Origin of the sequence: Corallococcus interemptor (genome assembly GCF_003668875.1) — a bacterium.
Classification (GTDB): Bacteria; Myxococcota; Myxococcia; order Myxococcales; family Myxococcaceae; genus Corallococcus; species Corallococcus interemptor.
Window position 1 is genome coordinate 1 of record NZ_RAWM01000039.1, and the last position, 55,122, is coordinate 55,122.

At 69.8% G+C, this 55,122-nt stretch carries 53 protein-coding genes and 1 pseudogene (1 of these 54 only partly in view); 32 read left to right on the forward strand and 22 right to left on the reverse strand.

Going from position 1 to position 55,122, the window contains the following annotated elements; translation table 11 throughout:
• The 3 genes from D7X96_RS16670 to D7X96_RS16680 form a co-directional block, all read right to left on the reverse strand.
• Nucleotides 1-680: cyclic di-GMP-binding domain-containing protein, MshE-related (locus D7X96_RS16670; RefSeq protein WP_121770180.1), on the reverse strand; the 680-nt coding region annotated here is incomplete at its 3' end.
• A gap of 9 nt (nucleotides 681-689) precedes the next feature.
• Entirely contained in the window at nucleotides 690-1,442 is a 753-nt protein-coding gene (locus D7X96_RS16675; RefSeq protein WP_120546678.1) for a cyclic di-GMP-binding domain-containing protein, MshE-related, read from the reverse strand.
• 59 nt (nucleotides 1,443-1,501) lie between these two features.
• A complete protein-coding gene (locus D7X96_RS16680) occupies nucleotides 1,502-2,332 on the reverse strand; it encodes a DUF4292 domain-containing protein (protein WP_121725662.1) in 831 nt (276 codons plus the stop codon).
• 42 nt (nucleotides 2,333-2,374) lie between these two features.
• Between D7X96_RS16680 and D7X96_RS16685 the strand changes: the two genes are divergently transcribed.
• Both D7X96_RS16685 and D7X96_RS16690 read left to right on the forward strand, forming a co-directional pair.
• A complete protein-coding gene (locus tag D7X96_RS16685; protein ID WP_121770181.1) occupies nucleotides 2,375-3,079 on the forward strand; it encodes a MotA/TolQ/ExbB proton channel family protein in 705 nt (234 codons plus the stop codon).
• A gap of 15 nt (nucleotides 3,080-3,094) precedes the next feature.
• Nucleotides 3,095-3,550 (forward strand): ExbD/TolR family protein, encoded by a 456-nt coding sequence (locus tag D7X96_RS16690; protein WP_120546675.1) that lies wholly within the window; start codon nucleotides 3,095-3,097, stop codon nucleotides 3,548-3,550.
• A gap of 67 nt (nucleotides 3,551-3,617) precedes the next feature.
• On the opposite strand, the gene D7X96_RS16695 is transcribed toward D7X96_RS16690, so the two are convergent.
• From D7X96_RS16695 to D7X96_RS16710, 4 genes are all read right to left on the reverse strand, one after another.
• Nucleotides 3,618-5,462 (reverse strand): acyl-CoA dehydrogenase, encoded by a 1,845-nt coding sequence (locus D7X96_RS16695; RefSeq protein WP_121770182.1) that lies wholly within the window; start codon nucleotides 5,460-5,462, stop codon nucleotides 3,618-3,620.
• A 187-nt stretch (nucleotides 5,463-5,649) separates the two neighbouring features.
• Entirely contained in the window at nucleotides 5,650-6,354 is a 705-nt protein-coding gene (locus D7X96_RS16700; RefSeq protein ID WP_120546673.1) for a MaoC family dehydratase, read from the reverse strand.
• On the reverse strand, nucleotides 6,354-6,803 hold the full coding sequence (locus D7X96_RS16705; protein ID WP_014397671.1) for a MaoC family dehydratase N-terminal domain-containing protein: 450 nt from the start codon (nucleotides 6,801-6,803) through the stop codon (nucleotides 6,354-6,356). The genes D7X96_RS16700 and D7X96_RS16705 overlap by 1 nt, the downstream gene beginning before the upstream one ends.
• A gap of 20 nt (nucleotides 6,804-6,823) precedes the next feature.
• Entirely contained in the window at nucleotides 6,824-7,825 is a 1,002-nt protein-coding gene (locus D7X96_RS16710) for an NAD(P)H-dependent amine dehydrogenase family protein (RefSeq protein WP_120546672.1), read from the reverse strand.
• 247 nt (nucleotides 7,826-8,072) lie between these two features.
• Here D7X96_RS16710 and D7X96_RS16715 point away from each other — a divergent pair, with 247 nt between their 5' ends.
• Nucleotides 8,073-9,194 carry an HD domain-containing phosphohydrolase gene (locus D7X96_RS16715; protein WP_120546671.1) on the forward strand — a complete coding sequence of 374 codons (1,122 nt, stop codon included), beginning with the start codon at nucleotides 8,073-8,075 and terminating at the stop codon, nucleotides 9,192-9,194.
• A 16-nt stretch (nucleotides 9,195-9,210) separates the two neighbouring features.
• On the opposite strand, the gene D7X96_RS16720 is transcribed toward D7X96_RS16715, so the two are convergent.
• Nucleotides 9,211-11,307 carry a peptidylprolyl isomerase gene (locus D7X96_RS16720; protein WP_121770183.1) on the reverse strand — a complete coding sequence of 699 codons (2,097 nt, stop codon included), beginning with the start codon at nucleotides 11,305-11,307 and terminating at the stop codon, nucleotides 9,211-9,213.
• A 59-nt stretch (nucleotides 11,308-11,366) separates the two neighbouring features.
• On the opposite strand from D7X96_RS16720, the gene D7X96_RS16725 reads away from it, so the two are divergent.
• The 4 genes from D7X96_RS16725 (at nucleotide 11,367) to D7X96_RS16740 (ending at nucleotide 17,668) form a co-directional block, all read left to right on the forward strand.
• Nucleotides 11,367-12,371 (forward strand): zinc ribbon domain-containing protein, encoded by a 1,005-nt coding sequence (locus D7X96_RS16725; protein ID WP_244219612.1) that lies wholly within the window; start codon nucleotides 11,367-11,369, stop codon nucleotides 12,369-12,371.
• A 58-nt stretch (nucleotides 12,372-12,429) separates the two neighbouring features.
• Complete coding sequence (locus tag D7X96_RS16730) at nucleotides 12,430-13,365, forward strand: AAA family ATPase (RefSeq protein ID WP_120546669.1); 936 nt, start codon at nucleotides 12,430-12,432, stop codon at nucleotides 13,363-13,365.
• The gene (locus D7X96_RS16735; protein WP_120546668.1) at nucleotides 13,362-14,699 is read left to right on the forward strand and encodes a DUF58 domain-containing protein; all 1,338 of its coding nucleotides are present in this window, start codon (nucleotides 13,362-13,364) and stop codon (nucleotides 14,697-14,699) included. Before D7X96_RS16730 ends, D7X96_RS16735 begins: the two co-directional genes overlap by 4 nt.
• Before the next feature lie 179 nt (nucleotides 14,700-14,878).
• Nucleotides 14,879-17,668 (forward strand): SNF2-related protein, encoded by a 2,790-nt coding sequence (locus D7X96_RS16740; protein WP_120546667.1) that lies wholly within the window; start codon nucleotides 14,879-14,881, stop codon nucleotides 17,666-17,668.
• Between the two features lie 9 nt (nucleotides 17,669-17,677).
• On the opposite strand, the gene D7X96_RS16745 is transcribed toward D7X96_RS16740, so the two are convergent.
• The 3 genes from D7X96_RS16745 to D7X96_RS16755 are packed head-to-tail and all read right to left on the reverse strand — an operon-like array spanning nucleotide 17,678 to nucleotide 19,369.
• Nucleotides 17,678-18,028: a Smr/MutS family protein gene (locus D7X96_RS16745; RefSeq protein WP_120546666.1), complete on the reverse strand. Its 351-nt coding sequence runs from the start codon at nucleotides 18,026-18,028 to the stop codon at nucleotides 17,678-17,680.
• Nucleotides 17,961-18,272: a hypothetical protein gene (locus D7X96_RS16750; protein ID WP_167510846.1), complete on the reverse strand. Its 312-nt coding sequence runs from the start codon at nucleotides 18,270-18,272 to the stop codon at nucleotides 17,961-17,963. Before D7X96_RS16750 ends, D7X96_RS16745 begins: the two co-directional genes overlap by 68 nt.
• Before the next feature lie 38 nt (nucleotides 18,273-18,310).
• Complete coding sequence (locus tag D7X96_RS16755; RefSeq protein ID WP_121770184.1) at nucleotides 18,311-19,369, reverse strand: DUF72 domain-containing protein; 1,059 nt, start codon at nucleotides 19,367-19,369, stop codon at nucleotides 18,311-18,313.
• Nucleotides 19,370-19,644: 275 nt separating this feature from the next.
• Between D7X96_RS16755 and D7X96_RS16760 the strand changes: the two genes are divergently transcribed.
• Nucleotides 19,645-20,568 carry a PAS and helix-turn-helix domain-containing protein gene (locus D7X96_RS16760; RefSeq protein WP_120546664.1) on the forward strand — a complete coding sequence of 308 codons (924 nt, stop codon included), beginning with the start codon at nucleotides 19,645-19,647 and terminating at the stop codon, nucleotides 20,566-20,568.
• Between the two features lie 158 nt (nucleotides 20,569-20,726).
• Here the strand turns inward: D7X96_RS16760 and D7X96_RS16765 are convergent, their stop codons facing one another.
• The gene (locus tag D7X96_RS16765; protein ID WP_120546663.1) at nucleotides 20,727-21,647 is read right to left on the reverse strand and encodes a diacylglycerol/lipid kinase family protein; all 921 of its coding nucleotides are present in this window, start codon (nucleotides 21,645-21,647) and stop codon (nucleotides 20,727-20,729) included.
• Between the two features lie 159 nt (nucleotides 21,648-21,806).
• Between D7X96_RS16765 and D7X96_RS16770 the strand changes: the two genes are divergently transcribed.
• The 3 genes from D7X96_RS16770 to D7X96_RS16780 are packed head-to-tail and all read left to right on the forward strand — an operon-like array spanning nucleotide 21,807 to nucleotide 23,838.
• Nucleotides 21,807-22,484 (forward strand): Fic family protein, encoded by a 678-nt coding sequence (locus D7X96_RS16770; protein ID WP_208647324.1) that lies wholly within the window; start codon nucleotides 21,807-21,809, stop codon nucleotides 22,482-22,484.
• Entirely contained in the window at nucleotides 22,481-23,146 is a 666-nt protein-coding gene (locus tag D7X96_RS16775) for a hypothetical protein (RefSeq protein ID WP_120546661.1), read from the forward strand. Before D7X96_RS16770 ends, D7X96_RS16775 begins: the two co-directional genes overlap by 4 nt.
• Entirely contained in the window at nucleotides 23,143-23,838 is a 696-nt protein-coding gene (locus D7X96_RS16780) for a hypothetical protein (RefSeq protein ID WP_120546660.1), read from the forward strand. The genes D7X96_RS16775 and D7X96_RS16780 overlap by 4 nt, the downstream gene beginning before the upstream one ends.
• Nucleotides 23,839-23,852: 14 nt before the next feature.
• Here D7X96_RS16780 and D7X96_RS16785 read toward each other — a convergent pair whose 3' ends face one another.
• The gene (locus D7X96_RS16785) at nucleotides 23,853-24,506 is read right to left on the reverse strand and encodes an Hsp20/alpha crystallin family protein (protein WP_121770187.1); all 654 of its coding nucleotides are present in this window, start codon (nucleotides 24,504-24,506) and stop codon (nucleotides 23,853-23,855) included.
• 150 nt (nucleotides 24,507-24,656) lie between these two features.
• The gene (locus tag D7X96_RS16790; RefSeq protein WP_120546654.1) at nucleotides 24,657-25,544 is read right to left on the reverse strand and encodes a PhzF family phenazine biosynthesis protein; all 888 of its coding nucleotides are present in this window, start codon (nucleotides 25,542-25,544) and stop codon (nucleotides 24,657-24,659) included.
• A gap of 136 nt (nucleotides 25,545-25,680) precedes the next feature.
• Here D7X96_RS16790 and D7X96_RS16795 point away from each other — a divergent pair, with 136 nt between their 5' ends.
• A complete protein-coding gene (locus tag D7X96_RS16795) occupies nucleotides 25,681-26,463 on the forward strand; it encodes a DUF481 domain-containing protein (RefSeq protein ID WP_244219613.1) in 783 nt (260 codons plus the stop codon).
• Between the two features lie 50 nt (nucleotides 26,464-26,513).
• Here the strand turns inward: D7X96_RS16795 and D7X96_RS16800 are convergent.
• Nucleotides 26,514-26,921: pseudogene (locus tag D7X96_RS16800) on the reverse strand (FadR/GntR family transcriptional regulator); the annotation flags it as partial.
• A gap of 439 nt (nucleotides 26,922-27,360) precedes the next feature.
• Here D7X96_RS16800 and proC point away from each other — a divergent pair.
• Nucleotides 27,361-28,212: a pyrroline-5-carboxylate reductase gene (gene proC / locus D7X96_RS16805; RefSeq protein ID WP_121770188.1), complete on the forward strand. Its 852-nt coding sequence runs from the start codon at nucleotides 27,361-27,363 to the stop codon at nucleotides 28,210-28,212.
• Here the strand turns inward: proC and D7X96_RS16810 are convergent.
• Nucleotides 28,194-28,865, reverse strand: a complete 672-nt coding sequence (locus tag D7X96_RS16810) for an ArsR/SmtB family transcription factor (RefSeq protein WP_233610150.1) — start codon at nucleotides 28,863-28,865, stop codon at nucleotides 28,194-28,196. The genes proC and D7X96_RS16810 overlap by 19 nt on opposite strands.
• Before the next feature lie 75 nt (nucleotides 28,866-28,940).
• On the opposite strand from D7X96_RS16810, the gene D7X96_RS16815 reads away from it, so the two are divergent.
• From D7X96_RS16815 to D7X96_RS16825, 3 genes are all read left to right on the forward strand, one after another.
• Nucleotides 28,941-30,059 carry a cytochrome P450 gene (locus D7X96_RS16815; RefSeq protein ID WP_121770189.1) on the forward strand — a complete coding sequence of 373 codons (1,119 nt, stop codon included), beginning with the start codon at nucleotides 28,941-28,943 and terminating at the stop codon, nucleotides 30,057-30,059.
• Nucleotides 30,059-30,403: an antibiotic biosynthesis monooxygenase family protein gene (locus D7X96_RS16820; RefSeq protein ID WP_120553155.1), complete on the forward strand. Its 345-nt coding sequence runs from the start codon at nucleotides 30,059-30,061 to the stop codon at nucleotides 30,401-30,403. Before D7X96_RS16815 ends, D7X96_RS16820 begins: the two co-directional genes overlap by 1 nt.
• Nucleotides 30,404-30,558: 155 nt before the next feature.
• Nucleotides 30,559-30,885, forward strand: coding sequence for a hypothetical protein (locus tag D7X96_RS16825; protein ID WP_233609915.1), 327 nt, complete (start codon nucleotides 30,559-30,561; stop codon nucleotides 30,883-30,885).
• Between the two features lie 4 nt (nucleotides 30,886-30,889).
• Here D7X96_RS16825 and D7X96_RS16830 read toward each other — a convergent pair whose 3' ends face one another.
• Nucleotides 30,890-33,574, reverse strand: a complete 2,685-nt coding sequence (locus tag D7X96_RS16830) for a M1 family metallopeptidase (protein ID WP_121770190.1) — start codon at nucleotides 33,572-33,574, stop codon at nucleotides 30,890-30,892.
• Nucleotides 33,575-33,749: 175 nt separating this feature from the next.
• Between D7X96_RS16830 and D7X96_RS16835 the strand changes: the two genes are divergently transcribed.
• The 5 genes from D7X96_RS16835 to D7X96_RS16855 all read left to right on the forward strand — a co-directional run bounded on the left by D7X96_RS16835 (nucleotide 33,750) and on the right by D7X96_RS16855 (nucleotide 38,633).
• Entirely contained in the window at nucleotides 33,750-34,640 is an 891-nt protein-coding gene (locus D7X96_RS16835) for a hypothetical protein (protein ID WP_121770191.1), read from the forward strand.
• Between the two features lie 297 nt (nucleotides 34,641-34,937).
• Nucleotides 34,938-35,099: a hypothetical protein gene (locus D7X96_RS39985; RefSeq protein ID WP_158626588.1), complete on the forward strand. Its 162-nt coding sequence runs from the start codon at nucleotides 34,938-34,940 to the stop codon at nucleotides 35,097-35,099.
• 85 nt (nucleotides 35,100-35,184) lie between these two features.
• Nucleotides 35,185-36,006, forward strand: coding sequence for an SDR family oxidoreductase (locus D7X96_RS16845; RefSeq protein WP_121770193.1), 822 nt, complete (start codon nucleotides 35,185-35,187; stop codon nucleotides 36,004-36,006).
• Between the two features lie 17 nt (nucleotides 36,007-36,023).
• The gene (locus D7X96_RS16850; protein ID WP_121723738.1) at nucleotides 36,024-36,944 is read left to right on the forward strand and encodes a LysR family transcriptional regulator; all 921 of its coding nucleotides are present in this window, start codon (nucleotides 36,024-36,026) and stop codon (nucleotides 36,942-36,944) included.
• A gap of 93 nt (nucleotides 36,945-37,037) precedes the next feature.
• Entirely contained in the window at nucleotides 37,038-38,633 is a 1,596-nt protein-coding gene (locus D7X96_RS16855) for an aromatic amino acid hydroxylase (protein WP_121770194.1), read from the forward strand.
• A gap of 88 nt (nucleotides 38,634-38,721) precedes the next feature.
• On the opposite strand, the gene D7X96_RS16860 is transcribed toward D7X96_RS16855, so the two are convergent.
• Nucleotides 38,722-40,338: a VgrG-related protein gene (locus D7X96_RS16860; RefSeq protein ID WP_121770195.1), complete on the reverse strand. Its 1,617-nt coding sequence runs from the start codon at nucleotides 40,336-40,338 to the stop codon at nucleotides 38,722-38,724.
• Nucleotides 40,339-40,557: 219 nt separating this feature from the next.
• Here D7X96_RS16860 and D7X96_RS16865 point away from each other — a divergent pair, with 219 nt between their 5' ends.
• Nucleotides 40,558-41,547, forward strand: coding sequence for a hypothetical protein (locus D7X96_RS16865; protein ID WP_244219614.1), 990 nt, complete (start codon nucleotides 40,558-40,560; stop codon nucleotides 41,545-41,547).
• An 86-nt stretch (nucleotides 41,548-41,633) separates the two neighbouring features.
• Here D7X96_RS16865 and D7X96_RS16870 read toward each other — a convergent pair whose 3' ends face one another.
• Entirely contained in the window at nucleotides 41,634-43,907 is a 2,274-nt protein-coding gene (locus D7X96_RS16870; protein WP_121723742.1) for a hypothetical protein, read from the reverse strand.
• A gap of 196 nt (nucleotides 43,908-44,103) precedes the next feature.
• Here D7X96_RS16870 and D7X96_RS39990 point away from each other — a divergent pair, with 196 nt between their 5' ends.
• The 4 genes from D7X96_RS39990 (at nucleotide 44,104) to D7X96_RS16885 (ending at nucleotide 46,257) form a co-directional block, all read left to right on the forward strand.
• Nucleotides 44,104-44,259, forward strand: coding sequence for a hypothetical protein (locus D7X96_RS39990; RefSeq protein ID WP_158616261.1), 156 nt, complete (start codon nucleotides 44,104-44,106; stop codon nucleotides 44,257-44,259).
• Nucleotides 44,260-44,330: 71 nt separating this feature from the next.
• Nucleotides 44,331-44,552 (forward strand): hypothetical protein, encoded by a 222-nt coding sequence (locus tag D7X96_RS16875; protein ID WP_121770197.1) that lies wholly within the window; start codon nucleotides 44,331-44,333, stop codon nucleotides 44,550-44,552.
• 53 nt (nucleotides 44,553-44,605) lie between these two features.
• On the forward strand, nucleotides 44,606-45,514 hold the full coding sequence (locus tag D7X96_RS16880) for a DUF6310 domain-containing protein (RefSeq protein ID WP_121770202.1): 909 nt from the start codon (nucleotides 44,606-44,608) through the stop codon (nucleotides 45,512-45,514).
• Nucleotides 45,511-46,257 carry a DUF5953 family protein gene (locus D7X96_RS16885; protein ID WP_121770203.1) on the forward strand — a complete coding sequence of 249 codons (747 nt, stop codon included), beginning with the start codon at nucleotides 45,511-45,513 and terminating at the stop codon, nucleotides 46,255-46,257. Before D7X96_RS16880 ends, D7X96_RS16885 begins: the two co-directional genes overlap by 4 nt.
• Nucleotides 46,258-46,300: 43 nt before the next feature.
• Here D7X96_RS16885 and D7X96_RS16890 read toward each other — a convergent pair whose 3' ends face one another.
• Entirely contained in the window at nucleotides 46,301-46,990 is a 690-nt protein-coding gene (locus tag D7X96_RS16890) for a hypothetical protein (protein WP_121770198.1), read from the reverse strand.
• Complete coding sequence (gene rdgC, locus D7X96_RS16895) at nucleotides 46,977-47,627, reverse strand: recombination-associated protein RdgC (RefSeq protein WP_121723746.1); 651 nt, start codon at nucleotides 47,625-47,627, stop codon at nucleotides 46,977-46,979. Before rdgC ends, D7X96_RS16890 begins: the two co-directional genes overlap by 14 nt.
• Before the next feature lie 190 nt (nucleotides 47,628-47,817).
• On the opposite strand from rdgC, the gene dacB reads away from it, so the two are divergent.
• The 6 genes from dacB (at nucleotide 47,818) to D7X96_RS16925 (ending at nucleotide 55,013) form a co-directional block, all read left to right on the forward strand.
• Nucleotides 47,818-49,305, forward strand: coding sequence for a D-alanyl-D-alanine carboxypeptidase/D-alanyl-D-alanine endopeptidase (gene dacB / locus D7X96_RS16900; protein ID WP_120550385.1), 1,488 nt, complete (start codon nucleotides 47,818-47,820; stop codon nucleotides 49,303-49,305).
• Nucleotides 49,306-49,342: 37 nt separating this feature from the next.
• A complete protein-coding gene (locus tag D7X96_RS16905; protein WP_121770199.1) occupies nucleotides 49,343-51,523 on the forward strand; it encodes a prolyl oligopeptidase family serine peptidase in 2,181 nt (726 codons plus the stop codon).
• Nucleotides 51,524-51,610: 87 nt separating this feature from the next.
• Entirely contained in the window at nucleotides 51,611-52,045 is a 435-nt protein-coding gene (locus D7X96_RS16910; protein ID WP_120550374.1) for a hypothetical protein, read from the forward strand.
• Between the two features lie 129 nt (nucleotides 52,046-52,174).
• Entirely contained in the window at nucleotides 52,175-52,810 is a 636-nt protein-coding gene (locus D7X96_RS16915; protein WP_244219615.1) for a TetR/AcrR family transcriptional regulator, read from the forward strand.
• A gap of 98 nt (nucleotides 52,811-52,908) precedes the next feature.
• Complete coding sequence (locus D7X96_RS16920) at nucleotides 52,909-53,892, forward strand: aldo/keto reductase (RefSeq protein ID WP_120550372.1); 984 nt, start codon at nucleotides 52,909-52,911, stop codon at nucleotides 53,890-53,892.
• A gap of 35 nt (nucleotides 53,893-53,927) precedes the next feature.
• Complete coding sequence (locus tag D7X96_RS16925; protein ID WP_121770200.1) at nucleotides 53,928-55,013, forward strand: alanine racemase; 1,086 nt, start codon at nucleotides 53,928-53,930, stop codon at nucleotides 55,011-55,013.
• A gap of 10 nt (nucleotides 55,014-55,023) precedes the next feature.
• On the opposite strand, the gene D7X96_RS16930 is transcribed toward D7X96_RS16925, so the two are convergent.
• Nucleotides 55,024-55,122: the final stretch of a TIR domain-containing protein gene (locus D7X96_RS16930; protein WP_120550370.1), read on the reverse strand. It continues 897 nt past the right edge of the window; only the last 99 of its 996 coding nucleotides appear in the window; its start codon lies off the right edge, out of view; the stop codon is at nucleotides 55,024-55,026.

Consider the following 55,122-nt stretch of genomic DNA (forward strand, 5'->3'; position numbering starts at 1 on the left):
GCGGGCGGGGGCGGCGGACGCGGAGCCTTGGGGACCTTGGGCTTGGGCGTGGAGCCCAGGATGTCCTCCAGCACCTCCGCGCCATCGACGCCCGAGTCGCTGGGCGGCGGCGGCGGCAGGTCCCAGTCCAGCGCCGGCGGCGCGGGGGGCCTGGGCGGACGCGCGGCGGCCGGCGGCGACGGCAGGATGTCCGGCGAATCGTCCTCGTCCATGTCCATCGGTTCAGCCTCCACGATGTCCAGGGGCTCACCCCGGCCGCGCGCCAGCGCCTGTTCCATGTCGTCCGTCGCGGCGACGAATACCTTGAGCGGCTTGCGCAGCTGGAAGCGCAGCTCGTCCACCAGCATCAGGTTGCCCGGGTCCTCCACGGCGACGTGGATCTTCTCGCCGCGGCCCTCCTGCTCCGCCGCGAAGAGGAGCACCCGGTGCTCGTTCTGGAAGTCCATGGACACCAGCGAGGACACCGCATGCGGGATGTACTCGGGGATCTCCACGAACGGCAGCTCGTGCTGCGCCGCGAGCGCCCGCGCGATGTCCCGGCCCGTGCACAGGCCCATGGACACCAGCACCTCGCCCAGCTTGCGCCCCTGGCCGCGACGTCCGGAGGCCAGGGCCTGCTTCACCTGCTCGTCCGTCACCACTCCGGCCTGGACGAGGAGTTCACCAATCTTCTTGCGCATGGCCGGGGGCTACCGCTTGACCTTGGCGAGGTATTCCTCGCGGGAGAAAACGCCCTTCTCGATGAGCAGCTCCACCATGGCCTTCAGCGCCGCGACCTCCTTGCGCTGGACCTCCTCCACGCTCTTGAGCAGCTCCGCGGGGCTGCCGGAGGCGGCCTGACGGGGTGCTTCCGGCGGGGGCGCCTGACGGGGCGGCGGCGCGGCGGCGGGCTTGGGGGACATGGCCACGGCGGCGGCCGGATCCAGGTCCTTGAGGTTCTTCACGACGGTGCGGCCCTGCGCGTCCACCACCTTGAAGTTGGTGTCCGCGTCCTCCAGCTCCGCCGTCTCCTCGTAGAGCCGCGCGAAGGCCCGCGCCACGGAGGTGCGCCCCGCCACGTTGGCCACGATGCGGCACTTGGACAGGGCGCGCAGCTCGTCCAGCACCCGGACGTTGAGCGGGTCGGACATGGCGACGACCAGCGTCTTGCCGTCGTCGCGCAGCTGCAGCGGCACGACGGAGAAGTCGCGCGCCGTCTGCGCCGGGATCTTGGCCTTCACGTGCGGCGGCACCATCTGCACGGCGTCCAGGTTCACCGCCGGCATGCCGAGCTGCTTCGACAGGGCGCGCACGAGGATGTCCTCGGAGACGAGGTTCATCCGGACGAGGATCTCGCCCAGCTTTCCGCCCCACTTGGCCTGCTCGGCGAGCGCCGCCTTGAGCTGGCTCTCCTGCAGGACGTTCGCCTTGATCAGCAGTTCTCCAAGCTTGATCTGTGCCATGTCGTGCGCGCCATAGTACCCGGTTTGCGCCGGGACGCTGCCTTTCGACGCCTGGAAGCTCAGGAACCCGGCGCGGGGGGCGGCTGAGACACCGGCCCCTCCGAGCGGACCTCCTGGCCCCGCGCGTCGACGTTCACCACCCGGGCCCCCTCGGGGGCGGCCAGCTCGTAGAGCGTTAGGTCCGGGCGGCCGTTGAGGCGGATGTCCGTGTACTTCAGGTCCAGCTTCGTCTCCGCCGAGGCGGCGATGAGGTGGACCTTGTCCGGGAAGAACAGGCCGTCGCGCTGCTGGAAGTCCTCGAACGCCAGGTCGTAGCCCGGCACGCCACGCACCTCGCTCTTCACCACGCGCAGGTGCTTGGGATCCACACGGAGCGTCTGCGTGGCGGGCCCCCGCTGGAGCTTGAGCACGTACACCCGCTCCTTCTCGTCCAGCTCCAGGGTCATGGACTCCGGAGGCAGGAGGGGGACCTGGCCCAGCATCACCGCGACCAGCTCCTCGCTCGGCAGGACGACAGGCAGGAAGCGCGACACGTTCTCCGCGCTGGCCGGGCCCTGGAGGTACGTGTTCTCGCGCGCCTGGTAGACGCCGAAGCGCTCACCGTCGGAGACGAGCGAGGCCACCGGGCGGTTGAAGAAGTCGTACGTCTCCAGGTGGATGAGGGCCGGGCGGGTGATGGAGAGGTACGTGGAGAGCGTGCCGCTGCCCTGGGGCGAGTCCACGTGCAGCTTGGCGTCACCCTCCAGGGTGACGACCTTCGCCTGCCGCTCGCGCACGTGCTGGTAGAGCGTCTGGGCGTCCTCGATGCGGCCCTCCGGACCGAACTCGAGACGTTTGGGGCAGGCCGAACAGAGGAGGGCCAGGAAGATTGCGGCGGCTGCGCGGTTCATATGTCCTAGTGTGAGCCAGGGCCGCCTGCCCGGTCATCCATCATGAATCTGAACGATCTACTTCATTACCTTCGCCTGGGCGGCGTCACCCTCGCCCTTCTCCTGGGCGCCTCCGTGGTGGCCCTGGGCGTGGCCATCGAGCGGCTCATCGCCCTCTGGGGCGTGAGCGAGCGCTCCCGCAACCTGGGGGAGATCGTCCAGAAGCACCTCCTCCGGGGGGACGTGGCCGCCGCCCGCACCGCCGCCGAGCGCTCCGACGCCGTGGCGGCCGACATCTTCCTCGCCGGGTTCGACCGCTGGGAGCGCTCCCGCTCCGCCGGTGGCAACAGCATCGAGTCCGCCGTGGAGCGCGAGCGCGCCCAGGTGGGCCTGAAGCTGCGGCGCAACCTGTGGCTGCTCGCCACCATCGGTTCGACGACGCCCTTCGTGGGCCTCTTCGGCACCGTGGCCGGCATCATGCGGTCCTTCAAGGACCTGGGCGTGGACGTGGAGGCCGGCGGCACCGGCGGCTCCGCGGCCGTGATGACGGGCATCTCCGAAGCGCTCGTCGCCACCGCCGTGGGCATCCTCGTCGCCGTGCAGGCGATGGTCTTCTACAACTACTTCCAGGCCCGGCTGTCCCGCGTGCTGGTGGAGCTGCGCCTGCTGGGCGACGAGTTCGCGGAGGTCCTCAAGGAACGCTCCGCGAGCGGCGCCCTGCCGGAAGCCCCGCCCCCGCGCGAGAGCGCGACGCAGCCCGCCCCGTAAGGAGACACGCCCACCATGGCCATGGGAAAGACGCCCGGCTCGGGCGACGACGAGGTGGAGGGCGCGGGCTTCGCGGAGATCAACATCACGCCGCTGACGGACGTGATGCTCGTGCTGCTCATCATCTTCATGGTGACCAGCTCCGTCATCACCCAGCAGGGCCCGGGTGGCGGCGCCAAGGCGGGCCTCAAGGTGAACCTGCCCAAGGGCGGCGCCGCGGACGTCACCGCGCGCACCACGGACCTGTCCGTCGCGGTGCTGGCGGACGGCCGCTTCGTGCTCGCGGGCAACGTCGTCGCGGAGGCCGAGCTGAAGCAGGCCTTCGACACGGCGAAGAACCAGAACCCCGACACCGTGGTCATCGTGCAGGCGGACGAAGGCGTCCCCCACGGCACCGTGGTGCAGGTGATGGAGCTGGCCAAGAAGGCCGGCCTCGCGCAGCTCGCCATCGGCGTGCGCGAAGGCAACTGAGCGAAAGGCCCCCCGGCGCTTCACGTGCCGGAGGGCCTTCTTCACTTCAGGACTTCAGGCGCTTGACTCAGACGCCGCCGAACGCCGCGTCGGTGATGTCCATCGGGGACGTGTCCTCGGTGGCGATGAGGCGCGCGGCGTACTCCACGTTGGGCAGCACGTTGCGCGCGTACCACAGGGCGCTGAACTTCTTGCCCTCGTAGAACGCCTTGTCCGGGTGGTCCGCGGCCACGCTGGCGGCGGCCTTCTCCGCGATGACGGCCGCGTCCAAGAGCAGCCAGCCCACGGCGACCTCCGACATCATGTTGAGGAAGCGGTTGGCGGAGAGCGGAATGAGCGGGAAGCGGCCCGCGTCCTGCGACCAGCCGAACAGCGCCATCGCGCTGGACATCAGGCCTTCCTGCGCGCCGGCCAGCGTCTTCACGGCCTCGCCCAGCACCGGGTGCTCGCGGTGCGCTTCCACGAAGCTGCCCACGTCACCCATGAACTGCTGGAAGTGCGCGCCGCCCGCCTGGCCCATCTTGCGGCCCACCAGGTCCATGGCCTGGATGTGGTTGGTGCCCTCGTAGATGGAGAAGATCTTCGAGTCGCGCGTGTACTGCTCCACCGGGTAGTCCTGGATGTAGCCAGCGCCGCCGTACACCTGGATGGCCTGCGCGCAGAGGCGGAAGGCCTGATCCGAGCCGTAGGACTTCACCAGCGGCGTCAGCACCTCCACCTGGCCCTTGTGGTAGGTGGCCGCGTCGTCATCCTTGCCCGCCAGCTGCTTCGCCTTGTCCAGGTGCATGGCCAGCTTGATGATCAGCGCGCGGATGCCCTCCACGTGCGCCTTGATGTCCAGCAGCATGCGGCGGACGTCCGGGTGCTCGATGATGGAGGCGCGCGGCGCGGACGGGTCCTTCCACTTGGTGAAGTGGGAGCCCTGCTTGCGGTCCTTCGCGTAGTCGAGCGCGTTGTAGTACGCGGCCGACGCCAGGCTCACGCCCTGGATGCCCACGGCGATGCGCGCGCCGTTCATCATCTTGAACATCTGGCTCATGCCCACGTGCTCGACCGTGCCCACGAGCTCGCCCAGACAGCCGTCGTTCTCACCGAAGTTGAGGACACAGGTCGCCGAGCCGTTGATGCCCATCTTGTGCTCGATGGACGCCACCGTGACATCGTTGGACTGGCCCGCGGAGCCGTCCGCGTTGATGCGCAGCTTGGGGACGATGAACAGCGACAGGCCCTTGGTGCCCACCGGCGCGCCGTCGATGCGCGCGAGCACCAGGTGGATGATGTTCCCGGCCATGTCATGGTCGCCGCCGGAGATGAAGATCTTGGTGCCCTTGATGCTGTAGGTGCCGTCCGCGTTGCGCTTCGCGGTGGACTTGGCCGCGCCCACGTCAGAGCCGGCGTGCGGCTCGGTGAGGCACATGGTGCCGCCCCACGTGCCGTTGAGCATGCGCTCCACGAACTGCTTCTGCTGCGCGGGCGTGCCGCACTCGGCGATGACCTCCGCCGCGCCGAACGCCAGGCCCGGGTACATGTTGAAGGCCGTGTTGGCGCCGGAGAGGATCTCCTCCACCGTCACCTGGAGCATCATCGGCGCGCCCTGGCCGCCGTGCTCCGGGCTCACCGCCACCGTCTTGAAGCCCTGCTCGTAGAGCTTGCCCCAGGCGTCCTTGAAGCCCTTGGGCGTGAAGACCGAGCCGTTCTCCACCCGGCAGCCCTCACGGTCACCGACCGAGTTGAGGGGCCCCAGCACCTCGCGGGCGAAGCGGTACGTCTCCGTGAGGACCGCCTTCGCCTCGTCCGGGCCCCAGGCGTCATAGGGGGCCGTGCCCGCCACCTGGCCGAAGCCGAACTGCTCGAACAGCGTGAAGAAGATCTCTCGAAGGTCGGTCTTGTAGGTGTTGATGCCGGCGGACATGGCCACTCCTGCGTAGGGGCTCGCTGCCTGCCTGCTTCCCGCAGGGCGGGAAAAAGTAAGGGTCAGCGGCCCATGTGACGCAGGAAGTGTGGCGTCGCCTGATTTTTGAGTCAACCCAAGATGACACCCCGCGTTGACGAGCGGTCGAAGCCGCCCTTCTCGAACGCGGGATTTCGTCTTGGAACGCCTACTTCCTGGCCTTCTTCGCGGCCGGGAGCGACGCCGTCTTCGCGGCGGGCTTCTCCCGGGGGGCGGTCTTCTTGGACGAGGCGCCGGAGCGGGGCTCGTCCGACTCCTCGTCCTCCTCGTCGTCCTCGTCCCGGTCGCGCTCCGGGGCGGCGGGCGCCGGGGCGCTCGAGGCGGCCTCGGCGGAGGAGGCAGGGGCCGGGACGACCAGGCTCTCGCGGGGGACCTCCACCACGATGGGGGACTGGCCGGAGCGCTGCCGGTTCTCGTCCTCCAGCGAGTAGAAGAGCTGGATCTGCGAGCCGCCCTTCATGACGAGCTCGCCCTTCTGGTTCTCCGCCCAGAGGTCGATTTCGACGAAGTACCGGCCGCCGGAGCCGTGGCGGTCGCTCACGCGGCCCTTGCAGACCACGGTGTCACCCGGCCACACCATCTTGATGAAGCGGACGTTGTAGCGCCGCAGCTGGCCGCCGCGGGCCCAGTCGCTGATGAGCTGGCCCAGCATGCCCATCACCAGCATGCCCGGGGCGTACACGGACGGCATCCCCACGCTCTTGGCGTAGATCTCGTCCACGTGCACCGGGTTGTAATCGCCGGAGGCGCCCGCGTAGCGCGACAGCTGGACGCGGTCCACCGGGGCCTTGGCCAGGGCCGGCAGCTCGTCACCGACGCGGATGGATTCGAAGTAGAGCTTGCGCGCGGGCATCAGGCGTTCTCCTTGGCGGCACGCACCACGAGGGTCCGGCGGGCGCGGAAGACGAGGTTGCCCTCTTCGTCCCGGCCTTCGTCCTCGATGACCGCGATGTCCATCTTGCCGGACATGCCCGGCCGCTCGAAGACGTCCGACACGCGGGTGGACACGTAGATGCGGTCCCCCGCGAAGATGGGCCGCTCGTAGTCAAAGCCCTGCTCGGCGTGCAGCAGGCTCTTGATGCCCACCCCCAACAGCTCCCGGAGGTCCGCGGCGGAATGGAACGACGCGGGAAACGTGGGCGGCGCGACGATGGTGGGGTAGCCCGAAGCGCGGGCGTACTCCTCGTCGTAGTAGATGGGATTGTAGTCGCCGATTGCCTCGGCGAAGCGCCGGATGGCGCCCTTCTCCACCTCGTTGAGCGTCGGCGGCGAGGCGCGGCCAATCGCGTTCTTGTCCAGCATTTCCCTCTCCTGATGAATCTTCAGCGTCCTGACGGAAGCTCGAGCACCGTCAGGAGCCCGGCCTCCGCGGCCGTCAAACGTGGCGCGGCATTCACCAGCGCGTTCGCGGTGGCCCGGTCGCCCGCCACTCCCCCCGGGATTTCCAGCACCAGTCTGGGATCCGCGTCGATTTCGATGCGATCCCGTGGGTTGTCCGCCCCCACAGCGATGGTCAGCTCCAGGCGGACCCGCTCCTGCCCCTCCTCCAAACCCACCACGGATTGGAACATGCCCGCGACGCGGCCTTTCTTCACGACAAATGCGCCGCCGGTGATGTCCTCCTCCGCGAAAACCGGAGTCACCTCTTCCTCGAAGTCATCACAGTCCAGCCCCAGCCCCAGCGCCGCCAGCGCCGCGGACTCCACCAGCCCCACGTGGCCCAGCTCCTCGCGGTCCACCAGGTCGAAGAACTCCTCCTCCGACAGGCCCGCGCCCACCTTGCGCTGCAGGGCTTCACGCCGCGTGCGGGCATCCACCACCCGGCTGGCCGTCACCTTGCGCACGGGGCCGCACACCTGCCCGGCCGTGGCGATGAGGCGATCCAGCACGAAGCCCGGGTTCACGCCCGTGCCCACGATGGCGACGCCCGCCTTCTGCGCGGCGCGCTCCAGCTTGTCCGCCAGCTCCGGATACTTCAGGTGCGGGAACGCCAGCTCCTCGCAGGTGCTGGCCACGGGCAGGCCCAGCTTCAGCGCGTCCAGCAGCTGATCCATCACCTGGGACAGCCGTGAGCTGGTGGCGTGCAGCACCACCACGCCCTTGCGGCGCCCCACGGCCTTCTCCAGCGAGTCGGACACCTTGAAGCGCGGCCCGGCCTGCCCCAGCACGTCGCTGAAGGGGCGACCCACCAGGGAGGGCTGCGAGTCCACCGCGCCGATCAGTTCCACTTCGGGGGACGACAGGGCAGCCCTGGCAATCTCCTGCCCGATGAACCCCAGCCCCATCACCACCACCGGCACCGGCCCATCAGGGGCTCTAGCCATCGGAGATTGCTCCCGAATTCCAAGGGGTTACAGCCATTTACGTTGGGTAGGCGGCCACCATAGAACACGGCTCGACGGGCAGGCAAGCAGGACGTGGAGTCCCGCGACCTCCGGTTTGAGTGAAACTTCAAGAATTCCGGTGCTTTAGCGGCACTGGAAAGCTTGGGGGGGCCTGTTTGGCCGTCTGCGGACCCGCTATAAGACTTTGAGAAAGAACGCAGTCTCTTTGCTTGGAGCGAACCTGCCCATGGCCCGAATCCTCGTGGTGGACGACGACGTGCTCATCCTCGCGGCGCTGTCCCGGATCCTCCAGGCGGAGGGCTACGAGGTCGTGACGCACAGCGATCCGGTGGTGGCGGCGCGGGAGCAGGGCTTCGACGTCGTCCTGACGGACTTCATGATGCCGTACCTCAACGGCATCGAGCTGCTGTCCGCGCTACGGGAGAAGAACCCCCGCGCGGTGCGGCTGATGCTGACGGCGGCGGCGGACTTCAAGACGGCGTCCGAGGCGGTGAACCGGGGCGAGGTGTTCCGGCTGCTGGGCAAGCCGTGGGCGCTGAGCGATCTGACCAGCAGCATCCGTCAGGCCTTCGAGCACCACCGGCTGGTGGCGGCCAACGAGCGGCTGACGCGCGAGGTGGCGGAGAAGAACGCGGAGCTCCTGGCCATCAACGAGGGCCTGGAGCGCCGGGTCATGGAGCGCACCACGGGGCTGCTGGACGGGTTGATCAGCGCGCTGGACTACCGCGACACGGAGACGCAGTGGCACTCGCGGCGCGTGTCGCTGTACGCGCGGCGGCTGGCGCAGGAGATCGGCCTCACCGGCGCGGCGCTGGACGTGGTGGAACAGGGCGCGCTCCTGCACGACATCGGGAAGATTGGCGTGCGCGACTCCATCCTGCTCAAGCCCGGCCCGCTCACGCCGGACGAGTGGGTGGAGATGAAGCTGCACCCGGAGTTCGGCTACCGGATGCTGGCGAAGATGCCCTACCTGCACGAGGCGGCGCTCATCGTCCTGCAGCACCAGGAGCGCTGGGATGGCAAGGGCTATCCGCTGGGGCTCAAGGGCGAGGAGATCGTCATCGGGGCGCGCATCTTCTGCCTTGTGGACACGCTGGACGCCATCACCTCCGACCGGCCCTATCGCAAGGGACGCCCGATGAGCGTCGCGCGCGATGAAGTGCGCCGCTGCGCGGGCACGCAGTTCGACCCGATGCTCGCGGAGGCGTTCCTCGGCCTGCCGGAGACGGAGTGGGCGCGCATCCGCCGCGAGGTGGAGGCGATGGAGGAGGCGGAGAGCCACCGCTGGACGTGCGCGAAGCTGGACGCGAACGGACAGCCCGTGCCCGCTCGCGCCGCCGGGGCCTGAGGCACGAAGGCCCGCGTCAGGGGGCGCGGGTGCCGACGATGACGTCGTCGATGACCGTGCCCTCCATGAGCGCGTCCACCACGTCCATGCCTTGAATCACTTCACCGAAGGCCGTGTAGCGGCCGTCCAGGTGCGGCTGCGGTGAGTGCGTGAAGAAGAACTGGCTGCCCCCGGTGTCCTTGCCCGACAGCGCCATCCCCACCGTGCCCCGGGCGTATCGTCGGCGCGTCATCTCGCAGCGGATGGAGTAGCCGGGACCGCCCTCCCCGTCTCCGCGCGGGTCTCCGCCCTGCGCGACGAAGTCCGGCACCACGCGGTGGAAGGTGATGCCCCGGAAGTAGCCCTGCTTCGCGAGCGCCATCAGGTTGCCGCCCGTGAGCGGCGCGTCCGGATCCAGCAGGACGGTGATGTCGCCCTTGCGCGTGCGCAGCGTGAGCGTCGTGCCGGGAGGCGCGGCGGGCGGACGGTACGTCTCCGGAGGCAGCTCCACACGGGCGGAGCGGACCGGAGCGCCCGTGAGGGACGTGAGGGACTCGGCCGCGACCCGGCGCACGTTCGCGTGTGGATGCTTCAGCCATTCGCGCAGGCGCGGCTCCGCGGCCTTTCCCTGCAACGCGACGAGCGCGCCGGCCACCGCCTCCGCCAGGTCCGGCTCCTTGGGGACGCGGTCGGCCAGGGCCTCCAGCGCGGGCAGGGCCTCGGCGTCCTTCAGCTTGCCGGCGGCGGCCGCGGCGAGCCCCGCCACCACCGCGTCACCGCCTCCAATGAGCGCGCGAATGGGCGCCATCGCTTCGGGCACGGGGCGTTCGGAGAGGGCGTCCAGCGCGGCGCCGCGCACGATGGGGCTCACGTGGTTCAGGTAGGGCACCGCGAACGCGGCGCCGGTGGGCTGTCCCTTGAACTGCGCGACCTCATGCAGTCCCAATGCGAGCCAGCGGGCTTCGGGGACGCGGCCGAAGCCACACTCGCGGACCTGATCCAGCGTGCCCTGCTGCCGGTCCATCGCCGCCGCGATCCGGCAGTCGAGCCACGCCAGGTCCGCGTGGGCTTCTTCCGTGGCCGCGCTCCGGTCGGCCTCCGCGAACGCCTTCCTCCAGCTCACGAACACGGGCCGGCCCTGGAGCGGGAGTCCCTGCTGCGCCACCGCCAGGAACAGGTGGCCCTGTGCGGCCCTTCCCTCCGCCACCTGCTTCGCCAGGGGCACCCGGCTCTCCAGGGCGATGAGCGGGGCGCAAGGCGCACCGGCCTCGCACTTCGCCGCCAGCTTCGCCAGCGCGCGCGCTGCCTCCGCCGACACGCGGAACTCAGGTCCGCCCAGCATCAGATGCAGCGAGGTCGTGTCCCGCGGGCTGCCCACGTCGCCCAGGCCCTTCGCGCAGAGGGCCCTCGCATCCGGATGCGCGTTGGCCAGACAGGACCCGAGCGCCTCCACGGCATCCAGCCGCTTCGACGCCGCGAGGAGGTACGCCCCGGCGACGTTCACCTCGCTCCGCAAGCGGGGATCCAGCAGCGCGCGGATCGTCTCCAGGGGGACGTTCGCCACGGCCGCGGGCCCGGCCTTGCGCGCAGCCACGCCCAGCGCCGTCGCCGCGGCCTCGGACCAGGGGCCATTGGCCGGAGAAAGCCGGGCCGTCAGCACCTCCACGGCGCCAGGCGTGGCCAGCTTGCCCAGGGACTCCAGCAGCGTGTCGTGCACCCGGGCGTAGGCTTCCGAGGCCTCGGCGCGCACCAGCGCTTCCGTGAGCGCCGTCCGTGCCTCCTCCGGCAGCGGCTCCCAGGACTGGGCCAGCTCCCCCGCCGCGAAGGCGGCTTCTTCGCGCACGGCATTGCGCGGCGCCGTCAGCCCGACGAGGACGGCCTCCAGCGTCGCCACGTCCTGGATGCGCGCCAGGGCCCGGAGGGCGCGCACGCGCACGGCCCAATCCCGCGCGGAGGTGGCGAGCCGCACCAGCTCGCCGTCTCCCAGCGAGCGGCGGTCCTCCCAGTCCTGGATCCGCTCGATGAGCTGTGCGGGCGACTCCTGGGGCGGAGGCACGTCGGGCGTCGGCACCGAGCGCACACAGGCGCTCACGAGGAGGAATCCGGCGGACACGGCGGCGGGCAGGCGGGCCATGCTCGAATTGGCTAGGTCAATTCCCCGCGAAAATCCAGGGGTTATGCCGCTGAACAGGTTTGACAGCCGCGCGCCGGGGCCGGGAAGATATCGGGCCGTTCCCCCCTCCCGGAGCACCGGTCCTGAACTGCCCAGGCTGCAATCGCAAGGTCGCGGACGACACCGCCATCTGCCCCAACTGCGACTACATCATCGACCAGTCCTTCCTCGGGGGAGGTGGGGACGAAGGGGATGCTGGCGGTGAGGATGAGAGCACCGGCGTCCGTCCGCCTCCGCGCTCGCGGCCTCCTCCGGCCCGCGCCGCTCCGGAGCCCCGCGCGCGCCCTGCCCCGGCCCGCGCCAGGACGGGCGCCCGCCCCGCCGCGCCGCCGCCGAGCGACGACGCCACCAACGTGCGCAGCATGGAGGACATCGCCCGGGAGAAGGCCCAGCGTGCCGCTCCCGTCCGGACTGGCTCCGCCAAGGCCGCTCCCGCTCGCGCGCCGGCCCCTCGCCGCGCACCGGCTCCCGTCGAGGAGGACGAGGACGACTCCGCGGACGCGGGGGTGGATCCCTGGTCCAAGGAGGCCCGCGAGCTGGAGACCGCGCGCTCCCCCATCGATGATCCGGAGGTCCTGCTGGACGACGCGCGCTCGTTCCTGCGCGAGCTGGAGGGCGGCGACCGCATCGCGTTCTGGGGCGCGGCGCTGGTGGTGCTCTCCTGCTTCATGCCGTGGAAGGAGACGGCGGAGGATGGTGACTTCCTGGGCCTCATCAGCCTGGGCTTCATCTCCTTCCTCTTCGCCGTCGCGACCATGGTCTTCGTGGGCCTGCGCTCGCGGCAGGTGATGAGCTGGGTGAACCCCATGCTGCCGTGGGGCGCGCAGATGGTCTGCAGCGTCATCAGCCTCGTGTGGTCGCTGGTGTTCCTGAAGATCTCCTCGGACACCACGCTGGTGCCGTCGCCGCTGGGCAACGCGGAGATGATGAACTCGTCACCGAGCATCGGGTGCTTCCTGGGCATCCTCGGCGGCGTCATCGCGGTGCTGGGTGGCCTGATGGGGCTGAAGCGCCAGGAGGGGTAGGCCCGCGAGGATTTCGCTGCCGCGCCGGAGGGGAGGCGGGCTACCGTCGCCCGCCACCATGTCCGACGCCTCGCCCCTCTCCCGCCTCCTCGACGCGCTGGGTTCGGCCGTCGTGGGCCAGCCCCGCGTGCTGACCGACCTGGTGACGGCCTTCCTCGCGCGCGGCCACGTGCTGCTGGAGGGCGTGCCCGGGGTCGCCAAGACACTCACCGCGCGCAGCATGGCGGGGGCCCTGGGCCTGTCCTTCTCCCGCGTGCAGTTCACCCCGGACCTGATGCCCGCGGACATCCTGGGCACCAACGTCTTCCAGCCGCAGACGCAGACCTTCCGGCTGATCAAGGGCCCCGTCTTCACGGAGGTCCTGGTCGCGGATGAGATCAACCGCACGCCGCCCAAGACGCAGGCGGCGCTCCTGGAGGCCATGGAGGAGCGGCAGGTCACCATCGACGGCGCCAGCCACGCGCTGCCGCCGCACTTCTTCGTCGTCGCCACGCAGAACCCGCTGGAGCTGGAGGGCACCTATCCCCTCCCCGAGGCGCAGCTGGATCGCTTCCTCATGCGCGTGCGCGTGGGCTACCCGGACGGCGACGGAGAGACCGCGCTGCTGCGCGCCTTCCACCAGCGCGAGGGCCGGCCGCCACAGGTGTCCCGCGTCCTGGACGAGGCCACGCTGACCGGGCTGCAGGACCGCGCGGCCCGCGTCGCGTGCGACGACTCCATCCTCCAGTACGTGGTGCAGCTGGTGCGCGACACCCGCGCCCACCCCCGCGTGCGGCTGGGTGCCAGCCCCCGCGCCGCGCAGGCCCTGCTCGCCGCGGCCAAGGCGCGCGCCGCGCTGCGCGGCACCGACTTCGTCACCCCGGACGACGTGAAGGACGTGACCCCCAGCGTCCTCAACCACCGCCTGCTCCTCAAGGCCGAGGCGGAGGTGGAGGGCGTCACCGCGGATGACGTGCTGAAGCAGATGCTCGAACGGGTGCGAGTGCCCCGGTGAGCGTCGGGCGCCCCGTCCCCAGCGGCCTCGCCGTGGCGCTGTTCGCCGGAGCGCTGGTGCCCGCCGCGCTCGCGGTGGCGAGTCCCGCCTTCGGGTGGCTGGCGCTCGCGGTGGACGTGGCCGTGCTGCTGCTCTGCGCGGTGGACTTCCTGCGCGCGCCGCACGCCCGCGACGTCGAAGCGCGCCGCGAGGTGGAGCCCATCCTCTCCTCCGGCGTGGACAATCCGGTGCACTGGGAGCTGCGCTCGCGCTCGGACCGGCCCGTGCGCGGCGAGCTGCGCGACGAGCCGCCCCTGGACGTGGAGAGCCATGGCCACCGGCAGCCCTTTGCGCTGGAGCCGGGGGAGCCGGGTGGCGCCTCCACGCGGCTGACGTACCGGGTGCATCCGCCCTCGCGGGGCGACGCGCGCTTCGGCGACGTGAACCTGCGCCTGATGGGGCCACTGGGCCTGTGCTCGCGGCAGGTGACGCTGCCCGCGGGCCAGGACGTGAAGGTGTACCCGGACCTGCGCGCCCTGTCCCGCGAGGCGCTGACGCTGGCGCGCGCGTCCGAGGCCGTGTCCGCGCGCACGCTGCTGCGCAAGTCGGTGGAGGGGCGCGAGTTCGAATCGCTGCGCGAGTACCGCCCCGGCGACGACTACCGCCACATCGACTGGAAGTCCTCCGCGCGCCACGGCCACACGCTGGTGCGCACGTGGCAGCCGGAGCGAAACCAGCCCGTGCTGCTGCTCCTGGACTGCGGCCGTCACATGGCGGGCCGGGTGCAGGGGCGCAGGAAGCTGGACCACGCGGTGGACGCGGCGCTGCGGCTGGCGCGCGTGAGCCTGGACGCGGGCGACGTGGTGGGCGTGCTCGCGTTCGCCAGCGACGTGCGCGCCTTCCTCCCCCCGCGCAAGGGCGCGGAGCACCTGCGCCTCATCACGGAGTCCCTGTACCGCGCGGAGGCCGGCCTGGAGGAGAGCGACTACGGCCGCGCGTTCGACTTCGCCTTCGCCCGCCAGACGCGCCGCGCGCTGGTGGTGCTCTTCACCGACCTGGTGGACCCGGACGCGTCCGCGGGCCTGCTCACGCGCACGCTGGCCCTGCGCCCCCGGCACCTGCCCGTCGTCGCGTCGCTCTTGGACGAGGACCTGGAGGCCGCCGCCACCGATGTGCCCGGCGACGCGACGTCCGCCTACGCGCGCCAGGCCGCGTCCCGCATGGAGTCCGAGTACCGCCGCACCGCCACCACGCTGCGCGACGCGGGGGCGCTGGTGGTGCGCGCACCGGCTCGCGGCTTCGGCTCCGCTGCACTCAACGTGTACCTGGACGTGAAGGCGCGCGGGCGGCTCTGAGCGCTCACAACGCATTCGTCAAGCCCTTTGAAACATTCCAGCGCTCGCGCATGCGCGCATCACTTCGCCGAACAGCAGGCTTGCCAATCGCGCGGAGGCCGAGTTTTCGGCCTCGGGGAGGACCCCCTTTACAGATGCCGATCGCTGCCCAGAATGGCGCGCCTCAACTGTTCGCGCGCATGCGCGCACGCTCCAAACCGGACGGGAGGCGGGACTTGGCGGAGGTCGTGAGGGGTTTGAAGCTGGAGGTCGAGGCGGACGCCGCTGCCATCGCGGCCCAGGCCGCGGAGGAGCTGGAGCTCGCGGAAGCGGCGCTGACGCCCTTCCATGAACGGCTGCTGGCCGAGGAGTTGCTCGCGCGCAGCGGTGACACCCAGCAGCGGCTGGCGAACGCGCTGGCTGAAGCGAAGGTGGACCTCAACCCCCACCAGGTCGAAGCCGCGATGTTCGCGCTGGATGCTCTCTCGCGCGGCGGCTGCATGCTCGCGGACGAGGTGGGCCTGGGGAAGACCATCGAGGCGGGCCTCGTCGTCGCCCAGCTGATGGCCGAGGGCAAGAACCGTATCCTCATCCTGGCCCCGGCCGTGCTGCGCGCGCAGTGGAATGCGGAGCTGCGCGAGAAGTTCGACCTGGACAGCGTCCTCGTCGACGGCCGGGACGTGAAGAAGCACAACAACTGCTTCGACCAGCCCTTCCCCGTCATCTGCTCGCACCCGTTCGCGGCGAACAAGTCCGCGCTCGTGTCGGAGATTCCCTGGGACCTGGTCATCATCGACGAGGCCCACCGCCTCCGGAACGCGCACCGGCCCAACAACAAGACGGGCCAGGCGCTGCGCGCGTCGCTGGCGGGCCGCCCCAAGCTGCTGCTCACCGCCACCCCGCTCCAGAACGACCTGATGGAGCTGTTCGGCCTGATGTCGCTGCTGGACGAGCAGATCCTGGGCCCCGAGCACGCCTTCCGCAGCCGCTACCGCGCCGACGAGGGCGGCGGCATGACGGAGGCCGCCGCGTGCGAGCTCAAGGAGCGGCTGGCCCCGGTGGTGCAGCGCACGCTGCGCCGTCAGGTGCGCGAGTACGTCCGCTACACCAACCGCCGCAGCATCGTGGAGGACTTCCTCCCCTCCCCCGAGGAGCACGACCTCTACGAGAAGGTCAGCGAGTACCTGGCGCGCTCGGAGGCGGCGGCCATCGAGCCGGGCAAGAAGACGCTGCTGACGCTGTGCTACCGCAAGCTGCTGGCCTCCTCCACGTTCGCCATCGCGCCCACGCTGCGCCGGCTGTCGGAGAACCTGGAGAAGCGCCTGGCGGCCGCGCGGCTGGGACAGCAGGCCCTGGCGCTCTTCGAGCCGGAAGAGGCCAAGCAGTTCGTGGAGGAAGGCGAGGAGTGGTCCGACGACCCCTCCAAGGCGCCCCAGGTCCGCACGCTGGAGCAGGAGGTCTGGGAGCTTCGCCAGTACGCGGACCTCGCGGACTCCATCCGCACCAACGCCAAGGGTGAGGCGCTCAAGCGCGCGCTGGACCGCACCTTCGCGGTGATGCGCACGCACTCCTGGCCGGAGAAGGCGCTCATCTTCACGGAGTCCAAGCGCACGCAGCAGTACCTCTTCAACCTGCTGTCGGAGCACGGCTACCGGGGGAAGATCTCCCTCCTGTCCGGCGACGCCGGCGGCACGCCCGAAGAGCGCAAGGCGCTGGTGGACGAGTTCCGCAACAAGACGCAGATCCTCATCTGCACGGAAGCGGGCGCGGAGGGGCTCAACCTCCAGTTCTGCAACCTGGTGGTGAACTACGACCTGCCGTGGAACCCGCAGCGCGTGGAGCAGCGCATCGGCCGGTGCCACCGCTACGGCCAGCAGCGCGACGTGCTGGTGCTCAACTTCCTCAACCGCCAGAACGCCGCGGACGCGCGCCTCTTCGAGCTGCTGGAGAAGAAGCTCAACCTCTTCGACGGCGTGTTCGGCGCGTCCGACGAAATCCTGGGCGCGCTGGAGAGCGGCGTCGACTTCGAGCGGCGCGTGCTGGACATCTACCAGTCCTGCCGCGACCCGAAGGACATCAACGCCGCCTTCGACAAGCTGCGCGAGGAGCTGGAGGGCAGCATCAGCCAGCGCATGACGTCCATGCGCTCCGTGGTGCTGGAGCGCTTCGACGGCGACGTGCGCCGCCGGCTGCGCGTGGCGGGAGACGCGGCCAAGGAAGTGGTGGCCAAGCGCCAGCAGGAGGCGCGGGCGCTCACCGGCTCCGTGCTGGGCAGCCGCACCTCCGGACGGCTCCAGGTGGCCAAGGCCGCCTACGCGGTGCGCGACCGCACCCAGGACTCCGTCAGCTACCTGCAGCTGGACGCGGCGGGCCTGCCCTCGCGGCTGGCGCGGCTGGCCGGCAGCGAGGGCTGGTGGTTCGTCTACAAGTTCGAGACGACGGGCCTCAAGCCGGAGGAGAAGCTGGTCCACCTGGTGCTGGTGAAGGACCGGGACGGCGGCTTCCGCGCCCTGCCGCTGACGGACGGCGTCCACTTCACCAAGCTCGACGCCAAGGAAGAGAAGCGCCGGCAGCCCGCGCCGGTGTCGGTCCAGCTCATGCAAGAGCAGTCGCTCATGACCGCCAAGGATGAGCTGATCCGGGCCGCGGAGCGGCGCAACGCGCTGGAGCTGGACAAGGCCAAGGAGCGCGCGGACCGCTACGTCGAGGACTGCCTGATGGAGTCTCGCGAGGTGGTGGAGGCCGCCCGCCAGGCGTGGTTCGAGGCGCGCAAGGAGGTCTCCGGCATCGAGGACGTCGCGGAGCGCGCGAAGGCGCGGGCGCACTCGGACCGGATGGAGCGCGACTACCGCCGCAAGCTGGCGTCGCTGCGCAACGAGGAGGAGAAGCGCTACGCCTCCAAGGACCGGCAGATGGCGGAGCTGGCGAACAAGGCCCGCGTGACGGAGAAGCGCACCCTCATCGCGTCCGCTTACTTCTGGCTGTCCTGAGGCCCGTCGTCACAGGGGCTTGAGCCGAACCCACGTCGCGCCCCAGCCTCCGTCCGCCTCGGAGGCGGTCCGGAAGCTTTCGACCTCGGGCAGCGTGGGCAGCAGGGACTGCACGGTGCGCCTCAGCGCGCCCGTGCCCTTGCCGTGGATGATGCGCACGTCCAGCACGCCCTTCTGGCGGCAGGCCCAGACGTACTCGGTGACGAGGTCCTTCACGTCGCGGGGCTGGAAGAGATGCAGGTCGAGGTTCCCATCGACCGGAATTTCTACCGCTCCCAGTTCGCCTCCGAGCTCATCTGGCGTGGGCGGGGGCTCCGGACCCTCCGGCGGCAGGGGCGGGAGTGGCTTTCGGCGTGACACCGTAGCGGGCCTCCTCCTGGCGCTGCTTCTCCTCGGCCGCCAGGCGCTGGCGCTCGCGCGCGAGCCGGAACTGCTCCTTGAGGCTGGTGATTTCCCCCTTCAGCGAGGAGATCTCCTCCTTCACCGCGCCCTGGTGGGGCGTGCCCGTCAGGTCCAGGGCGTTGGCCGCACGCTTGCCCTCCGACCCCGCACCACCGGCGGAGGTCATCTGCATCAGGAGTGCGGCCAGGGTCATCACCATCATGGCCTTTCACGTAAGCAAGCGCCGTGCTCGCGCGCAAGTCATGTCGCGTGGGCAACGCCCCGTTGGCTGCCCTCCTCTTTGTATGACACGACGCGTTCCGCGAGCCGGACGGCGGACAGGGGGGCGCTGCCTTCCGCCTTGTTGTTGATGGTCACGAAGACGGGGCGCTCGCGCCGCACGGCGGCCATGCACACGCGGGCCAGCACGTCGCGCGTGCCGGCGTCTTCGTCCACCAGGCGGTTGAACGGCGCGTAGCGGGCGTAGGCCTCCTCGTAGCCCAGGTTCGGCGGCAGCATCCAGCGCACCACCACGCTGCGCGCTTCGAAGGCGCGCGTGAGCTTCGCCTGCCGCGCGACGGGCGGCATGTGGGCCCACACCGCGAGCACCGGACTCACGCCCGTGTCCGCGAGCGCCTGGGCAAAGCCCTCCGTGAGCAGCTCCTCGTTGCGCACCTCCACCGCGTACAGCGGGCCCTTGGGCAGCGCGGAGAAGAACGCGTGCAGCCGCTCCACGAAGCGGCCCGCTCCGCTCAGCGCCGCGGGGTCCTGTGGCGGGAACTGGAAGACGAGCGGTCCGGCCTTGGTGCCCAGCCCCTCCAGGAACGGCGCCACCACGTGGTCCACGGCGTAGGCCGCCTGGAGGAAGCGGTCGTTCACCTGCCCCCGGTGCGCGCCATAGCGCTCGTGCACGGGGAAGCGCGCCAGCGTGCAGGCCTCGTGGGCCTTCACCAGGAAGCGGAAGCCGTCCGGCACCTGCTGGGCATACTCGGCGAACGTGCTGGCCGGCACCGGCGCGTAGAACGTCCGGTCGATGCCCACCGTGCGCAGCACCGGGTGGTGCGCGTAGGCGGCCAGGCCCTCGCGCGCCAGCTGGGTGGTGCTGGCCTCGTGGTCGTAGACGAGCCCGGTCCACCCCGGGAAGGTCCACGACGACGTGCCCAGGTAGACGCCCTGGGGAAGCTGCTCGCCCAGCACGCGCAGGCCGTCGGACGGCTCGGCGGGGCCCACCGGCTGGGTCCGGCGCCGCGACGTGGCCGGCGGCTCCTCCACGGCCCCGGTGAAGAGGTCGAACTGCGCGGGTCGTCGCGGTGCGCTCATGCGTTCAGCTCCTCTCCTCCGGTGGGAGCCCTGGGTGTAATCCCGCCGTCCAGGCGATGCAGCAGGTTGCCCAAATTCAAGGGGACGTTCCAGGTTTCTGGCACGCCCTCCAGGCGGACGGGCCCGCACGGCCGGTCCTCCCCTCCATGGGGCTGTCTGTGATTGGACGTGGGTCCCAATGCAAATGCAGTCGCATCAGCGTAAGCTCCTCAAACCAAGAAATTCTTGGTCCGTGCTGTAAAGCTTGAGCGTCGTTGCAGCGGCCGGGGGGCCCCATGGACTGGTCGTTGACCGCATCGCTCCTCGCGGAGCGGGATGGACGGCCCATCGTCGTGATGGACCGGCGCGGCCGCATTGAACTGGCCAATGCCGCGTTCACGTCGCTCCTGGGCCGGCCCCGTGAGGAATTGCTCGGGCGCCGCTGGACGGAGGTCTGCACGCCGCGCGAGCACGCGCGCGAGGTGGGCCGGGCGCTGCGGGCCATCTTCACCAGCGCCGAGTACCGGCTGGAGACGGACGTGCTCACGCGCGACGGGGCGCGTCTGCCGGTGGAGCTGGACGTGGCCGCCGTGGGCCGGCCGCCGCTGCGCCTGGTGGCCATCGTCACCCGCGCGTCCCCGCCCCGCGTCGTCCCCGAGCGCTCCGTTCTCCCGGAGCCGGCCCCGGCCACGGGGACGCGCCGGGACCTGAGCTATGAAATCTCCACCGAGCTGGCGTCGTTCGGGACGCTCAAGGCGGTCTGGACCGACGGACAGGCGCGGCAGGAGGAGATGGTGGGCCGGTCGTGCTTCGGTGCCTTCGCGCACCGGGACGCGCCCTGCCTGGACTGTCCGCTGACGGCCGCGTCCCCACCCTCCTGGCCGCACACCATCGTGCGCCAGGCGTCCGGGCACGCCGAGGGCTACGAGGTCATCACCGCCACGCCCACGGGCGCGGGCACCGCGCGCGTCAGCGTGCACACCATCGGGGATGACACGCTCAGCGGCCTCTTCGAGGCGAAGGTGCGGCGCATGGCGAGCGCCGCGCGGCTGTCCGAACGCGAAGGCGATGTGTTGCGATATCTCGCGCTCGGCCGCTCGCCCACCGACATCTCGACGGTGTTGGGGATTACCGAGCGCACGGTGAAATTCCACCAGGCGAACCTGCTCCGGAAGCTGGGAGCGGAGACGCGGTACGACCTGCTCCGCCTGTTCTTCTAAGCAGGGCACCTTCCGCAGGGCATTGAGTTGACGGTGCTGGAGCTGGAGGCGCGGCCGGGCTCGCAGCCGCTTGATGGGACAGACCAACTGGTACCGCCCCGCGCCCGCGGCCACGGGCGCGCCCGTGGAGGACGCGCCGCGCCCGGCCCGCTCCGGCGCTAGACCTTGAGGCGGATGGCGCCCGGCACCAGCGTCATGGTGCAGGGCAGCCGGCCCGGCGTCTCGCCGTCCACGTCCAGGAACACGTCGCCCGTCAGGGACTCCGCGTGGAGCGTGCGGCAGCGCAGCCGCCGCGTGCCCTTCCAGGTGACGTGGTCGCCGTTGTAGACGCCCTTGGACTTGAGGACGAAGTCGGACAGGCCGTAGTTGGACCAGATGGTGATGTCGAACAGGCCATCGTGCGTCACGGCCTCCGGCGCCACGAACATGCCGCTGCCGAAGTAGCGCCCGTTGGCCACGGCCACCGCGGTGACGCTCACCGTCTCCGGCTCGCCGCCGTCCACCGTGAGGCGCACCTGCCGCTCCTGGTACTTCAAGAGGCCCTTCACGGTGCCCCACATGAAGCTCAGGTTGCCGCCCAGCGCCTTGCTGCCCTGGTTCACCTCGCGGGCCACCACCGCGCTCACGCCGAACGACGCGATGTTCGCGAAGAAGCGCGTGGCCGGCTTGCCGTCGTTGTCGATGAACTCCAGCCGCCCCACGTCGAAGGGCTCGGTCTTCTCCGTGCGCAGCCGCTCCAGCGCGGACGTCAGCTCCAGGTCCCACCCGAAGGTGCGCCGGAAGTCGCCGCCCGTGCCTCGGGGCAACAGGCCCAGCGTGGCCTGGGGGTTGATGACCTGTCCGTCGCGGAAGAAGCCGTTGGTGACCTCGTTGAGGGTGCCGTCGCCGCCCACCGCGACGATGCACTCATAGCCGTCGTCGATGGCCTGCCGCGCCAGACGCGCCGCATCCATGCCGCCGCTGGTGAAGCCGTACCCGAACTCGCCGAGCACCTTGCCCACCTGCGCGGAGATCTCCACCCATCGCTTCCCCGTCTGCCCGTTGGCGCTGCGCGGGTTGACCACGAGGAACGTCTTCATTCAGTGCCTTCTCCCTGCTGCCAGAACGGCCTGTTTACGCAATTGTGGGCCCAGGCTCCACTCCGCGACCCATGGGAGGGCCTCGGCGCCCGGGGTGTTTGTCACCCGGCCCCGTCCATGCTGGGCTCTTTTTCCCCCTGTTTTCGTCCCGGCCCCCGAGTGAACTCCCCGTCCTCCACCGAGCAGCTCACCCCCCACCGGGAGGCCACGCGCGCCCTGGACTGGGCGCTGCCCACGCTCCGGCTGGACCTGGAGGCCGCGGCGCGTCAGCCCTTCCGGGAGACGGGCGCGCAGGAGGACTTCCTGCACCGTCATGACGCACCGGCCCATGAATCCCAGGGGCCCGAGCGGACCGAGCGCTTCGAACAGGCCCTGGCCCGGGTGCGCCACCTCGCGGACGCGGGCGAGCCGCTGACCTTCGTCAGGATGGTGGAGGTCCAGGAGGAGCTGCTGGGTGCCCCCACGGGCTTTCGCACCGGGGACGCGTTCGCGTGGGGAGGCGCGCACCGCTACGCGCACGCGCCCGGCCTGGAGGCGGCCTTCCGCGAAAAGGTGGAGGCGGAAGCGCGCGAAGACCGTCACCCGGTGGCGCATGCCACGCGGTTGTATCTGGACCTGTGTTTCTTCCACCCCTTCCCGGACGGCAACGCCCGCGCGGCGCGGCTGTGGCTGGAGTACATGCTGCGCCGGGGCCGGCTGCCCACGCCGCCGCTGGCGCCCGTGGTGCTGTGGCCCAAGCGTCCGGGAGACGCCGTGAACTACACGCGGCTGGCAAGGCTGCTGGCCCGGAGCATCGCGGGGCCGGACGCCCCGTGCCGCAACGAGGTGTCCGAATGAGTGACAACGCTTCGGCTTTCACGTGGCGCCGCATCCGCGACAGCCTGGATGCCTACGCGCCGCAATCCCTGGCGGCCAGCCTGCGGGAGGCCCTGGCCCCGCTGCGGTCCGGCCACATCCATCCCGCCCGGCTCAAGCAGGCGCAGAACGTCGTGGTGGACCTGCTCAAGGCCGAGCTGGGCCCCTGGTACCTGGAGAGCGGCCTGCCCCTGGGCAACGAAGTGCTGGGGGGCTATTGCTGGTGTCACTCGTTCTTCAACCAGAACCCGCCGCACCGCACCCATGACGTGGATGAGAACATCCAGTTCATGCTGGACGCGCTGGAGCGGATCCGTTCGTTTCTGTACGCGCTGGACGGCGTGTTCCAGGCCGCGCGCCGTCAGCTCGAGCTGGCGGGCGACGACAAGGCTCTCCGGGCAGAGGCGCTCGCGGAAGGGCTGGTGCGGACCGTGGATCTGACGGCGGAGACGACGTCCTGTGAAGAGACCTGGTACCAGGTCGCGCAGGACGCCATGACGTGGTGCATCGAGGCGATGGGGCTGCCCTTGTCGGAGGCCACGCTGGAGCAGCTGGAGACCGCCTTCGTCTTCCAGTCCTGGATCGCGCCGCCTCCAGAAGTCCTCCGGGACGCGGCGGCGCGGGTGGCGGCGGGGGCGGTATGAGCCGGTCGGCCCTGGGGCACTGGCTGCTCATCCGCGACAGCCTGGATGCGTATGACCCGGAGAAGCTCATCCGGATGCTGCGTGAATACCTGACGCCGCGCGTGCCCCCGGGGACGCGCAAGCTCACGGACGAGCAGCACGACACGATGGCGAAACACATCCAGCGGATGCTCGGTCAGAACCTGGGGCCCTGGTACACGGAGACGGGGCTGTATCTGGGCAATGAGAGCTTCGGTGGCTACTGCTGGTGTCACCGCTTCTTCCGTCAGAAGCCCACGCCGGACATGAGCGTGGAATACAACATCCAGCTGATGATCGACGCGCTGGAGCGTTCGCGCGAATGGCTGTTCAAGCTGGACGTCCACTTCCAGGCGCTGAAGCGGGACCTGCCCCGGGCCCCCGAGGACCAGGACATCCGGATGCTCGCGCTGGCGGACGGCATCGTCACCACGATGAACCTCACCGCGGACGCCACGGGCTGCGAGGAGGCCTGGTACACGTTCGCGCACGAGGCGCTGGCGTGGATGTTCGACGCGATTGAACTGCGGCCGGGCTATCCGGCCGGGAAGTTGATGCGGAAGCTGTTCGCCTTCGAGTCCTGGCACTCGCCGCCCGAGTCGGAGCTGCGCGACTCGGCGGAGAAGGTGGCGGCGGCCATCGTGGCGGACGAGGGCCACCGGCACACGCACTGACTTCGCGGGTCCCTTCAGTGGATGGGCTTGCCGCGCGTCAGCTTCCGGGCCTGATCGCGCGAGCCGCCCTTCACCTCGATGCGTTTGCCCTGCACTTCCGCTTCCGGAAGCTTGAGGGAGATCTCCAGCACGCCGTTCTCGAAGTTCGCGTGGACGGACTCCGTGTCGATGCCCTCCGGAATCGGGATGGCGCGGCGGAAGACACCGCTGCTGCGCTCCAGGCTCCAGATGCCTTCGGCCTCCTCTTCCTGCTCCACCTCGAACGAGCGCTCGCCCTCAATCACGAGCAGGTCCTTCAGCAGCTCCACGTGGATGTCCTCCTGCCGCATCCCTGGCAGGTCGGCCTTCACGATGAGGTTTCCGTTCCGCTCCAGCACGTCCACCTGCGGGGACCAGAGCCCTTCGGCCAGCCCGGCACTCCCAGGAGTGAAGCCCCGGCCACCGAAGCCGGTGAAGAGCTGATCCATGTCCTCCATCATCCGGCGCAGCAGCCCGAATGGGCTCATGGGCACGGCTGGCGTGGTGGACTCGCGGCGGCTGATGCCCGTGGAGCCGGTCCGGGGCTCCTGCTGCGAGGCGGTGCCCTGCATGCCGGCCTGGGCGTTCTTCGCCACGGGCGAGGCGGAGGGCTCTCCCTGCGCCCCCGGGTTCCTGTTGTCGGTTGCCATGACGTCCTCCCCCGATGGAGCCCGGCTGGCGCCCGGCCGCCGGACCGCACCGGTGACTCAAGCGGGGATGGAATTATCCCAACCCCAAACCTGGGAGTGCTCGGGAGAGCCCACAAGGGTCCGGGGCGTCCGACATGGGCTTGAGCCCCGCTACGCGAGCAGCGTGGCCTCCATCACGGTGAGGGCCACGCCACCCACGCGGGCGCGCTCGACGTGGCCGGGCCGGCCGGTGACCTGGATGTCGATGCGGCCCGGCTTGCCGAGCGTGTCTCCCTGCTCGATGCGGCTGGACACGGTGCCGCCCTGCTCCGGCAGGCGGAGGCTCCCGTGCTCGGCGAGGTAGGCCGCCAGAGGGCCGGCGGCGGAGCCCGTCACGGGGTCCTCCAGGATGCCGAACCCCGGGACGAAGTAGCGGGCCTGGGCCGCGCTCCCCTCCTCCTTCGCCTCGCGGGTGAAGAGGTAGACGCCGCGCAGGCCGTGCGGCATCAGCAGCGCGTTCATCGCCGCGCCCCGAGGCGTCAGCGCCTCCAGGTCCGCGAGCCGCCGCAACGGCACCACCAGCCGGTGCCCCTGGCGGATCACCGGCAGTGACGGGTCCACCTGGGACGCCGTCCCGCCCAGCGTGGCCATCAGCGCCTCCAGCGCCACGGGGCTCGGCTGCGAGGGCGGAGGCGGCGTGGCAATCCACACCCGGCTGCCCCGCGAGCCCTGGGGCTCCAGTTCGATCTCGAAGGTGCCGCCGGGGCACTCCAGCGTGTACGTCCCCGGGCTGCGCAGGAGCCCCTTCTCCGCGAGCAGGTGGAAGCTGGCCACGGTGGCATGGCCGCAGAAGGGAATCTCATCCACGGGCGTGAAGTAGCGCAGGCGCACGGTGGAATCGCCGGGCCGGGACAGGAGGAACGCGGTCTCCGACGCGCTGACGGCCGCGGCGGTCCGCTGCATGGTGGGGACATCCAGCGCCGAGGCGTCGAGCACCACGCCCGCGCGGTTCCCGGCACCGGCGGTGCGGGTGAAGGCATCGATGATGTGGACCTGCATGGGCGGACTCCGGACGGGGCAAGGGCCAGTGGAACGGCGCAGGCATGCTCCGCTCCACCGCCGCCGTCAAGCGGTGGACCCACGTGCCGGCGAGGCACAGAACGGGGTTGAACGAGAGCGCCCGAGCAGGCACAGCATGCGCATGGGTCTCCTGAAGTCCGGTGGGTGGGTGGTGCTGGTGGTGTTGCTCCACGCGAGCGGCGCGGCGGCACAGATCGTCAACGTGCAGGCGCTCTTCGACGAGAAGGCGGAGCTGGGGCCGGCCGCGGCCATCGAGCTGGGCGGCGACTGGCGCACGGGCAGCACGCAGCTGTTCTCCATCCGGGGCTCGCTGGTGGGCCAGCTGCGCTCCGAGCGGAACGTCTGGCTGGGCGTCATCCGGGGCGAATATTCATTCGCGACGGGCGAGCGCATCGTCAGCCAGGTGATGGAGCACGTGCGCTACCGGCGCCGGTTCACCGACCGGGTGTCGGGGGAGGTCTTCGCCCAGCACGAATACAACGAGTTCCGCCGGCTCCAGCTCCGGGCCCTGCTGGGAGCGGGTCCCCGTTTCGTCCTGTTCAACGAAGAGAGCACGGGGCTCACTTTCGGTGTGGCGCTGATGGTGGAGCACGAGCGGCTGCGCAAGGACGGAGAACCGGACGCGGGAGACCGCTACACGGTTCCACGCGTCTCCAGCTATCTGCTGGGCCGGGTGAAGCTGATGGAGAACATCAACCTCGTGGAGACGGTCTACCTCCAGCCAAGAGTCACCCGTCCCTCCGACCTGCGAGTGCTCAACGAGACGCTGTTCGCGGTGACGCCCAATCCCCGGGTCACGGTAGGCATTGGCTTCAACCTCACCTACGACAGCGCACCGCCCGCGACGGTGCCGCCACTGGACACGCAAGTGCGCACCACCGTGGGGGTGAAGCTCTGACACGCGTCCCCCACCGGCGGAGGCGGTCCAGAAGCGAGCACCTCCTCCCAAAGTCCGAAGCAGATGCTCCCCAGTTGGTCCAGGTCCCGCTTGGAGGCCCGGGTGCAGCAGTCGGACAAGAGCTCCACCAGCACCTGCCGCCGGAGGCTGAAGTAGCCCTCCAGGAGCCACCGGGCGTCAGGCGAGCGCATGTCATGCAGCGCCAGGCCCAGGTTCTCCAGCGTCAGCGACTCATCCAACGGCACCGCGCGCGTCTTGCGTCCAGGCCGCTGCACCACCACGCCCCGCGCCGCCAGCCTCCGCAGCGCCTCACGGATGGTGCCCCGGCAGACGTCATAGTGCCGCGCCAGCTTCGCTTCCGAGCCGAACTGCCCGCTCGGGTGAATCCGTCCCAGCGCGATGTCGCGCTCAATCTGTGCTTCCACGTACGCCACGAGCCCGCCGTGCCCCATCCCCATTCCCCTTCCTCGTCCCAGCATCGCCATCCAACCACAGGGGTCTGACATGGACGCGCGAGGCTCCCCTCCGGAGCCGGACGAAAAAAACCTGTCCGACTGTCGGACAGGTTTTGAGGGAACCACACCGGTGCGGGCGCCTCTGCGCATGACCCGGGCCCTGGTGTCCGCTCGATTCGGCGAAACCTGTTTGTTCGTCGGACAGGTTCTGATCCATCCCACCCGGTGGGCGGCGCTGCCCGTGGCCCTACTTGGGCCCTTCGATAGGCACCCCATCACTCCCACCGCTTCGCGCGCTCAATCCAATCGTTTTGATGAAAGCCTGTCCGACTGCCGGTCGGGTTTGGGATTTGCGTCCTCGGAACGTGGCACCGCTTGAGCCCCGTTGTGCTCCACCTGGCTTGGGCAACGGATGGTGGCTTCCTGGGGGTAGGATTCAGGGATGGCGCTCCATCCCGTTCCCTCCCCTGTCGCCCTGCTGGGTGGTGGCAAGATTGCCGAAGCCCTGATCCAGGGACTGCTGCGCTCCGGCCTCGTGCGTCCTTCGGACGTTCGCGTCACCGTTCGCCGGTCTGAACGCGGAGAGGCGCTGCGCTCCCGGCACGGCGTGCACGTCCTCATGGACAACGCGCAGGCGGTGCGGGGCGCGGGAGTGGTCCTGCTGGCGGTGCGGCAAGCTCAGCTGCGGGACCTGATGGCCGTCATCTCGCCGGCCCTGGCGCCCGGGCAGACCGTGGTGTCGCTCTCCGCGGATGTCCGGCTTGCCCAGTTGGAGGCGGCGCTGCCTTCCTTTGTTTCAGTCATTCGCGCCATGCCCCACACACCCGTGCGCGTGGGCGCGGGTGTGACGCCGCTGACCGCTGGAACCCGGGTGATGGAGGCAGCGAAGCGCGCAGTGGAGTCTGTCTTCGCCGCGACGGGCCAGCCGCTGTGGATGTCCGAAGAAGCCCTGACCGTGTGCACGGGCGTGTCCTGCACGGGGCCCGCGTATGTCTTTCGATTCGTGGAAGCCCTGGCCCAGGCCGCGGTGGCGCATGGAATGGACGCGGCGGAGGCGGCGGCGCTCGCCAAGGGCACGCTCATTGGCGCGGCGAAACTGCTGGCCGAACCTGATGCCGCGACTCCTCGCCTCATCGCGGAGATCGCCACCCCGGGCGGCATCACCGAAGCGGGGTTGCTGGCGATGGAAGCCGAAGGACTTCCCCGCGTCGTGGGCGAGGCAGTCTCCGTCGCCATCCAACGCACACGCGAGCGCGCCGACGCGAACGCCGCCGCCTACAGCACGCCGAAGTGACGCTTGAGCCCCCGCTGGCCTCCGGGAGTGACGATGAGGCCTCGGGAATCGGGCTGACGCTCCACCCACCCCAGCGAGAACACCCGGGCGGCGAGCGCCGCGCCCAGTGCTCCCGCGAGGTGATCGCGCCGCTCGCTCCAGTCCAGACACCGGTGGGCGAAGTGGCGCCGCTGTTCGCGCACGGACGACAGGTCGATGCCGAAGTCCTGGCACCACGCCTCGCCGCTGGGGGTCAGCACGAACGCGCGTCGGCGCAGGGAGAGGTGGCCAGACCGGAGGAGCGCGTCGGTGATGCCCATGCCCAACCGGCCCGCCAGATGGTCGTAGCAATAGCGCGCGGCCCGCAGAGGCTCGGGGGCCGCTGACGCTCGGGGGCCCCGGACCGCCACGGTCATCAGCGCTTCCACCATCCGCGCCACGGTGGGCGTCGCGAGCCGGAACACCTTGTTGCGCCCCTGCCGGGTGGCGCGAATCAGCCGCGCCTGCTCCAGACGCTGGAGGTGCGCGGTCGCCGTCGCGGGACTGACGCCCGTGCCGAACGCGAGTTCCTTGGCGACGAGCGCCCGCCCCTCCATGAGGAGCTCCAGCATCCGGATCCGCGTGGCGTCCCCCACGGCTCCAGCCAACATCGTGAGGTCCGGTCCTGCATTCATCGTTCGCTCCATGGCGAACCATTTCCTAGCACACCTCGCCAGTTCTGGCGGCAGAGTGCCCAGCCACGAGGACCGATGACACCGCCCACCGACCCGTACCAGGCCGTCACCCACCCCGACCCATACCCGTACTACGCGCAGCTTCGCGCCCGGGGCGGACTGCACCGCGTCCCTGGCTTCGGCCCCTGGATCGCGGCGGATGCGGCCACCGTTCGCGCCGTGCTTTCCAGCGAGCATTGCCGCGTCCGGCCCCGCGCGGAGCCGGTGCCTCCGCACCTGGTGGGCACCGCCGCCGGGGCGCTGTTTGGACGGCTGGTGCGGATGAACGACGGCGGCCCCTTCCCTACCGTGAAGGAGACCCTGTCGCGCACGCTGACGGAGGCGCTGCGGGAGGTGCAGTTGGAGAGCCATCGCCAGGCGGCCCGGCTGTTCGCGAAGCCGTCGCTGTCACGGCTGCCAGACGCAGCGCTCCAACTTCCCGTGCTCGTGCTGGGGTCTCTGCTGGGCTTCCCGGAAGACACCCTGGAAGCGAGCGTGCAGGACGTGGATGCCTATGTCCGCTCGGTCGCCGGCCCACCTGTGCGCAGCGAAGGCGCGGCGAGGCTGCACGCGCGCGTGGCGGACTGTTTCCGGTCAACCGCGCGGACTGCGTTCACTGCCGGGCTCATGGCAGGCCCTGGTCCAGAGGACCTGCGCGTCCCCAACGCCGTGGGCCTGCTCACCCAGGCCTATGAAGCGACGGCCGGGCTCCTTGGAGCGACGCTGCGGGCCTTCGCTCGTGAGCCCTCGCTGCGGGAACAGGTCTCACGGGGCGAGTGCTCGCTCGATGACGTGGTCCAGGAAGCGGCCCGGCACGATGCCCCGGTCCAGAACACGCGGCGCTTCACCCACTCGGCCGCGACGGTCGCGGGCGTCGAGTTGGAAGCAGGAGCGACCGTGGTCGTCGTGCTCGCCGCCGCGAACCGGGATCCCCTGGTGAATCCCCAGCCCGACACCTTCCTGCCACGCCGTGCGGGCCGGCAGACCTTCACCTTCGGCCTGGGCGCGCATGCCTGTCCCGGGCCGCTGGTGGCGACGGCGATGGCCTCGGCGGCGGCGGCACGGGTGCTCGCGAGCGGCCTGGACCTGACGCCGCTGGCGGGCCCCGTCACCTGGCGTGCTTCCACCAACACCCGCGTCCTGGGAGGACCGTGATGATCGCTGTCATCTTCGAAGTCTGGGCACACGAGGAGCACCGGCAGCGATACCTGGACCTCGCCGCGGAGCTTCGGCCCCTGCTGGCGGACATCGACGGGTTCATCTCCATCGAGCGGTTCCAGAGCCTCGGCACTCCCAGCAAGCTGCTGTCCCTGTCGTACTGGCGCGACGAGGCGGCCGTGGCCGAGTGGCGGCGCCTGGAGGCCCACCGGGACGCGCAGCGCGAAGGACGGGCGGGCGTGTTCCAGGACTACCGCCTGCGGGTGGCGCACGTGGTGAGGGATTACGGCTTGGACGACCGGGCGGCCGTGCCCGCCGACAGCCGCACCGTGCACGGCTGACGCGGTTGACGCACGTTGGCTGTCCTCCCGCCCGTCCCTCCCATGCGGCCCATGACTCCCCTACCTTCCGTAGGGGGTGCATGATGAAGCGAGGCCATTGGAGAGGATGCTGGGGGCTGGCTGCCGCGCTGCTCGGGTTTCCGGCAGTGGCGCAGATGGAAGGTCCGCCCCAGGGCGCGCCGCAGTTCTCCTGCTTCGAGGCGGCGCGCGAGGGCAGCGGAGTGAGCGAAAGCGTCGCGGCCCAGCTCTGCCAGGGTGCCCGTTCCGACGCCCCGGCGCGGTGCTTCCTCCGGGTCCAGGAGAAGGGGTTCCTCTCGGAGCCTGACGCGCTCCAGCTCTGCCAGTACGCGGAGCCCTCGGATGATCCCGCGTCGTGCTTCCTCAAGGCGCGGACGTCCTCGTTCCTGGACGAGACACAGCTGCTGCAGCTCTGCCGCCCACCCATCGCGGAGATGATGCATCTGTGTCCCTATGGTCCTTGAGGGCTCACCGGGCGCCGAGGAACGCCTTGACGCTCGGGACCTGGAGTTTCTGGGACTCGATGCACAGCCGGATGGACTCCACGGCCCGGGCCAGTGCGCGCGGACCGCCTTCAATCTTGTCCACGCGGGGCGTGAGGAAGGTCTCCACCTGCGCCAGGTTGATGTCGTCGCAGAGGCTCCCCGTCTGGCCAATCAGCCGGCCCAGCTCGTCCGAACGCAGCCGCTGGGTCAGCGCGTCGAAGTGCGTCTGGTAGAAGTTCCATGCGAGGGATTGCGACTCTGGTGACATCAACGCCATCCGGAGGATGACCTGCGAGTCCCGCACGTCGAAGTCCGGAGACACCACGAGCCCCAGGGCCCGCCACAGCAGCTCCGGGTTCCGGAAGTAGGCCAGGGACATCAGCAGCCGGGAACGCTCGGTGCGATCCTGTTCCTTCTTCGCGGCCTCCAGCAGCGCGTCGAACAGCGCCGCGTCGCCGTGCGTCGCCGCTCGGGGCAGCGCGGCACCGAACGCCTCCGGGTCCACCGACTTCCGGTCCTTGAGCCAGGCCTGAACGAGAGGCAGCGCCTCCTTCGCCAGCCGGGGGTCATCCCCCAGACCACCGGCCAGCCGGAGAAAGACGGAGCGTGAGGCCTTCACGGAGTCGTCCTCGCCCGGCTTCGGCACCCAGCCCATGGCCCGAGCACGCGCCGAATAGAGCGACGCCACCCACGTACGGAAGCGCTGGCGCTCCTCGGGGGTGAGCTGATCCAACCGCACGAGTTCCAGCAAGGACGCACCGCTCTGCACCACGAGCCGGTTCGCCGACTTCGCGGAGGCGGGCACCGCCTTCAGCGCCTCTCCCAACGGCAGGTCGCCCCGCGTCACCGCCGCGTCCACATCCGCCCAGAGCGCCACCTGCTCCGAGAGCGTGAAGGCGGCGGCCGGGGTCGCGAGCAGCTTCGTCAGCTGCTCGCGGGTGTAACCGGCGCGGTAATAGCCCGCGCCGCCCGCGTTGAGCAGCACCCACGCCGGGCACTGCTTCGTGGGCAACGCGACCTCCGCGGAAGGCCCCTGCAGCATCGAGCACACCCGCGACGACTGCGTGCCCGTGCCCACGCGAAGACACACGGGCACCTGCCACTCCTGCCGCGCGTCCGCCTTGGACCCCAGGGGGAGGTAACGCTCCTGCGACAGCTTCACGGACGGAGCGCCGCCCGCCGGGCAGGACAACTGCGCGGTGATCCGAGGCGCGCCAGTGCGCTGGATGAACCCGCCAAAGGATTGCGCCACCTCCGGCCCCGCTGCCTGGCCCAGGTCCGCGAGGAAGTCCTCCGTGGTCGCGACCTTCCACGCGTGCTTGCGGACATAGCCCCGGAGGATGTCGCGGAAGCGCTCCGGCCCCAGCCACGACTCATACATCGCGATGACGGACGAGCCCTTGTCATACGTCGTCCCGTTGTCGAACGAGCCCACGATGTCGTCATTGCTCTCCACAGGCTTGCGCACGGGCAGCGCCGACTCCAGCTCATCCGCCACCAGCGCGGAGTCGGTCGCGGACATGGCGCGCTCCTGCTGGAAGTCCCAGGACGGCTCCAGCCGGTCCACCGTCTGCCGGTCCAACCACGCGGTGAAGGACTCATTCAGCCAGATGTCGTTCCACCACGAGCAGGTGACGACGTCGCCGAACCAGTAGTGCCCCAGTTCATGGTTGGCGATGACCGCGTAGGACTTGCGGCGGACGAGCGTCTCCTCGCCGGGCGGAATGAGCGTGAGCGGCTGGCCGAGCGCGACGATGCCCGGGTGCTCCATGGTGCCCCAGTACCGGGGCACCACCGCCACATCCAGCTTCTCGTACGGGTACGGCTGGTCGAAGAAGTCCTCCAGCCCCTTCACGATGCGCGGCGTGATGCTCGCGGCGTAGCGCGTCTCCGCGCCGCGTCCCTTGGGGACGATGAAGCGCAGCGGCACGTTCGTGCGGCCCACGGAGCCCGCCTCCACCACGTCGAACGGCCCCACCATGAAGGCCACGAGGTAGCTGGGCATGGGCTTGCTCTCCGCGAAGGTGACGCGCTCCAGGCCGTCCGCCAGCGGCTCGCGGGACACGACGGGATGGTTGGCCAGCGCCACGTGTCCGGCCTTCACGGTGAAGCGCAGGCGCCACGGCACCTTGAAGGCCGGCTCGTCGAAGCACGGGAAGGCGCGGCGCGCGTCGATGGGCTCGAAGAAGGTGTAGAGGTAGGGCTCGCCGCCCTCGGCGACGCCGTAGAGGCCCTGGCTGCGCTCGCGGTCCACCTTGCCGGTGAAGTCCAGGACGAGCTGGGCCTTGCCCACGGGCAGCTCCTCCGGGAGCAGCAATCCCAGACGCCCTTCCGTCGCGGCGACGGGCTTCGCGTCGAACGTGCGGCCATTCACGGTGACGCGCGCCCGCGTCACGTCCAGGTCCTGCGCGTGCAGCCACACCTGGCGCACCGGCTCGCGGACCTCCACGTCGATGGTGACACTGCCCGGGTACGTGTCCTCCGAAGGCACGAGCTTCAGGTCCAACGCGTAGTGCACGGGCCGCACGGCGTCCGGCAGCCGCAGCGCGGGAGGCAGCGCCTCCGGCCATGACACGGCGGGCGGTGCGGAGGCAGGCGGCGCGGCCTCTGGCGCGTGGGCACAGCGGACGGTCAACACCACCAGGACAAGGAGTGGGAGCAGTCGCATGGGGGCGCAGCGTAGAAGTCGCCCTGGATTCTCGCGAGCCCAAGTTCACGAAGCTGTGCGTTAACGGAACCACCGCCAGGCAGCTGATACGTCTCAGCTCGCGAAACAGTGCTTTGAGAACCGGGAGCCGCTACGGTCCAGCTTCCCCCGTATCAGCTCCAAACCGAGGAAAAACATGTCTCTTCGCAGCAGCGGCCTCCCCTCCCTTTTCGTCTCCCTGCTCTTCGTCGTGGGCTTCGCGTCGACCGCCAACGCTGACACCTACCAGACCTACGTGACGCCCAAGGTCAATGGTTCTCAGATTGGAACGTATCTCCCCAACCAGCCCACCGGCAGCTTCAGCAGCGCCGCCGACACCGCCCGCCGCTTCTGTCAGGACCAGGGCCACAGCGGCGCGCAAAGCTTCACCACCGCCCTGCGCAGTATCGCGTATACATACATCGTGGGAACGAATGGCGTGGGCCCCTGGAACACCACGGGCAACGCCAACGTGACGATGATTGAGACCGTCACCTGCTTCAACTCCAGCTCGGACACCACGTACACGACGCTCGTGGTCAACGGCTTCCAGGTGGGCACCCTCCAGCCCAGCCAACCGGCCAGCAGCTTCAGCAGCCCCGCCGATACCGCCCGCCGCTTCTGCCAGGACCGGGGCCACGCCGGCGCCCGTCGCTTCACCACGGCCATCCGCAGCTCCACCTACACGTACATCGTCGGGACGAACGGCGTCGGTCCCTGGAACACCACGGGCAACGCCAACGTGACCATGCTGGAGACCATCACCTGCTTCGACGGGACGGTCCTCACGTACACGACGCCCACGGTCAACGGCTTCCAGGTGGGCACCATCCAGCCCAACTACCCCACGGGCAATTTCAGCACGCCGGTGGACACCGCCCGCCGGTTCTGCCGCGACCTCACCCACGTGGATGTGAGCAGCTTCACCACCGCCATCCGCAGCTCCTCTTACACGTACATCGTTGGCGCCAATGGCGTGGGCAACTGGAACACCACCGGTAACTCCAACGTGACGATGCTCGAGACCATCACCTGCCTCACCCAGTAGCGGGGAAACCGCAGGGTATTCACAGACCCCAAACGGGTTTGAGCAGACACCTCAAACAATCCAGAGCATGTCTGTGTTCATGTTTTGGACCTGATAGATCGCACCTTCCTCGTACTGCTCCAGGAAGGTGCGATGCGCCGGCAGGACACACTGTCCCGGGTGTTGTTTTAAGCATTCATCGGCGCTGTCTTTGCGGTCACGGCTTGCAATGCCGGTGACGAACCGGAGCGGGAGACCGGCAACGTCCGGTTCATCAGCGCGGTGCCGCAGGCGCTCGCGGGGGATGAGATCACCCGGGTGACGGTCACCCTGACGGCCTCCGGCGTGACTTCCGCCACCACCGTGCTCACGAAGGGCACGGACGGCTGGAGCAGCACGATGTATCAGGTGCCCGCAGGCACCCAGCGGACCTTCACGGATGCCTTCCTACACGCCCGCGAGCCCCTGAAGTCCCCCTGAAAGTCAGTTGAAGAGCGGTCGGACCCACGCGGGTCCGGCCGCTCCGGGCATTGCGGCGCCCCGCGATTGAGCGAGGATGCGGCCCATGTCCAACCTCCAAGGCAAGACCCTCTTCATCACCGGCGCCAGCCGCGGCATCGGCAAGGCCATCGCGCTGCGCGCGGCCCGCGACGGCGCCAACATCGTCATCGCGGCGAAGACGACCGACCCGCACCCCAAGCTGCCCGGCACCATCTACTCGGCGGCGAAGGAGATTGAAGAGGCCGGCGGCAAGGCGCTCCCGTGCGTGGTGGACATCCGCGACGAGGCGCAGATCCACGCCGCCGTGGCCAAGGCCGTGGAGACCTTCGGCGGCATCGACATCCTGGTGAACAATGCCAGCGCCATCAGCCTCACCGGCACGCTGGAGACGCCGCTCAAGCGCTTCGACCTGATGCACGGCATCAACACGCGCGGCACCTTCGCGTGCTCGCAGGCGTGCATCCCGTACCTCAAGAAGTCCTCCAACCCGCACATCCTCAACAACTCGCCGCCGCTCAACCTGGAGCCGCGCTGGTTCGGGCCGCACGTGGCCTACACCATCGCGAAGTACGGCATGAGCCTGTGCGCCCTGGGCATGGCGGAGGAGCTCAAGGACGACGGCATCGCCGTCAACACGCTGTGGCCCCGCACCGTCATCGCCACCGCCGCCGTGCAGAACCTGCTGGGCGGAGACGACACCATCAAGGGCAGCCGCAAGCCGGAGATCATGGCGGACGCCGCGTACGCCATCCTCACCAAGCCCAGCCGCTCCTTCACCGGGAACTTCTGCATCGACGACGAGGTGCTGCGCGCCGCCGGCGTCACCAACTTCGACCAGTACCAGTCCGTCCCCGGCGCGGAGCTCCTGCCCGACTTCTTCCTCTAGTCGCGCGGAAAAGCCCCATGCCCCCGCGCAAGCTCCAGCGACACCTGGTCTGGCTCGAGTCCTTCACCGCCGCCGTGGAGGCCGGCAGCATCGAAGCCGCCGCGGAGCACCTGGGCGTCGCGCGCTCCGTGGTGAGCGAGCACATCCGCGCCCTGGAGGAAGCGCTCGCGGATGGCGCCGCCCTGCTGGAGCGGGGGCCGGGCCGGCGCCTGCAACTGTCCGCGCGCGGGGAGCGCCTCTACGCGGGCACCCAGACGCCGCTGCACCAGCTGGACGTGAAGCGGCTGATGGACCTGGCCCGCGTGGAGCCCACCCTGCGCCTGGGCCTCAACCCCACGCTGTCCATGTCGCTGCTGGGCGGCATCGCGCAGGATGCCGCCGCCGCCGACCTCAAGCTGGTGGTGGGCTTCGGCGGCTCGCACGAGCTCATGCGGCAGGTGCAGACGCGGCAGCAGGACCTGGCGCTCGACTTCACCCCCCTGCCCCCGCACGAGGGCGTGGACACCGAGTCCCTGCTGCGCATGTCCTTCGTCGTCATCGCGGGCCCGGACTCCGCGCTCGCCCGCACGCACGCGTCCCGCCGCTCCCTGGACGTGAAGGACCTCCAGGACCAACGCTTCGTGGACTGGCTGCGGGACGACCCCTACGGCGGCGCCAACAGCGCCCGCTTCGCCGCGCACGGCGTCTCCGTCACGGAGGTGGGCCGCGTGGAGAGCTTCCTCCACCTGTACGAGCTGCTGCGCGCCTACAAGGCGTGCACCATCGCCCCGGACGTGCGCCCCACCCAGCCGTTCCCGCCCGACCTGCACGTCTGGCCCCTGCGAGAACAGGAGCCCCAGGTCGTGGAGGTCGTGGCCGTCTGGCCCTCCGGAGGCCTCAGCCCCGCCGTCCAATCCCTCCTTGACGGGCTGCGTCGTCGCCTGAACAAACGGCGATAATCCGACGAAGGCGTCGATTTCTGCCGGATTTCCGTCTTGCGGCGCGGTGCGTATTCTTCATGCGTCCTGTTTCGCCTGAAGGAGCCGCCCGCGATGACGCCCACGGAAAGGACCCTTGCCCGCCTCCCGGCCCACCTGCGCCGCTACGTGGTGGCCCAGGACTACGAGGCGTACACGCCCCGCGACCAGGCGGTGTGGCGGCACATCCTGGGGCAGCTGCGCGAACACCTGAGCGACAAGGCCCACCCCGTCTACCTGGAGGGCCTGGAGGCCACGGGCATTGGCGCGGAGGCCATCCCCAGCCTGGACGAGATGAACGAGAAGCTGTCCAAGCTGGGCTGGGCCTGCGTCGCGGTGCGCGGCTTCATCCCGCCGGCCGTCTTCACGGAGCTGCAGGCGCTGGGCGTGCTGGCCATCGCGGCGGACATCCGCACCCACGAGCACATCCAGTACACGCCCGCCCCGGACATCGTCCATGAGAGCGCGGGCCACGCGCCCATCATCGCCAACGCGCGGTATGCCCAGTACCTCAAGGCCGTGGGGCTGGTGGGGTTCAAGGCCATCGCCAGCGTGGAGGACCAGGCCGTCTTCGAGGCCATCCGCAACCTCTCCGTGGTGAAGGAGGATCCCACCGCCACGGAAGAAGAGATCGCCCACGCGCAGGCCCGCCTGGAGGCCGCCAACGCCAGCCACCGCTACATCAGCGAGAGCACCCGCGCGAGCCGCCTGTACTGGTGGACCGCGGAGTACGGCCTCATTGGCGACCTGAAGCACCCGCGCATCTACGGCGCGGGCCTGCTGTCCAGCATCGGCGAGGCGAAGCACTGCCTGACGTCCGCCGTGCACAAGCTGCCCCTGGGCGTGGCGTGCGCGGACACGGACTACGACATCACCCGCATGCAGCCGCAGCTCTTCGTGGCGCGCGACTTTGAACACCTCTTCGAAGTATTGGCGGAGTTCGAATCCACGCTCGCGTGGAAGCGCGGCGGGGACTTCGGCCTCAACGAGGCGCTGCGCGCCCGCACGGTCAACCACCTGGTGCTCGCGGACGGCCGCGAGGTGACGGGCAAGGTCGTGGAGCTGCTGCCGGGCGCGAAGGACGTGGCCCCGGGCCTGTCCACCGCGCTGGCCCGGCTGGAGGGCCCCATCCTCACGTCCGTGAACGGGCACGCCCTGGACAAGCCCTTCAGCGGCGCGGCGCTGGTCGCCTTTGGCCAGGGCACCCTGCCGGAGCGCGGCAGCTTCCAGCTGACGCTCGACAGCGGGCTGGTGCTGGAGGGCTTCGCGGTGGGCGGCGGCGAGGTGATTGGCCTTCGCGGCTCGCTCTCCGGCCGCGAGCTGACGCTGCCGTCCATGGCGCGCCTGTACCTGACGGAGCGCCTGCCGTCCGTGGCGGGCGGGCCCGCCGACCCGGGCACGTGGGACGAGTGGTTCGGGGAGCTGGACGCCTTCACCGCGGGCGACGGCGAGGCCCAGGCGCGCGAGCGCAAGGCGCAGGCCCTGCCCCCGTCGCTGGCCGCCCTCTACACGGAGGTGCGCCGCATCCGCGAGACGGGCCAGCTGGCCCCCGAGCGGCTGGAGCAGATCGCCCAGGCGACCTCGGCCTTCCCGTCCGACTGGCTCCTGCGCGCGGAGGTGGCCGAGCTGCGCGGCGAGGTGCCCTCGCGGCGTGAAGCGGCGCACGCCTGATTCGAAAGACAGACGGCTGAAATGGAAACGGCCCGGTCGACCTCTTCACGAGGCCGCCGGGCCGAACCATTTCCAACCGCCTGGAGGACTACGCGTTGCGGCGCACCATGGCCACGTCGTAGTGGCGGTCCGTCACGTAGCCGTTCGCGGCCTTGCCGGGGCGGTACATGTTCCCGGTCTTGTCATCCACGTAGAAGCGGTTGTTCGGGTTCGTGTCCTTGCCCTTGCTGGCGTTGGTCGTGCCCGGGTCGTGGAACGTGTAGTAGGTGCGGCCCTTGTCGTCGACGCCGCGGCCCGTGATGGTCACGAAGTGGTCCGTGAGGCCGTCCGCGTTGTAGCTCGCGTCCTTGTGGCTGACGCCCACGACCACCGGCTTGCCCGCCTCCAGCTGCTTGTCGATGTAGTTGCGGCCCTCGGCGGCCTTCTTCGGGTCCACCTTCAGCGCGCCGACGCCGTTCTCGCTCGTGCCCACCTGGATGCGGCGGTCCGGGCCCAGCACCGTGGCCTTCGCGTCGCGAGCCATCGCCGTCGCGGCCTTGAAGCACGCCGTGTCGCTGGCCGTGTAGCCGTGGCCGTTCTCGAACTGGCTGTAGTACGGCACCTTCACATGCACCGCCGGCTTGTCCTTCGCGCCGGCCACCTGCTGCGTGTCCGTGCGATCCGCCTCCGTCGTGGGCTTGGACGTGTTGGTGCCCTGCGTGTTGCCCGTGCCCTGCGTGCGGCCCGGCTTCGAGTCGCCGTTCACCGACGGGGGGACCACGCCCGTGTTGGTGTTGGCCGGCTTCGTCGTGGCGCCGGACTGCTCCTTCTTGAGCATGGCCAGCGCGTCCTTCGCCTCCGACTTGAAGCGGTTGGCCACGCCCTTCTGCACTTCCTTGGAGTTGCCGGAGAAGTGCACCAGGGTGCCGCTGGCGTTGGTGCGGCCGCGCTCGGCGTAGATGTCCTTGATGAGCTGCTCGTCGCTCACCTTCGCGGGGTCGCGGCCGGCCAGCGCCTTCTTGAAGATGTCATCCGCCTTGCCCGGGCCGTGCTGCACGGAGGTGGACCAGGCCACGTCGCGCAGCGCCGCGGAGCGCTTGTCCAGGTCGATGCCCGTCGCCTTCTTGATGTTGGCGGCGCCCGGGTCGTAGTGCGTGGCCTTGATGTAGTCGTGCTGGGCCTTGTCGAAGCCCTTCGGGTCCTTGGCCGCCAGCTGCTTCCACGCGGAGGAGAACTCCGCGGAGCCCGGCTTGCTGCCCGAAAGTGCCTTGTAATAGTCCGGGTTCGTCTTCTTCAGCGAGTTGACGAAGGACTGCGCGGAGCCGTTCGCGGACGCGAACTGGTAGGAGCCGTAGGACACGCCGCCCTTGTCGCCCTTGCCGGTGGACACCGTGCCGGGGCCGCGCGCCTCGTACTTGCGGCTCAGGCTGCCCAGCTCGCCGCCCGCGTTGCTGGTGGAGCCACCCTCGGTGGAGGGCGTCGTCTTCTGCGTGCCGCTGGTGGACTGGGTGAAGGTGTCGCCCGACGTCTTCGTCCCGGCGCTCGACTTGTTGGTGCCCTTCGTGTCGAAGCCGTCCTGCACCTTGAGGGACTGGCCCGTCAGGATCTTGTCCGGATCCTTGATGTTGTTGGCCTTGGCCAGCGCGTCGACGGACGTGTTGTAGCGCTTCGCGATTCCGGAAAGCGTGTCGCCAGAACGGATGCGGTAGTTGGAGACGTCGGTCATGGGGGCCCCCTCATGTCAGGCCGCGAACAAAGGCGCGCGGGCGTGCTTGGATTGCCACGATTATCGAAAGGCAATGCGATCAGTTTCGCATTCCCAGTCGCAATCGTGTCAAACCAGTGATTCCGGCAACTTCAGTTTCAACGGATCGATCCACCGAGACTGAAGAGGCTGCCCAGGAGGCACACCCGGATGTCCAGGATCCAACCGGATTTCAAAAGTGTGGCATTGCTGTTTGCCATTTGCGTCACGAGCTCGGCCCAGGGGGCCGGTGGACTCACGGGGGTCTATTCGAACAAGGGCGGGACGCTGGCCATCGTCGAGGGGAGCAACGAGACGCTGGTCCATCTCTCCGGGTCGTTCCCGCAGGGCAGCAGCGTGGGCACCTGTGATTGCGCCTTCGCCGTCCAGAAGAAGACGGACGCGGCCTGGACGCTGAGCGAGTCCGGCGCGGAGGGCAGCTGGACGCTGCGCGTCAATCCCAAGCAATTCGTTCTGGAATCCGGCCCGACGCCGCAGTGCTGTGGCGCTGGCTACCCGGGCAAGGACACGTTCGCTCGGAGCACGGTGAAGCCGCTGGGCATCTGCAAGGTGAAGGCGTCCAAGGCGGCCTTCCACGCGTCGGACGAGGCCAACACCCAGCGCAAGGCGTTCGTGGTGTTCGGGGACGCGGTGGAGGCCTACCTCGACCCGGTGGAGCCGGACTTCCTGGCCGCGCGCTTCCAGGGGCCCCAGAAGGCCACGGCGGGGCTGCTCAAGCGCGAGGACCTGGACTGCTCGGCGGAAGGCCCGCCCACGGCCTCCAAGGCGCCGGTGGCCGCGGACAAGCTCAAGCCCTTCGCGGGGACGTGGGTGGAGCTGACGCGGCAGGGCAAGGGCTTCGTGGTCCTCAAGCCCTGCTCGGCCGCGACGCGCACCTTCACCATCAAGCCCGCGTCGGGCGAGGTGGAGGTGCAGCTGGGGCAGGAGTCCACGACGCTGAAGGTGACGTCCGTGGAGCCCGGCAAGGGCGCCGGGGCCTGGGTGCTGGGGCTCACGTCCTCGGACGGCAAGCCGGAGGCGCTCCAGTGGAAGACGGCCGACGCCGCGAAGGGCACCGTGTCCGTCACCAGCCCGGACCTCTTCTCCCAGAGCCACGACTACGTGCGCCAGGAGAAGAAGTCCGTCTTCCCATCCAAGCAGGAGACGGGATGCGACGAGTACGAGCGCTGACGCGCCCGTGAACGACGCCGGGCCCGCGGGCCCCCGCCGATGAGCAGCGCGACGAGCGCGCCGGTCCAATATCGACATCCCGGCCTTCAGGCCGAAGTGTCACCGGGAGGCTTCGGGGCGTTGTGGGCGGACAGGCGGGGCTGGCCTCCGGGGCCCAGCAGGCCCTGCATGGCGTCGAAGAGGTTGAGGTTGGAGCCGCTGGGGAGGAAGACGACCTTGTCCAGGCCTCCGACGACGGCGGCCTGCGCCTGCGCGGCCACGGCCTTCACGAAGTTCTCACCGCCGCCCAGGGACTCCACGCGCTGGCGGAACTGGGAGGCCTCCACCTCCGCGAGGCGGGACTGGCGCTCCACCTCCAGGTCGTTGAGGCGCTGCTGCCGCTCCAGGGCCACCTGGGTGGTGAGCCGTTCGCGCTCGGCCTCCGCCTCCGAGCGGATCCGCGAGGCGCGAGCGTCGGACTCGGCGCGGGCCAGGGCCTCCTCGCTCTCCACGCGGGCGCGCTCCAGCTGGGCCTCCGCCTCCACCTTGGCGCGGCTGAGCGTCTCCAGCTGGTGGTTGCGGTTCTGCAGTTCGATGAGGGACTGGCGCTCGGCCTCCGACTTGCGGTGGCTGGCGATGTCCGCGAGCTGCTTCTCCTCCTCGCTGCGGATGCGCTTGAGCTCCGCGGCGGCCTGGGCCTCCTGGCGTGAGGCGTCCAGCTGGATCTGGATGTTGGTGTCGATGGCCTCGCGCAGCTTCAGGGCGGTCTTCTCATCGACGGGGGCGATGTCCTTGATGTCGATGTCGATGATGCGCAGCTGGTTCTCGGAGAAGAGGCGGTCCTTGCGCGCGCGGCCCGCGTCGTCCATGCCGAAGATGGCGCGGCGGATGAGCACGCTGGCGTTCTTGTGGAAGGTCTCGAACTCGTTCTCCGCGGCGACCTGGCGGATGCGGGACGCGAGGTTCTCACACACGTATCCAATGAAGTCGTTCACCCGGAAGATGGCCTTGTCCTTCTCCGGGTCGCCCTGCACGTCGAACTGCCACTTGTAGGAGAGCTTGATGCGCAGGCGCGCGTGGTCACGCGTGGCCACCTCGAACAGGTCCGTGGCGAAGTCCGGCCCCAGCCGCAACATGAGCACCTTGAGCTGACGCGGGCGCTTGGGCGTGCTGCCGGACAGGTCCAGGACGGTGACGTCTTCATACGGGCGCAGCATCACCTTCGCGGGGCCGAACTCCACGCGCGCGTGGTTGGTTTCAAAGTCGTTGATGAGGACGGCGGTGTTGTCCTCGATGCGCAGCACGATGGCGCGCGTGCGGTCCCCCTTCTCCGGCGCGGAGGGGCGCGGCGCGCGGGCGTCCTTCACGTCCACCAGGGGCATGGGCGGGGTGAGTCCCAGCAGGGCCTCCGCGTCCGGAGACAGGCGCTTCTCGTGCAGCTCCTGGTGCGCCTCCGGCATGAACTGGCACGGCCCCTGGACCAGGGACACCTTGCCCGAGCGCAGGTCGCGCACATACAGGCCTTCCCCCTGCCCCAGGGACAGCGCGGCGATCTCGCGGTGGATGAGGACCTTCTCGCTGGGCACGTAGGTGCGAGGGCCCCGGACGATCCACGTGTCACCGGCCTTGCGAGCGCGAGGCTCGCCGCCCTCGTTCTCGGAGAGGTCATCCAGCGCCTGGAGCTTCAGCCCCTGGAGCTCCGACAGGACGTGCTTGCGGCGCACGTCCCCTTCCAGCGCTTCGCCGGGCTCCAGGAAGAAGACGTCCGGTCCGGAGACGACCTTGCGGCGGCCCTCCTGGACGCGGCCGGTGGCGCGGTCCACGGGATTGAGGATGACGCAGTATTCGGTCTCCTTGAGGACGCGGGCCTTCTCCAGCGACACGACGGTGACGGACTCACCGGGCACGTAGCGGCCGGGGCCGCGCACCAGCCATTCGTCACCGGCCTCGCGGCGTCGGGGCGCGTCCGGGACGTGCGTGTCGGTGAAGGCGGTGAGCGCGCGCAGCCGCAGCGCCTCCGACACGCCCAGGACGTATTCCGGGACGATGTCGCCCTCCAGCTCCTCGCCGGGGTACAGCGGGAAGACCTTCGGCCCCACGCGGACCTCGCGGTCGCCCACGGCGACGCGGGCCTGGCCGAACTCGTCGAGCGCCACCTGGCCGTCCACGCGCACCACGGGGTTGCGCACCACGCACCAGCTGCCGGCGCCCACCTCCACCATGCGCTCCTTCGCCACGAGCGTGAGGTGTGCTTCCAGCGTGAGCACGCGCGGGCCCACCTCCATCAGCACGACGCCGCGGTTGGCGTCCTCGATATAGGCGTACTCGCGGTTCTTCAGGGAGATGCGCTGGATGGCTTCGGTGCTGGGGGCGGACGGCATGGGACACCTGCTCGGAATGGAGGGGTTCGGGCCGTGAGGCATTGCGAGCCCCGTGCCTCTTCCCTTCCGCCCTGGAGCGGCCCCGCGCTGCGCCGGACTGGCGCGGACGCTCGCTCCATTCCGGTGCGCGGTGTTCCGGACTGGATCGCATTTCGAACAACCAGCGCGCCGAATCCTCGCGGAGATCGGGCACAACGTGACGTGGTGGAAGCAGGTCACGCTGGTGGGCGGCGGTGACAACTTCAGCAAGGCCAGGCTCTTCGGAGTCCACACGGACATGTACACGCTGGGCAACCTGGGTGACCCTCTGACCGGTGGCGACCGCGTGACCTTCCGCTGGATCCACGACTGAGCAGCTGCTCGAATGACCTCCGTGCTCGGGTCCGGATGCGTGGGCCCGCGGACATCCCCCTCGGAGGACACATGAAGCCGTCGCGACTGAAGCAGGCGATTCCCGGACTCGCGTTGATCATTGGCATTGCCGCGGGCTCGGCCCTGGCCATGGTGCCTGGTGCGAAGGCGGAGACGGACGACACCCAGGCGGTCCGGATGATCTGTTCGGCCAGCTGCAAGCCGTGCACGACCCAGTACGACTGTGGCGACAGGGAAGGCTCCTGCGGGGTCTGGCGCTGCACCAGCCCGTAGCGCGAACGTTGAGAGCGTCCGGGTCTCCGGACCCGGAGGCTTTCTTCATGGCCATGCGTCTTCAGACATGCGGCGCCGCGCTGCTCCTGATCGTCTTCTCCGCCTGCGCCACGACGGAGCCGCGCACCCGCAGCACGCGGGGGGCCAACCTCCGGCGAGCGGCGGCGCTGCCCTGGAGGGATGGTGGACGGTGCGTCGTCCGCGAAGCGTCCCAGCCCTGGGCCGTGCTGGTGGAGCGGTGCTATCCGGCCCTCGACCATGACCGGGTCGAGTTCCACGACACGACGGGAAGATGCACGGTCGCCTCGGCCGACGCCGCGACCGTGGGACTCGGTTTCTGCGTGCTGGCGGCCCCTGAAGTCGCCGTGGGCGCCGTCATCGTCCTGGGGCTGGTGGTGGTTGGCGTCGCGATCAAGGAGGAGCTGGATGCGTATGAACTCCGGCACCTCTATCCCGAGGAAGCAGGGACCTCACGGGGGACGAAGGTTGCATCCCGAGATGCGGTAGCGGAGCGAGAGCCGAAGCTGGAACCGGAGCCAGCGGGCCAGGGCCGGCGGCCGCCGGTGCCACCCGTGCCCCTGGACCGGACGGGCCGCGCGAGCTGCGAGCCGGTGCCCGTGCCTCACGCGGGCGAGGACCGCTGGCACAACGAGTGTGCTGACAAGTACCCACCCAACCGTTATCCCGGGATGGATGTACTTGTGGGCGGCGTGAGCTTTGATGCTCTGCAAGTTGGCGTGCGCGTGTTGTGGGAGATCAAGACCCACCAATTCGACACGTACAATTCCTATATCAAAAAGAAGGAACTCGCGAAGGAACTCCTGCAATTGGATAAGGAGCGATCAGCCGCATTGGCATGTGGATATCGCTTCGTTATTGGGGTGAGCACCCAAGCGCACAAAGACGCGTTACTCGAAGCAGATTCGTCGCTCGATGTTGTCGTCACGAGATGTCCACGATGACCAAACCTGGTCCCCTCACCCTCATCGTCTACGCGCCTGCGCTCGTGGGCAAAGATGGACGCACGCTTGATGTCATCCATGGGATGGAAAAGGCACTCCCTGGCGTGCAGCTGGCGTGGCGCCTCTCCGACCGCGGACGTCCCATCGCGTTGCCTCGACGCGACGAGTGGATCCTGGAAAAGATTGAGGACGGGGGCTTCCCCATCGTCTGCAACGGGAATGAGAGCTACCCCGTGACGGTGATGGGATGGGGAAGACCGGGAATCCTCAAGCCGGGAGGTCAACCCCAATTCGAAGTGCACGCAGAGATGCCACTCGATGAGCCTGTCATCACGGCAGCGTCGGCACTGCTTGAGGCCGTGGCGGAGGGAGCACGCTCGTTCTGGGGTCACGCGTCGCCGTATGGTTACGGCTCGGAAGTCTCGCGGCAGTACCGCCGCGCACCGGACGGCCCCGAGCAGTCACCTCGCGGGCTGCCCATGCTCACCCTTCCACAGCAGCTCCCCGCACCTGAGATTCCCTGCTTCCTCGGGTGGGTGAACTACTGGTCCGCGGCCGCCGCGGAGGTCATCGGGTTCCCGGATCCTGCTCGCGATGCCGAGCTGCTCTCGCGGGCTCGCCGCACGCCGTCTGGCGGGTGGATCGTGCAGCTCACGGACACACCGCTCGACTACGACAACCCCGGCCACCTGGCCGCGCTCAAGCGGACCTACGAGCGTTTCCCAGCGATTGGCGGGCGCTGAACCGCTGCCCGGCCATGAGCCCGGGCAGCGGTCCCATCCCTGCTCAACCGCGAGCGGCGCGGGCGTCCTTGCCCCGGGCGCGGGCGGCCTTGGAGAGCACGTCGCTCCCCTTCTCCTCGCCCTTCATCCACGCCTTCAGCGTGGGCACCACCTGCTTGCTCCAGGCGCGTCCGGCGCGCACGGCCAGGAAGTCCTGCACCAGCGCGTCGATGATGGCGGAGAGCTGCTCGGTCAGCTCCAGACGCTCGGAGAGCTGATCATCCTCTTCCTCCGTCAGGAGCGCGGGCAGCTTGGCGGCGCGGATGTCCAGGAACTCGGAATCCAGCGTGACCTCGAACTCGCGCTCGCCGTGTGACACACGCAGCCGCGCCTGGGACACCAAGAGGCCCCGGTCCAGCGAGTGCCGCACGTTCTCCGAGTACGGCGCCAGCGTGCCCTTGGCGCTCATCTCCGTGACGTCACCCGCCACGCCGCGCAGCACCACCTTGCCCAGGAAGAGGACGACGACGCCCGCGCCATCGTGCTCCACCAGCGGGTCGCCCGACTCCGAGCGCCACAGGAGCCACGTCATGAACTCGCGGCCCAGATAGGCCCGGCCGCGCAAGAGCTGTTCGCGCGCCTTGCCCTTTTCGACTTCGGCCTCGTCCTTCTCCTCTTCGGTCGCGACGCCGTCCACGCCGACATCGCCCCGCGCGAACGCCGCCTCTTCCCTCGCCTGCTCACGCCTCGCCATGGGCGTCCTCCACCGAAGCCGTCGCCGGCAGGTCCATGCCAATGAGCTCCGCCGTGGGGCCCAGGGCCTTCTCGTCGATGCCCGCGCGCTGCGCCATGGACGCGGGCGTGATGCCAATCACCTTCACGGCCAGGGCGCCTTCCAGCGCCACGCAGATCTCATCCACCGTCTTGCGCGACGCGGCCCAGACCTGGACCGTGTGCGTCTTCAGGTTCCACGTCACGTCCAGCACGCTGGTGCGCGGCACGGCACGCTGACGCAACAGTTGCTTGAGCTCCGCGCGCTGCTTGTTCTTCTCGGCGCGCGCGGGCGGCCGGCCGTTCTCCTTGCCGAAGGCGGCGGCCCACTTGTCCAGCTCCGACTTCATCATCGACGCGGGGACCTTCAGCGTGTCGATGCGGAAGGCGAACAGGGCGTACTCGCCATAGAAGAGGTTGCCGGTGGCGAACTCGGAGGACTCCGGGTTCTCCAACTCGACAAAGCCCGCGGCGCGCTCTTCCTCGGAGCGGCGGTCGATGGGCTCGAACGCATGGGACTTGAGTCCCTTGGTCATCCAGCGCTTCACGTCGGACGGCGCATCCTTGGCCGGCTCGGTCCGGAAGCGCGAAAAGGTCACGGCACCACGTAGGACAGGCATGGGGCGCGGCAGGATGGGGGGCATGTGACGCCGCGTCAAGGCACTCGGTGTGGCTGGACGAGAAGCACCGGGAATAGCCCCTGTCGAAGATCGTTTGCCCGGGCGCCGTCCAACCGTGCACGACTCCGCCCCACCCCGCTGGCGGGAATCCATGACACTCCCTGGCACGCGACATACGGTGGCCGCCGCCATGCGCCGCGCCCTCCTGCCCGCCAGCGTCGTTGCCCTCTGTCTGTCCGCCTGCACCCACACGCCCACCACGCCGGAGGGCGCCCCGCGCGACACCCTGCGCGGCGTGACGAAGGCCCTCCTGGAGACCCTGGAGGCGGACGGCGCGCTCGCGGGCGCGTATGTGGTGGACGCGCGCACCGGCGAGCCGCTCCTCACCCACCGCGAGAACGTGCGGCTGTTGCCCGCGTCCACGATGAAGGTGGTGTCCACCTCCGCCGCGCTGTCCGCGCTGGGGCCGGACTTCCGCTTCACGACGCCGGTGTTCCTGGAGGGCTCGCAGGCGGGAGGCCTGTTCCTGGGCGACGTGGTGGCGCAGGCGTCCGGGGACCCGTCGCTGGGCTCGTGGCGCTTCCCGGAGACGGCGCTCGCGTGTGACCGCGTCGCGGAGGCCTTCCAGGCGCGCGGCATCCACCAGTGGCGCGGCAACGTGCGCATCTCCGGCACGGACGGCCTGGACGGCGGCATGGGTCCGGGCTGGGCCTGGGACGACGCGGCCTATGCCTACAGCGCGGCGCCCACGCCCTTCGTCTTCCGCGAGAACGTGGTGGACCTGGCCCTGGCGCGCGCCCCCGGCGCCACCTGCGCGGACGCGCCCTCCATCCAGTGGACCCCCACCTTCGCCACCCTGTCCGCGGTGGTGAACGTGGACGTGAACGCCGAACGCGCGAACCTGGCCTGCGTGCGCGGAGGCGGCGGGGTGCGCTGCACGTGGCGCTCGCCCACGGGCGGGCCCTGCCCCCAGTCCGCCGCGGTGAAGCTGTCCGTGGACGCGCCGGAGGCCCTGTTCGCCGCGTGCGTGGACGACGCGCTGGCGCGGCACGGCATCACCCGGCTGCCGCTGTCGCTGGAGGCCCCCACCCCGCCCCTGCCGCCCATGCCGTCGCCGCTGGTGGAGCTGATCAGCCCGCCCTTGTCGGAGCTGGTGCGCGTGACGAACAAGGAGAGCCTCAACCTGTACGCGGAGCGGCTGGGCATGCGCTTCGCCCGCGAGCGCACCGGCCAGGAGGGCTACGCCGCGCTGCGCACGGCCCTGGTCGCGGAGCTGTCACGCCGGGGCGTGCCCACCAAGGACCTGCGTCCGGTGGATGGCAGCGGCCTGTCCCGCTACAACCTGGCCACGCCCCGGGGCATGGCGCGCGTGCTGCTCACCAGCCTGCAGGAGCCCTATGGCGCCGCGCTGGTGGACAGCCTGCCGGTGCTGGGCGTGGACGGGACGCTGGCGGGCCGCAAGACGAAGCCGTCCACCGCGGGCCGCATCCGCGCGAAGACGGGCACGCTCACGGGCCAGAAGTGCTTCGTGGGCGTGGCGGAGCGGCCCAACGACACGGAGCACCCGCGCGTCGTCTTCGCGCTGATGCTCGGCAACATGGACGAGGGCACCAGGCCCAACGCCAACGAGACCTTCGACACCTTCTCCACCGCCCTGGTGGAGCTGCCCCTGCGATGAGCGTCCCGCAGGAAACCACCCGCATGCGAGGTGAACCATGAAAACCAGAATCGCAGTGACGACCGCGGCGCTGCTGTTGCCGCTCGTGTCCACGGCCGCGGGCAAGGCGCCCGCGAAGCCCGTCGCCGCGGAGAAGCAGCCCGTGGAGACGACCTACCACGGCACCACCGTGGCGGACCCGTACCAGTGGATGGAGTCCGCGACGGATCCGAAGGTGCAGCAGTGGACCGACTCGCAGAACAGCTTCACGCGCGCGTACCTGGACAAGCTGCCCGGCCGCGAGCCGCTGCGCCAGCGCATCACGGAGATCCTCTCCTGGAAGTCGCCCGGCTACGGCGGCCTGGATGAGCAGGGCGGCACGCTGCTGGGGCTGAAGTTCCAGCCGCCCAAGCAGCAGCCCACGCTCATCGTCGTAGGCTCGCTGGACGACACGTCGAAGGAGCGCGTGCTGGTGGACCCCACGGTGGTGGACACCTCCGGCAAGACGACCATCGACTGGTTCCAGCTGTCACACGACGGCAAGAAGGTCGCCGTCTCCATGTCCAAGAGCGGCACGGAGAGCGGTGACGTCACGGTGTGGGACGTGGCCTCCGCGAAGGCGATGCCCAACGAGCTCGTGCCCCGCGTCAACAGCGGCACGGCGGGCGGCAGCCTCGCGTGGAACGCGCAGGGCACGGGCTTCTTCTACACGCGCCATCCGCGTGGCGAGGAGCGCCCGCCCGAGGACCGCAACGTCTACCAGCAGGTGTACTTCCACGCGCTGGGCACGCCCACGGAGAAGGACACCTACGCGCTGGGCAAGGACTTCCCGCGCATCGCGATGACGGAGCTGGAGTCCAGCGAGGACGGCCAGTACACGTTCGCGCGCGTGGCCAACGGCGACGGCGGCGAGTACGACCTGTTCCTGCACGGCCCCAAGGGCACCTGGACGCAGGTGGCGAAGTACGCGGACAAGGTGGTGGCGGCGCGCTTCGGCAGCGACGGCGCGGCGTACCTGCTCAGCCGCAAGGACGCGTCGCGCGGCAAGGTGCTGCGCCTGCCGCTGGCCACGCCCACGCTGGACAAGGCCACCGTCATCATCCCGGAGGGCAAGGCGACGCTGCAGGCCGTGGTGCCGACGAAGAGCCGCCTGTACCTGCTGGAGCAGCTGGGGGGCCCCTCGCAGCTGCGCATGGTGGACCTGACGGGCAAGGAGCTGGGGCTGGTGCCCACGCTGCCGGTGTCGTCGGTGGGCGGCCTGGTGCGCCAGGGCGCGGATGATTTGCTCATCGTCAACGGCAGCTTCACGCAGCCGGCCGCGTGGTTCCGCTACTCGGCGGCGGACAACAAGCTCGCGAAGACGGCGCTGGCGCGCACGGCGCCGGTCGACATGAGCGACGTGGAGGTGGTGCGCACCGAGGCCACGTCCAAGGACGGCACCAAGGTGCCGCTCACCATCCTGAAGAAGAAGGGCACGAAGCTCAACGGCACCAACCCCACGCTGCTGACGGGCTACGGCGGCTTCAACGTCTCCATCACCCCGGGCTACAACCCGGTGGCCGGCATGTGGCTGGAGCAGGGCGGCGTGTACGCGGTGGCGAACCTGCGCGGCGGCTCGGAGTTCGGCGAGGAGTGGCACAAGGGCGGCTCGCTGACGAACAAGCAGAACGTGTTCGACGACTTCTACGCGTGCGCGAAGCTGCTGGTGGACCAGAAGTACACGCAGCCGAAGAAGCTGGCCATCCAGGGCGGCAGCAACGGCGGCCTGCTGATGGGCGCGGCCGTGACGCAGCACCCGGAGCAGTACGGCGCCGTGGTGGCGCGCGTGGGCATCTACGACATGCTGCGCACGGAGCTGACGCCGAACGGTCAGTTCAACGTGACGGAGTACGGCTCCGTGAAGGACCCGGCGCAGTTCAAGGCGCTGTATGGCTATTCGCCGGTGCACCGCGTGAAGGACGGGACGAAGTACCCGTCCGTGCTCTTCACCTCCGGCGCCAATGACCCGCGCGTGGATCCGTACCACTCGCGCAAGATGGTGGCCCGGATGCAGGCGGCCACCGCGTCCCCCAAGCCCATCCTGCTGCGCGCCAACGCGGAGACGGGCCACGGCATGGGCACGCCGCTGTCCGCGCGCATCGAGGAGGAGGTGGACGTCTACTCCTTCGTCTTCAACGAGCTGGGCATGACGTACAAGCCCAACGCGACGAAGAAGGTCTCCGCGCCCGCGCCGCAGTAGCCCTGCTTCTCCCACGCCCGTCTCCGGTGCCCCATGGCCTGGAGACGGGCGTTTCTTCTTCCGGGTTTCGTGGCAGCCTGCCGGCCCATGAGCCCGCTCATCCCCTACTTCGTCCTTTCGCCCATTGTCGCGGGCGGCCTGGTCTGGTGGTCGCTCACCCGTCTGGGAAAGAAACGGAACGCGCGCGCGAAGGGTTCGCTGGACGCGGTGGTGACGCGGCTGAAGGGACAGAAGGCCACCGGCACCGTGGACCTCTTCGTCCAGGACGTGTCCTGGTCCGGCGAGACGGAGCTGTCCCCGCAGAACTGCCGCGTGCGCGTGGTGATGGGAGGCCGGGACGCCGCCGGCATCCCGCCGCGCTTCGAGGTGGAGGTCGCCCCGGGAGCCCCCCGCCCGTCCGCGGACGTGCTCGCGGCGCTGCGCGTGCTGGATGAGCAGGCCATGGAGGCCCTGAAGTCCGGCGGCTGGAACTGGCAGCGGCCCACGGTGAGCTTCGAGCCGGCGTCCGGCGTCACGCCTTGAGCATCTGTTCGCTCCTCTCCTAGAGCCGCTGGGCGGACTTCGGGTCGGTGGCGTGCGAGGCAGGTGGTCGGTCGCGAACTGTGCCTCGCAGCCGCGCGAGTCCACCGGGAGATTAGGATGGGGGGCATATTGAGAGACCCAAAGAAGGCCCCGCCGTCTCGCGGCGGTGTGGAGCGGCAGGTGCGCGCGGACGCGCGGCGCAATCTGGATGCGCTGCTGGAGGCAGCGAAGGAGGCCTTCGCGACCTCTGGAGTGGACGCACCCGCGCGGGAGATCGCGGACAAGGCGGGCGTGGGCGTCGGCACGCTCTACCGCCACTTTCCGCAGCGCGCGGATCTGATCGTCGCGGTCGTCCGCAATGAGGTGGATGCCTGCGCGGAGGCCGCATCCGCCATCGCGGCCGAGTTCGATCCCGGGGAGGCGCTCGCGCGCTGGGTGCAGCGCTATGTCGGCTTGCTTGGCACGAAGCGGGGGCTCGCCGCGGCGCTGCACTCGGGCGACCCCGCCTACAAGTCACTGCCGGATTACTTCCTCGAGCGGGTCCAGCCCGCGTTGCAGGCCCTGCTGGACGCCGCGGCCCTCTCGGGAGAGATCCGCGCGGACGTGGATGCGACGGAGCTCCTGTTCGCGATCGCCAGGCTCTGCGCCCCCGACCCACACGATGGAGGCCCTGAACCGGCGCGGCGCATGGCGGCACTGCTCGTGGATGGGCTGCGCTATGGCGCGCAGTCGAAGCCACCCTCGCCTTCCAAGAAGCGCCGTTAGTCCTCCACGGTTCTTGCCTTCGCCTTGACAAGCGGAATCGCGTTCCGCATACATGGCCTTAAACCGGAACCATGTTCCGTATTCTCCCGGAGGAAGCCATGACCGCTGCGAACCGCACGACGCAACTCGGCAGGACGGGCCCGCAGGTGTTTCCCATCGCGCTTGGTTGCATGAGCATGTCCGGAGCGTATGGACCGTCCGACGAGAGCGAGGGCATCGCGACCCTCCGTGAGGCGATCGATCGCGGCGTGACGCTGCTTGATACGGCCGACTTCTACGCCAACGGGCACAACGAGCTGCTCATCCGCCGGGCGATTGAAGGTCAGCGAGACAAGGTGCGGCTCTCGGTGAAGTTCGGAGCCATGCGTGGGCCGGACGGAGTCCCCGTGGGCTTCGACGCGCGCCCGGCGGCGGTGAAGAACTTCATCACGTACAGCTTGCAGCGGCTCGGCGTTGACCACATCGACGTCTATCGCCCTGCCCGGCTGGACCCGAACGTCCCAATCGAAGACACGGTGGGGGCCATCGCCGACCTGGTGAAGGGCGGCTACGTGCGGAACATCGGTCTCTCCGAAGTGGGCGCCGAGACGATCCGCCGCGCGGCGAAGGTGCACCCGTTGAGCGACCTCCAGATTGAGTACTCGCTCATCTCGCGCGATCCGGAGAAGAGTCTCTTCCCCACGCTGACGGAGTTGGGGATGAGCGCGACCCTGTACGGAGTGCTCTCCCGAGGGCTGTTGACGGGCGCGAAGGTCGAAGGCGCCCGCCTGCACTACCCTCGCTTCAGTGGCGAGGCGGGTCAGCGCAACGCAGAGGCCGTCGCGCGCTTCCACGCGTTCGCCGCCGAGCGTGGCATGACGCCCGCGCAGCTCTCCGTGGCGTGGGTGCTGGCGAAGCAACCCGCTTTCGTTCCCGTGGTCGGCGCACGGACGCGCAAGCAGTTGCTCGACGTGCTGGGCGCGCTCGAGAAGCCCCTGTCCCCGGACGACGTGGCCGCTGTCGAGGCGATCCTCCCGAAGGAGGCGATCGCCGGCAGCCGGTACCCTGAACAACAGATGAAGATGCTCGACAGCGAGCGCTGAGACCCAGGCCCCTGCCGGTGCGCTAGAAGGGCCGCATGTCCTCCACCTTCCTCGACACCCTCGACACGCCCGCGGCCATCGTGGACCTGGACCGCGTGGAGCGGAACCTCCAGCGCGTCGCGGCCTACGCGCGCGAGCACCACCTGCGCTGGCGCCCGCACACGAAGACGCACAAGACGGCGGAGCTGGGCGCGATGCAGGTCGCGGCGGGCGCCACCGGCGTCACGGTGGCCACGCTCCTGGAGGCCGAGGTCATGGCGGCCGTGTCGGACGACGTGCTGCTCGCGTACCCGCCGGTGGGTGCGCGCAAGCTGGCGCGGCTGATGGCCCTGCCCTCTCGCGTGCGGCTCACGGTGGCGCTGGACTCCCGCGAGGTGCTGGAGGGCCTTGCCCGCGCGGCGAGGGACGCGGGGCGCACCGTGGGCGTGCTCGTGGAGGTGGACCTGGGCATGCGCCGCGTGGGGCTGCGCACGCCGGATGAGGCCGTGGCCCTGGCGCGCGCGGCGGCCTCCACGCCGGGAGTCGCCTATCGCGGCCTGACCTTCTACGCGGGCCACGTCCGCGTTCCCCAGGCGGAGCTGCCCGCGGCAATGCAGGCCCAATCCCAGGCGCTGGCGACGTTCATGGACGCCTTGAGCGGCGTGGGTCTGCCGCCGGAGGTGGTCAGCGGCGGCTCCACCCCGACGCTCTGGCAATCCCATACCGTGAAGGGACTCACGGAGATCCGCCCCGGCCTCAACGCGCTCAACGACCGCAACGCCGCCGTCATCGGCGCCTGTGATTGGACGGAGTGCGCCTACTCCGTGCTGGCCACGGTGGTAAGCACCGCCGTGCCCGGCCAGGTGGTCATCGACGCAGGGGCCAAGGCGCTGGTGAAGGAAGAAGGCCTGGCACCGGGCTACGGCGTCCTGCTGGACCGGCCGGAGGTCGTGGTGAAGAACCTGTCGGAGGAGCACGGCCTGCTGGACGTGTCCGGCACGACGTGGCGCCCCCGCATTGGCGAACGGGTGCGCGTGGTCCCCAACCATGTCTGTGTTTCCGTCCCCCAGCATCCCCGGCTGCACGTCATCCGAGGCGACGCGGGCGTGGCGACGTGGGAGGTCTCGGCGCGCGGCTGGTGAGCCCTCCCTCTCAGCCGATGCGCTTGAGTTCCTGGGTCAGCAGCTCCTCCAGGTGCCGGATGTTCTTGTAGACGAGGCACCGGTAGCTGGACACGTCGAAGCGCAATTC

Bases quoted from the DNA above. Each gene is read 5' to 3' on its own strand.
- D7X96_RS16850 (WP_121723738.1), top strand. From the start codon at position 36,024: ATGCCCCCGCGCAAGCTCCAGCGACACCTGGTCTGGCTCGAGTCCTTC.
- D7X96_RS16880 (WP_121770202.1), top strand. From the start codon at position 44,606: ATGCGTCTTCAGACATGCGGCGCCGCGCTGCTCCTGATCGTCTTCTCC.
- D7X96_RS16875 (WP_121770197.1), top strand. From the start codon at position 44,331: ATGAAGCCGTCGCGACTGAAGCAGGCGATTCCCGGACTCGCGTTGATC.
- D7X96_RS16885 (WP_121770203.1), top strand. From the start codon at position 45,511: ATGACCAAACCTGGTCCCCTCACCCTCATCGTCTACGCGCCTGCGCTC.
- D7X96_RS16830 (WP_121770190.1), bottom strand. From the start codon at position 33,574: ATGCGACTGCTCCCACTCCTTGTCCTGGTGGTGTTGACCGTCCGCTGT.
- D7X96_RS16775 (WP_120546661.1), top strand. From the start codon at position 22,481: ATGAGTGACAACGCTTCGGCTTTCACGTGGCGCCGCATCCGCGACAGC.
- D7X96_RS16785 (WP_121770187.1), bottom strand. From the start codon at position 24,506: ATGGCAACCGACAACAGGAACCCGGGGGCGCAGGGAGAGCCCTCCGCC.
- D7X96_RS16765 (WP_120546663.1), bottom strand. From the start codon at position 21,647: ATGAAGACGTTCCTCGTGGTCAACCCGCGCAGCGCCAACGGGCAGACG.
- D7X96_RS16675 (WP_120546678.1), bottom strand. From the start codon at position 1,442: ATGGCACAGATCAAGCTTGGAGAACTGCTGATCAAGGCGAACGTCCTG.
- D7X96_RS16810 (WP_233610150.1), bottom strand. From the start codon at position 28,865: ATGAATGCAGGACCGGACCTCACGATGTTGGCTGGAGCCGTGGGGGAC.
- D7X96_RS16740 (WP_120546667.1), top strand. From the start codon at position 14,879: ATGCGCGCACGCTCCAAACCGGACGGGAGGCGGGACTTGGCGGAGGTC.
- D7X96_RS16685 (WP_121770181.1), top strand. From the start codon at position 2,375: ATGAATCTGAACGATCTACTTCATTACCTTCGCCTGGGCGGCGTCACC.
- D7X96_RS16760 (WP_120546664.1), top strand. From the start codon at position 19,645: ATGGACTGGTCGTTGACCGCATCGCTCCTCGCGGAGCGGGATGGACGG.
- D7X96_RS16790 (WP_120546654.1), bottom strand. From the start codon at position 25,544: ATGCAGGTCCACATCATCGATGCCTTCACCCGCACCGCCGGTGCCGGG.
- D7X96_RS16750 (WP_167510846.1), bottom strand. From the start codon at position 18,272: ATGATGGTGATGACCCTGGCCGCACTCCTGATGCAGATGACCTCCGCC.
- D7X96_RS16920 (WP_120550372.1), top strand. From the start codon at position 52,909: ATGACCGCTGCGAACCGCACGACGCAACTCGGCAGGACGGGCCCGCAG.
- D7X96_RS16695 (WP_121770182.1), bottom strand. From the start codon at position 5,462: ATGTCCGCCGGCATCAACACCTACAAGACCGACCTTCGAGAGATCTTC.
- D7X96_RS16780 (WP_120546660.1), top strand. From the start codon at position 23,143: ATGAGCCGGTCGGCCCTGGGGCACTGGCTGCTCATCCGCGACAGCCTG.
- D7X96_RS16720 (WP_121770183.1), bottom strand. From the start codon at position 11,307: ATGGCCCGCCTGCCCGCCGCCGTGTCCGCCGGATTCCTCCTCGTGAGC.
- D7X96_RS16815 (WP_121770189.1), top strand. From the start codon at position 28,941: ATGACACCGCCCACCGACCCGTACCAGGCCGTCACCCACCCCGACCCA.
- D7X96_RS16890 (WP_121770198.1), bottom strand. From the start codon at position 46,990: ATGGCGAGGCGTGAGCAGGCGAGGGAAGAGGCGGCGTTCGCGCGGGGC.
- rdgC (WP_121723746.1), bottom strand. From the start codon at position 47,627: ATGCCTGTCCTACGTGGTGCCGTGACCTTTTCGCGCTTCCGGACCGAG.
- D7X96_RS16755 (WP_121770184.1), bottom strand. From the start codon at position 19,369: ATGAGCGCACCGCGACGACCCGCGCAGTTCGACCTCTTCACCGGGGCC.
- D7X96_RS16690 (WP_120546675.1), top strand. From the start codon at position 3,095: ATGGCCATGGGAAAGACGCCCGGCTCGGGCGACGACGAGGTGGAGGGC.
- D7X96_RS16715 (WP_120546671.1), top strand. From the start codon at position 8,073: ATGGCCCGAATCCTCGTGGTGGACGACGACGTGCTCATCCTCGCGGCG.
- D7X96_RS16910 (WP_120550374.1), top strand. From the start codon at position 51,611: ATGAGCCCGCTCATCCCCTACTTCGTCCTTTCGCCCATTGTCGCGGGC.
- D7X96_RS16820 (WP_120553155.1), top strand. From the start codon at position 30,059: ATGATCGCTGTCATCTTCGAAGTCTGGGCACACGAGGAGCACCGGCAG.
- proC (WP_121770188.1), top strand. From the start codon at position 27,361: ATGGCGCTCCATCCCGTTCCCTCCCCTGTCGCCCTGCTGGGTGGTGGC.
- D7X96_RS16870 (WP_121723742.1), bottom strand. From the start codon at position 43,907: ATGCCGTCCGCCCCCAGCACCGAAGCCATCCAGCGCATCTCCCTGAAG.
- D7X96_RS16825 (WP_233609915.1), top strand. From the start codon at position 30,559: ATGGAAGGTCCGCCCCAGGGCGCGCCGCAGTTCTCCTGCTTCGAGGCG.
- D7X96_RS16710 (WP_120546672.1), bottom strand. From the start codon at position 7,825: ATGGCTAGAGCCCCTGATGGGCCGGTGCCGGTGGTGGTGATGGGGCTG.
- D7X96_RS16835 (WP_121770191.1), top strand. From the start codon at position 33,750: ATGTCTCTTCGCAGCAGCGGCCTCCCCTCCCTTTTCGTCTCCCTGCTC.
- D7X96_RS16925 (WP_121770200.1), top strand. From the start codon at position 53,928: ATGTCCTCCACCTTCCTCGACACCCTCGACACGCCCGCGGCCATCGTG.
- D7X96_RS16905 (WP_121770199.1), top strand. From the start codon at position 49,343: ATGAAAACCAGAATCGCAGTGACGACCGCGGCGCTGCTGTTGCCGCTC.
- D7X96_RS16845 (WP_121770193.1), top strand. From the start codon at position 35,185: ATGTCCAACCTCCAAGGCAAGACCCTCTTCATCACCGGCGCCAGCCGC.
- D7X96_RS16680 (WP_121725662.1), bottom strand. From the start codon at position 2,332: ATGAACCGCGCAGCCGCCGCAATCTTCCTGGCCCTCCTCTGTTCGGCC.
- D7X96_RS16860 (WP_121770195.1), bottom strand. From the start codon at position 40,338: ATGACCGACGTCTCCAACTACCGCATCCGTTCTGGCGACACGCTTTCC.
- D7X96_RS16705 (WP_014397671.1), bottom strand. From the start codon at position 6,803: ATGCTGGACAAGAACGCGATTGGCCGCGCCTCGCCGCCGACGCTCAAC.
- D7X96_RS16795 (WP_244219613.1), top strand. From the start codon at position 25,681: ATGCGCATGGGTCTCCTGAAGTCCGGTGGGTGGGTGGTGCTGGTGGTG.
- D7X96_RS16855 (WP_121770194.1), top strand. From the start codon at position 37,038: ATGACGCCCACGGAAAGGACCCTTGCCCGCCTCCCGGCCCACCTGCGC.
- dacB (WP_120550385.1), top strand. From the start codon at position 47,818: ATGCGCCGCGCCCTCCTGCCCGCCAGCGTCGTTGCCCTCTGTCTGTCC.
- D7X96_RS16730 (WP_120546669.1), top strand. From the start codon at position 12,430: ATGTCCGACGCCTCGCCCCTCTCCCGCCTCCTCGACGCGCTGGGTTCG.
- D7X96_RS16700 (WP_120546673.1), bottom strand. From the start codon at position 6,354: ATGCCCGCGCGCAAGCTCTACTTCGAATCCATCCGCGTCGGTGACGAG.